The following is a 54,443-nucleotide window of genomic DNA, read 5'->3' as shown; positions in this document are numbered from 1 at the left end:
CGCCGTCAAGGTGCTGGTCGCCACCGACGTGGCGGCTCGCGGCCTGGATGTCGAGGGCCTGGATCTGGTGATCAACTTCGACATGCCGCGCTCCGGTGACGAATACGTGCACCGCGTCGGGCGTACCGGTCGAGCTGGCGCCGAAGGCCTGGCCATCTCGCTGATCACCCACAACGACTGGAACCTGATGTCGAGCATCGAGCGCTATCTCAAGCAGCGTTTCGAGAAACGTACCGTCAAGGAGCTCAAGGGCAGCTACCAGGGACCGAAGAACCTCAAGGCGTCCGGCAAGGCCGCTGGCACCAAGAAGAAAAAGGTCGACCCGAAAACCGGCAAGAAGATCGCCAAGAAACCCGCGGCGAAAACCCCGGCCAAGCGCAACACGGTGAACAAGCCGAAGAGCGATGCAGGGCTGGTCAGCCAGGACGGCCTGGCGCCGCTCAAGCGCAAGGCGCCGTCGACCGACGCCTGATGATTGCTTCGGTCACCGGCAGCCATTGCCGGTGACCGTCACTGCACCTGTTCCTCGACCTCACCGCCGATCTCTTCGAGCTCCTGCAGACGCTGGTCGTAAGCATCGCAATCGGTGGCATGCTGGCCGCTGCTTTCGGGCTGCGCCTGCTTGAGTTCCTCGCGTAGCACCGCAGCCCGCTGTGGGTCACGCTGGGTAATTTCTTCGATCTTGGCCGCCAGCTCCTGGGCCTTGGCGGTCGCTTCGTCGGCCGTACAAGCCTGCGCCTGGCCCATGCCGTAACAGGCCGTTGAAAAACTACCTACGTCGCCATTGCTGCGTTAAAAACAGCCTAAAAATGCTCATTTACAGCAAGTAAACTGCGCTTTTTCGGCTGTTTTTGCCTTGCACTGGCTTCCTCGCCTACATTTTTCAACGGCCTGTAAAAGGTCAGGCCGCAAAGCGGCGCGATGTGCTTGATCATGCTCGAATCCTCACACTTTGCAGGGTCATGTCCGAGCGGTTGAGTGCCTGCCAGCGCTGAAGGTTCAGGGCTTCGGTCTACTGCTTGTTGTTCAGGCTGCGCACGGTCAAATCCAGGGCCTTCTGCATGTCCAGCCGGGCGGAGCGGCCGATGTCCTTGTCGTTGAGATCGAAGCCGCGTTCCGATGGCAGGATCGGCGCGGTGAGGTCATCGGCGTCGGTGGGCTCGAAGTCGAATTCTTCGCCGATGGTCATGGCGCTGCGGCGCAGCAGCATGCGCAGCTGATCGGGATGCAGATCGGGGTTGATCGACATCAGCGAAGCCACCACGCCGGCCACCAGCGGCGTGGCATAGGAGGTGCCGCAATGCACGCTGCCCTGCTGGTTCTCTTCAGCCGTGGAGGCGCGTACGCAGGCGGCGGCGGTGATGTCCACGCGGGTGTCGACGTTCGACGAGCTGCGCCGTTTCACGTACGCCGGGTCGTCTACGGCGACATCCTTGCGGTCGCTGCGCTGGTGGCCGCCAACCACGAACAGTTGCTCGGTGACGAACGAGGAGGGCAGGCGATAGTCATCGGCACCGGAAAACGAGGCGCCGTTGCCGGCCGAGTTGATCACCACCACATCCGGATGCTCGCGGCGCAGCCACAGGAAGAATTCCTCCAGCAGCTCTTCATAGCCGCTCATGGCCACGCCCGAGCGAACCAGCGAGTCGATCTCGTCGCCGTGAATGTTCTTCGCGCCGATGCGGTGGATGCCCCAGCTCCAGTTCAGCACCCGCACGCCGTCCTCGACCAGGTTGACCGAGGCTGCGATGTTGGCGGTGATGCCGGCATCCGAGTTGCGGTCGACGATCACCTCGAAACCCGGCCCGGCGCCATCCAGGCCACGCAGAAAGCCGGTGTTGCCACCGTCGTCCCAGCGTGCCGCCAGGATGCCCGCCACAGTGGAGCCGTGGCCGTCCGGCTTGTCGGCGTCGCGGCTGTACAGGCGAGTGTGAGGCGTGTTGCCCTGACGCTCGGCGGCGCCCAGGTAGTCCTTGAAATCCGGCGCGTCGAAGTCGACGTTGCGCTCGATCAGGCCGATGCGCACCGGCTTGGTGGCGATGGGCGAGCGTTTGGACGGAATGCGCCGCTGGTAGTAGTTGACCGCGTCGACGAAACGGTTGGCCGCCCATTCCTCCTCGCCCAACTGCTCCTCGTTGCTGGCGCCAGCGGACGCTTCCTGCTCCTCGGCAGAGGATTCCTCGATCACCACGGCGTCCACGCTCAGCTCGCTGCCCAGGCGCAGCACCATGGCGTCACGCTGGATCAGATCCTTGGCCGGCAGGCGCAACTGGTAAGTGTTGAGCGGCGCGATGGCGCCGACCACTTCGGCGCCATATTTGCTGGCCAGCGCCTTGGCGGTATCCAGGCCGTGGGCATCTTCCTCGATGACCACGCTGACCAGATCGACATAGGTGTTGAGGCCGTCCATGTTCTTTGCCACCTCACCTGGCTTGGCTGCCAGCACGTGGCTGCCGGCCATCGACAGCCACACCGGGTTGCTCACCTCGTCGCCCTGTTTCAGCCATAGCGGGCCGCTCTTGTAGCCCTTGCTGTCGAGGGTGATGCGCAGCCCGTCCTCACGTTTCACGGCGCTGGCCGGCAGCGGCTTGCCATCGAGCAGCACCTGCAGCTCGCCGTCGGCCAGTCCGCGTGCGGTCAGGCAGAAGGTCTGGCGCTGGGTATCGAGCACGTCTTCGCAGCGATACAGGTGCTTGAGCCGCAACGGCTCGGCCGCCAGTGCCGATGGCGCGATGCTTGCCACGAGCAGAGCGCTGAGAACGGGGCGCAGCAGGGGCCGGCTGAGCATGGCGAAATCCTTTGTGCAGGGGGGGATGCGCCTCAGACTGGCGGCGCAGGCCTTGGTTCAGGCTGCGTTCGGCAGATAGCCCGAACCTTGTTCGCGGCGCTGGCGTCATACCTTCACAGGCGCTTGTGGCGCCGAAGAGAAGGGAGACGAGGCTATGACGACTCATCAGCACACTCACAACTGGGATCTTGTCGAGCGCATGCTCCACGCGGTGCAGAACGGTGCGGGCCAGCCGTTCGTGCCACGCCGCTGTGCCGAGGAATTGGCCGACGCCTTGCAGCAGGCCGGCAAACCGGTCGACAACGTCGACTCATTGAAAGCGCAGGCCGACGACTACGAGGCCACGCTGCTCAAGGGCGGCTACATCGCGCCGCGCCCCGAGGAGGAAGGTGGCAATGGCGAGAACTTCGTCCTCACCCCGCGCGGTGCGCAGTTGTTGAGCATGATCGACAGCACCTTCCCCGGTGAGGAACACCCGCGCGAGGTGCTCGACCGCCACGGCCTGGCAGCGCTGAACCCCGAGGTGTTCGACGGGCTGGCGCCGCGGGCGACGCTGGTCTGATACCCACCTGCGCCCTGGCCGCGTAAACTGTGCGCTGATGACCTGGCTCGCCAGGCCACGGGTACGGTCGGTGCGGCGAGGGCGGTTGTGCAATGAAATGGTGGGCAATCGGACTGCTGCTGTTGGCGATCGACGTCACGGCCGACGAGCTGAGGATCGGCTTCGGTACGCACAAGCCACCCTATATCTTCGAAGGCGAGCAGCGCGGCATCGAGTACGACATCGTGGTCGCTGCGGCCCGTGCCGCGGGCATCACCGTCGTGCCTTCCTATGCGCCGATGGAGCGCCTGCACCGAGCATTCAGCCGTGGCGAGCTCGACGGCATCGCCACCACGCGTCTGCAGGGCGGTGTGACGAGCTTCTATTCCCAGCCCTATATTCGCTACGACAACGTGGCAGTCGCCCTAACTTCGCGCGGTTATCGAATCGAGCACATCGCTGACCTGGGCAAGCACTCGGTGCGCGCCTTCCAGCGCGCGCGAGTGCTGCTGGGCGAGGAGTTCCAGCGCATGGCCGAGGCCAACCCGCGTTATCACGAAGAGGCCCAGCAGATCGCCCGCAACCGCTTTTTGTACAGCGGCCGTGTGGAGGTGGTGATCGCCGATCGGCGGATCCTGCGCTATTTCAACCGTGAGGTTTACCGCCAGGTGGACGTCAGCCAGCCGATCACCGAATACCCGTTGTTCCCTCCCACGCCCTATCAGCTGGGGTTGCGTGACCAGTCGATGCGCGATCGTTTCGATCAGGGGCTGGCCGACATCATCGCCAGTGGCGAGTACGCCCAGATCGAGCGCCGCTACGCCATGTACTGAACCGATTCTTCATTGGGTCGTTTCTTCTGCCTCTTCTTCGAGGGTGGCGGCCAGCATCTCGGTCTCGATCGGGCGCGTCTCGACGCTGAAATCGGCGATTTCGATGGAGCCCTTGCCTTCGCCCATCAGGTGAAAGGAGAACGCCTTGCGGGTGTCCAGATTGTCGAAGGTGAAGCTCAGCTCCACTGGCTGGCCCTTTTTCAGCCGCGGTATCTCCGGGACGTTAATCAGCACGTCACGGTCGAATTCCTTGGTCTTCAGGCGCAGCGTGGCGCCGGCTTCGCTCATGTTCAGCGCGTTGATCTTCAGGGTCACGCGGGTCTGGGTGCCCTTGGGCAGCTCCAGATACTGGGCGCCGATCAGGTTGTCGGCCCAGTCGTCTCCGGGCGTGGCACGCAGGCGAATGCGCTCGTTGCTGGCGAACTGCAGCAGTTGGTTGCCCTGGCCATCGCTGAGCGAACGATCCAGCAGCTCGGCACGCAGGCTCACCTGGCGTGCCGGCTTGCCACTGACGCGGCCCAGGTACTCGGCCTGCTCGGCAATGAATCCCGGGCTGGCATAGCGCCGGCAGACCTGCTGGAAGTTGCACTCGGTCAGCGTGCCCTGGCCATCGTGCTCGCGCAGCAAGCCGTTGGTATAGGAAATGATCTGGCGGCCGTGGCTGTAATCGCGCAGCATCGAGCGCCCGGCAATGTTCTCCGGCAGCGGCAGGGCCAGGTAGTCGAGCACCGAGGCGGTCAGGTCGATGTGCCCGTACACGCCACTCTTGAGCGACGGCAGTTGCGCCTGCTCGGGCGCCAGCATCAGGTTGAAGCCCCAGGCCGACGCCAGGCGCACGTTCTCGATGCCGTGGGATTCGTCCGAGGTCACCACTACCAGGGTGTCGTCGAGCACGCCGCGTTTTTGCAGGGCGTCGAGGAAATCGCCAATGGCGTCGTCCAGGTAGGCAATGGCCGCCTGCTTGGCGCTGGCGTGGCGGGCGAGGTAGTCGTCCGGCGCGGAGTAGGGCTGGTGGGTGCCGACGGTCAGCAGGGTCAGCATCCATGGCGTCTTCTGCGTGCGCAGGCCGTCGACGTAGCTCAGCGCGCCTTCGAAATAAGCCTTGTCGTCCATGCCCCAGGCGAAGTCGAGGTAGGGCGTGTTGCGGAACCAGTCGCGGCCCAGTGTCTTGTCGAAGCCCATGCGCGGCATGATCTGGTCCTTGGCCATGAAGCGCAGCCCGGCGCCCTGCAGGAAATGCGTGCTGAAACCGTTGTCGCGCAATTGCGCCGGCAGGCACTGGGCCGCGCGCTGGGCGTTGCCCAGCAGCTCGATGCCCTTGGGAGTGCCCGAGGCCAGTTTGTCGTAGTCGCCACAGAGCATGGCGTACAGCCCGCGAATGGTCTGGTGGGCATGCAGCACGTAGTCGCTGGTGAGCATGCCGCGCTCGGCCCAGGCGCTCAGGCGCGGCATCAAGTCATCTTGGTAACTGCTGCCGATGGCCCGTCGGCTGGCATCGAGATAGGCACCGGGGATGCCTTCCAGGGTGATGATCAGCACGTTGCGGGCGCGGCCTGGTTCGGCCAGCAGCGGCGCGCCGTCCATGTCCAGGCGGGTGAGACCGGTGATGTCCGGTGGGCTGTTGGGCTGGCCACGAGTCATCCAGTCCTCGACGCCCAGCTGGGCGACGCTGATGCCTTCGGCTAGCCATTTGTGCGGCAGATTGAACTGCACCCACTGGTCCGCTTCGCTGGGGCTGCGGTACTGGTAGGCGGCATGGGCAGTGAGCAGCGCCAGTGGCGCCAGCAGCCAGGCCGCCGACGGCTTGCGCACGCGCACACGGAAGGCGAGCAGGATGAGGAACGCCAGCGCGGCGGCGATGGAGGCGCCTGCCAGCCAGGGGTGAGTGAGGCCACCGCCCTGGGTCGAGTGGCTGAGAAACTGTGCGTCGGTCAGGTAATGCAGGTCGGCCGGCTCGGGCATGCGGCCCACCGCGCTGACCAGCTCGATGGTGCCCAGGTTGAGCACCACCCAGATCAACGCCAGTGGAAGGCCCAGCAGCAGGCGGCGACGCAGCGCCAGCCATAACAGCAGGCTGCCAATGGCCAGATCGGAGAGGTAGCCGAACGGATGGGACCAGCCCAGCGCGTAACGGCTGAGCAGCGGCAATGCAATGAACAGGGCAACCAGCACCAGCAGGATGCTGGCCGGCCGCTGCAGCCAGGGGCTGAGAAAACGCACGTATCTTCCTTAAACGATGATCGACAGACGATGGCTTTCAGCATGCTTCACGGCTTGGGCGAAGGGCTGAGTGCTGATATAGCGACTGACATCATTTTGAAACATGCGTGTGCTCATCGCTAGCGACAAGCGCCGAAGACGCGAAATAAGTCGTTCAAATCATTGCCCGGACGGGCGAGGGGGAGGGACTAGTACCCAGGCTGCCGACCTGGCGCCCGGTATCGGGCGCTGCAGGTCGATACAGACGAAATTACTTCTTGGAAATGGTGATGTGGCGGCTGGCAGGGCCATTGGTCTGGCCGCTGACGCCCTTGGCGATCTCTTGGATCTTGCCGCCGGACTTGAGGAACGCCGCTACCTGAGCGTCGATCGATTCACTGGTTTCCACCGCGGGAGCGGGTTTGGCTTTGCTGTGGGATGCTTTGACGCGCATGACGGTCATATTGCCTACTCGAGTCATCAAGATGGCCGCCCATTGTATCACCGCTGAGCGCTCAGCTGTTCATTCGATGACCAGTGGGCAAACGGCTGGTTGCCGGTCGGGTTTCGCGGCGACGACTCGGGTACACTGCCGGCCTGAAAACGAGGGTAGGTACCATGGCTGTTATCGGACGTATGAATTCCTTGCAGGTCGTCAAGCACACCGACTTCGGTCTGTATCTGGACGGCGGCGCGGACGGCGAGATTCTCTTGCCCAAACGCTATATTCCCAAGGACACGCCGAGCGATGTGGACGACTGGCTCAACGTGTTCGTCTATCTGGACAGCGAAGACAAACTGATCGCCACCACCGACAAGCCCAAGGTGCAGGTCGGCGAGTTCGCCAGCCTCAAGGTCGTCGACATCAACCGCGTCGGCCTGTTTCTCGACTGGGGCCTGCCCAAGGACCTGTTGCTGCCGCATTCGGAAGAAAAGCGCCCATTGCAGATCGGCGATTACTACGTGGTGCACGTATTCGTCGACAAGCGCAGCCGCCGCATCACCGCCACCGCGCGCCTTGACCGCTACCTGGACAAGGTGCCGGCGACCTACCAGGCCGGCGACGAAGTCGACCTGCTGGTGGTCGAGCCGACCGACATGGGTTTCAAGGCGATCATCAACGGCAAGCACTGGGGCCTGATCCACAAGAACGAGGTGATCGGTTTCATGCGTGGTGGCATCCGCCAGCCGGGTTTCATCAAGGAAATGCGCAGCGACGGCAAGATCAGCCTCAGCCTGCAGCCAGTCGGCCAGCAAGTGGCTGACAGCCTTGGCGAACAGATTCTCCAGCGCCTGCGTGACAGCGGCGGCATGCTGGAGTTGAGCGACAAGAGCTCGCCAGAACGCATCAGCGCGATGTTCCGGGTCAGCAAGGGCAACTTCAAGAAAGCCATCGGCGGCCTCTACAAGCAGGGCCTGATCCGCATCCATGACGAGCGCATCGAACTGGTGAAGTAACCACGCGACGGGCAGGCGCCACAAAAAGCACTTGAGCGACACGCGGCGCTTGCCAATAATGCGAGCCCCGCCGGTGTAGCTCAGTCGGTAGAGCAGCGCACTCGTAACGCGAAGGTCGCAGGTTCGATTCCTGTCTCCGGCACCAGTCACTCGATTCATGCAGTGCCATCCAGTTTCATCCAAGCGCTTATCTTGTAAGTACCTATCCGAGTACCTTAGGTTAGTTCAATAATCTATGGGTACTCGCATGCCTTTGACGGCTTTGCAGGTTAAGAATGCTGCACCGCGCGAGAGGGACTATGGCCTTGCGGATGGCGGTGGCCTGTTCCTCTGGATTCGCGCGGCAGGCGGCAAGTCCTGGCGCTTTCGCTTCCGTCTGGATGCCAAGCAATCTCACATTTCCCTTGGCACAGTCGACAAGGTAACCCTTGCACAGGCGCGGGGAGGATGTGCGCGGTTTCGTAGGCGCCTATTACGGTCGTACTACCAATGATTACCATGATCGGTTAACCAACAACGGTACGCTGCTGGGCACCGTAATGGGTGATACTCGGATTGATAACCGCGCACTGTTCGGCGAGCTGAACTGGACCTTCGCGCCAAAATGGACGCTGATCACCGGATTGCGCTATGACCGCGAGCGCAACCGGACCGACGTGCAGCAGGACGACTTCTCTACGCCCGGCAAGGTCTCCAATACGTTCAGCGCGCTGTTGCCCAAGCTTGGCCTGGATTACCAGTTCGCCGATAGCCAGTACCTGGGCGTTACCGTGCAGAAGGGCTACCGCGGCGGTGGCGTGAACGTCAGGGCAGGTGGCGGACATGTCGCCTATGATCCGGAATACACCACCAACTACGAGCTCTCCTATCGTGGCGCCTGGCGCGAGGAAAGCGTACGCTTGCGTGCCAACCTCTTCTATACGGACTGGAAGGATCAGCAGGTCAGCGTGCTTGACGACGACGGGAACTTCTTCCAGGTCTATAACGCAGCCAACAGCACCATCAAGGGTCTTGAAGTCTTCCTCGAACAGGACCTGACCAGCCAGTTGAGCATCAACGCCGGTCTGGCTTATACCGATGGACGATACGGTGACTTCGTGACCGGCGACGGCGAAGACATGGGTGGAAAGCCATTCCTTTATGCGCCCCGCTACAAGGCCTCGACCGGCGCGCGTTACCGCTTCGCCAATGGCCTGGTGGTGGGCGCAGACTTGGTGTATCAGGAGGGTGCGCCGAGTCAGTACGAGTTCGGTGCCGACGGCAAGGTCACCCGCACCCATGTGGCCGATCACTACGTACTGATGAACCTCAATGCCGAATACGCGCTGACCGAGCAACTGCTGCTATCGGGCTACGTGAAGAACCTGTTCGACAAGCACTACATCACCAACAACCGCAACGACGAGATCATCGACGTCGGTGCGCCGCGCAGCTTCGGGCTGGTGCTCGACTACAAGCTGTAGGGCGCCGCCATGCCTGATCGGCCCGAACCTTCGGGACCATCAGGCTACTTCGCTGCCGAGCAGTAGGCGCAATTCGTTCATCAGGAAGGCCGGCCCCTGGTACAGCGCCTTGGAGGAGAGAGTATGGGTGCGTTCATCGACCCGTACCAGCAGTTGCGGCACGCCCTGAATGCCGAAACGGTTCATCAGTGCCTGGGTGGTCTGGATGCGTTCGTCGGTCTGCCGCGCAAGCGCTTCGCAAGAGGCCAGTTGGCGAGCCAGCACCACGCTGTCGATTTGGTGGCCGATCCTGATGAGGAATTGGGCCGTCAAGCGCGCCACCACCTGGGTGCTGGACGTGTTTTCACCTTGCACGTACCTGGCCAGTTGCAGGTGTCTGAGTAGACGTGGCTCGAGGGTGGCGTCGATCTGTTGAGCTGCCGTCAGGGCGCGGTTGATAGGGGACGAGTCGAATGCGGTGTCGGTATCGGCCAGCACCTTGTCACGGTAGGCGATGCTGAAGACCTCCCGGGTTGCCGCTTCTATGCGTTGGTCATTGCTCCAGGCGTGGGCCGCCCAGGCGGTCGACAGGGTGCGGGCGCCAGCGCCGGAGAATAACCCGCTCGGCAGCATGTTCAGTTGCCCTGGCCAGCGATCGGCCAAAGTCGCGAGGATTTGTGAGCTGGCATAGCACCAGCCGCACAGTGGATCGAAAATGTACAAAAGATTGAACGATGCCATGAGCTGTCCTCGATAAGGAAGATCGCGGCACCATACTGCTTCGATGGGCTAGGAAATAGGCAGGTCGGGTTGCAACTGTGTTGCGCAGGCCGTGCAGATCGGTAAGCGGGTAGGCGGCAATCTTCACATCAGGTGGCGAACCAGGGCGGCTACCAGTATGCCCGCGGCAATGGCGGCAAGCGGCTTTCTGACCAGCAGCATGACGACGGCAGTGCTCAGCAGCGCCAGCCTGGCGCCTGCATCGCCTTCGAGCGCCAGTGGCGCGAGAATCGCCACCAGCACCGAGCCGGACATGGCGCTGATGAACTGCTGGGTTCTCAGGTTGATCGGCACGAAGGACATCACGAGCACGCCACCCCAACGGGTGGCCAGGGTGACCACGGCCATGACGACCACCACGATCAGGGCGCCGGATCCGGCTGTTTCGAGCATCATGGCTGTTTCTCCATCCATAGTGCGCCCAGTGCACCGCCGGCCAGGGCGCCGACCACCACGTGGCTGTTGCTGGGCAGGTACCAGTAGGCCAGCAGCGATGCGACGGCGGCGACCGCCCAGATGATCAGGATGCGCAGATTCTTCTGCCCGCCGACCACCATGGCCAGCAGGAAGCAGCCCATCACCATGTCGAGGCCGAAGCTCACCGGGTCGTCGATGGCGCTACCGAAATAGATGCCCAGCCAGGTGCCGACCAACCAGGCCAGCCACAGCGCCAGGCCGCCCCCGAGCAGCAGGCCGAGGCCGGGCTTGCCGGCACCGAATGCCTGCATCGACATGGCCCAGTTGGCGTCGGACGCCACCAGCATCACGCCATAGCGCTTGGCCGGCGGCAGGCTGCTGAGCCAGGGATACAGCGTGGCGCCCATCAGCAGATGGCGGGCATTGATGGCGAAGACCGTCAGCGCCAGCGGCACCAGCGGAATGTGCGTGCCCCACAGATCCAGCGCGGCGAACTGCGAGGCACCGGCGAATACCAGGGCGCTCATGACCAGGCTGGTTTCACTGCTCAGCCCGGTTTGCGTGGCGGCGAGCCCGAATGCCAGGCCGAACAGCACCACGAAGGCCGAAATCGGCAGAAATTGCCGAAAGCCATCCCAGGTCAGTGCGAGGTCGAGTGCTTGTAAAGGGCGTTGCTCTTGGGCGGACATGGGGTTCCTGATGGTCGTGATCGAGCGGCGCCGCTGGGTGCTTCGGCGCGGCGAAGGAAATCGGAATCGGCCGTTTGGCTGGCCGATTCCATAGGGCGGCTATCAGCCCTTCAACGGCGGTGTACGCGGCGGAATCTGCCGTTTGCTACCGGTCGACTCGTAGGCCGAGGCCAGGTGCAGCAGCGCGTTATCGTCATAGGCGCGGCCGGCGAAGGTCAGGCCGACCGGCATGCCGATATCGGCCATCACGCCCATGGGCACGGTCACGGTCGGCACGCCGAGGTGGCGAATGGCGAGGTTGCCGTTGGCGACCCAGATGCCGTTGCTCCAGGCGATGTCGGCGGACTGCAGGTTCACGTCGGCATCGGCCGGGCCCACGTCGGCAACGGTGGGGAACAGCACGGCGTCCAGCCTGAGCGCGTCCATCCACTGTTCGAGGTCGAGCTGGCGGGTCTTTTCCAGGCCGCGCAGGCCGTCCGGCACGCTGGCGATTTCGTCCCAGGCCTTGAGGCCGCGCTGAGCCATGCGCACGTACTCGTCCATGCCGGCGGCCAGGTCGTCTTCACGGTTGGGCAGGGTACCGGGGTCATGAGGGAAGATCTGCGGGCCGTCGACGTCGGCCAACTGATTGAGCTTCGGATCACCGTTGGCGCGCAGGAAGTCATCGAAGGCCCAGCCCGACAGTTCCCACAGCTCGTCATGCAGGAACTCCCGGGACACCAGGCCGCGGTTGAACACCGTCGGCGCGCCAGGGCGATCGCCCTCGCAGTTGGAGACCAACGGGAAATCCACCTCGACCACCGTGGCACCGGCCTTTTCCAGGGCGGCGCGAGCCTGCTCCCACAGCGCGATCACCGAGGCCCGAGTATGGATGCGCTGGCCGGTCGGGCCGCCAATGCCGGGCTTTTCGCTGGTGCCGGCCAATTCGTCCTTGTTGATGTACATACGCGGCACGCCCAGGCGTTTGCCTTTCAGGGCTTCGGGGCTGGCGGCCAAGTCCAGGTAGGACGCCGGGCGTACCTCGCTGGCCTTGGGAATCGGCACCCAGGTCTGCAGGCGCCACAGATCGCCGCGGGCATCGGCGTCGTCGGCGACCACCACGTCCAGCACTTCGAACAGGTCGGCCATGCGGCGGGCAAAAGGCACCACCACGTCCATGGTCGGAGTCAGCGGCCAGTTGCCGCGCACCGAGATCACCCCGCGCGATGGCGTGTAGGCGCACAGGCCGTTGTTCGACGCCGGGCCGCGGCCGCTCGACCAGGTTTCCTCGGCCAGGCCGAAGGCAGAGAAGCTCGCGGCGGTCGCGGTGCCGGCTCCGTTGGAGGAGCCGGAGGCGAACGGTGCGGTGAGGTAGTTGGCGTTGTAGGGACTTTCGGCGCGGCCATAGACGCCGCGCTGCATGCCGCCATTGGCCATCGGCGGCATATTGGTCTTGCCCAGGCAGATGGCGCCGGCCGCACGCAGGCGCTCGATGGTGAAGGCGTCGCGCTGGGCGACCAGATCCTTGAAGGCCGGGCTGCCCGAGGCGGCGGTCAGGCCCTTGACCAGGTAGCTGTCCTTGGCGGTGTAAGGAATTCCATCCAACGGGCTCAGGGTTTCGCCACGCGCGCGACGGGCATCGGAGGCCTCGGCCTCTGTCAGGGCATCGGGGTTATGCACCACCACGGCGTTGAGTCGGGTGGCCGTATCGGCGCCGTCGTAGGCATCGATCCGCGCGAGGTAGGCCCTGACCAGTTCGACCGCAGTGACGCGGCCAGCCTCGAGCGCGGCGCGCAGCTCGGCGATGGAGACTTCGGTTACCTCGAACATGCTGTCACCCCTGATGGCTCATGGGCCGGCGACGTTCTTTGCGCGCCTGATGCCCGGTGCAATGGCGGCTCGCATGGAGCCGGTCGACCGTCGATTCTAGTGCCAGCCGTGCAGAAGGGGCAGCCCCAGGCGTTCAATTTTTTGCACAGGCCTGATGTTGTACAGTGGCGTCTGAATTCCAGTGAGGTGCCGCAATGCCCGATTCGATGAAGCCCGTGAGCCTGGACAAGGCCTATCGACTGCTCAGCCATGGCCCGACGGTGCTGGTATCGGCTCGTCATGACGGGGTCGACGGGGTGATGGCCGCCGCCTGGGCCTGTGCCCTGGATTTCGATCCCCCCAAGCTGACCGTGGTGCTCGACAAGATCACCGCTACCCGTGTGCTGATCGAGCGCAGCGGGCAGTTCGTCATCCAGGTACCCACCGCCGCGCAACTGGAACTGACCTATCAGGTCGGCTCGCGCAGCCTCAATGATGAACCGGGCAAGCTGGCCGACAGTGGCGTCGAGCTGCTTTCCATGGGGGATCTGGATCTGCCGTTCGTGGCCGGTTGCTCGGCGTGGATGGCCTGCCGCCTGATCGACGAGCCTCATAACCAGCAGGCGTACGACCTGTTCATCGGCGAAGTCACCGCGGCATGGGCCGACGACCGGGTATTTCGCGATGGGCGCTGGCATTTCGAGGACGCCGATCCGGCCTGGCGCAGCCTTCACCATGTCGCCGGCGGTCACTTTTATGGCATCGGCGAGGCGCTGACCCGCAAATGATCCGCGTCTGGCGTTGTCCCAGGTAGACATGCATCGAGGGCGCGTTCGCGCCCCTTATGGAGTTCGCCATGAAAGCATCGATCAGTCTTGCTCTGGCGCTGACCATCATGGCCGGCGCTTGTGCCGCGTCTGCCGATGAGCGTGCGCCGCAGACCATTCGCGTGATCCCCAAAGCGTATGTCAGCCCCGGAGCGAGCGGCAGCGTCGACACCTACGAGCGCCAGGAACGCTACAACCTCTATGGTGGCCAGCGCATTCCTCAGGGCATCGACTCCAGCCGCTATGAAAGCGGCCAGCGCAGCTCCACCTTCGAAACCCGCGGCGGTATCCGCCAGAGCATCGAGTATCCCAACGGTTACGAGGTGCAGCGTTATCCGGGGCAGGGCACCCAGCGGTACGAGCAGCGGCGATAGGCCGCATTAGACTTTGGTCTAAAAAGCCGAGTGCTTCGACTAAGGTCGTCTGTCGCAAGTTGAATGCTGACATACAGTTATCCGTACCAGCATCCTGCTGTGGAGGATAACAATAAAATGAACGACAGCATCTACCGGCGGATCGAGCAAAATCCGCGCTTCCAGGAGCTAGTAGCCAAGCGCGAGCGATTCGCCTGGATACTCTCCGCCATCATGCTCGGCATCTATGTCGGCTTCATTCTGCTCATCGCCTTCGTGCCTGGCCTGCTCGGAACCCGCATCAGTGCGGATTCGCCGATCACCTGGGGCATTCCCATCGGTGTCGGCGTGATTCTGTCGGCCTTCGTGCTGACCGGTATCTACGTGCGCCGCGCCAACAGCGAATTCGACAACCTGAACCAGGCCATCCTGGACGAGGTGGGCAAATGATCGGCCGTATCCTTAGCGCCCTGGCCCTGATGGCCATGGCACCGGCCTTGTGGGCCGATGCGCTGACCGGTGACGTGCAGCGTCAGGCGGTCAACACACCTGCCATCGTGATGTTCCTGGCCTTCGTCGGTGGCACCCTTTGCATCACCTACTGGGCTTCGAAGCGCAGCAAGTCGACATCCGACTTCTATACCGCAGGGGGCGGTATCACTGGCTTCCAGAACGGCCTGGCAATCGCCGGTGACTACATGTCGGCGGCATCTTTCCTGGGTATTTCCGCCCTGGTGTTCACCTCTGGCTACGACGGCCTGATCTACTCGATCGGCTTCCTGGTCGGCTGGCCGGTGATTCTCTTCCTAATCGCCGAGCGCCTGCGCAACCTGGGTAAATACACCTTCGCTGACGTAGCTTCCTACCGCCTCAAGCAGAAGGAAATCCGCACCCTCTCGGCCAGTGGCTCGCTGGTGGTGGTGGCTTTCTACCTGATCGCGCAGATGGTCGGTGCCGGCAAGCTGATCCAGCTGCTGTTCGGTCTCGACTACCACGTGGCCGTGGTGCTGGTCGGCATCCTGATGGTGATGTACGTGCTGTTCGGCGGCATGCTGGCCACCACCTGGGTACAGATCATCAAGGCGGTGCTGCTGCTCTCCGGTGCGTCGTTCATGGCGCTGATGGTGATGAAGCACGTCGGTTTCAACTTCGCGACCCTGTTCTCCGAAGCCATCAAGGTGCACGCCAACGGCGAAGCGATCATGAGCCCGGGTGGCCTGGTCAAGGATCCGATCTCGGCGATCTCCCTCGGCCTGGCGCTGATGTTCGGTACTGCCGGCCTGCCGCACATCCTGATGCGCTTCTTCACCGTGAGCGATGCCAAGGAAGCCCGCAAGTCGGTGTTCTACGCCACCGGTTTCATCGGCTACTTCTACATCCTGACCTTCATCATCGGCTTCGGCGCGATCCTGCTGGTCAGCACCAACCCGGCCTTCAAGGACGCCACCGGCGCGCTGCTGGGCGGCAACAACATGGCGGCGGTGCACCTGGCCAACGCCGTGGGCGGCAGCATCTTCCTGGGCTTCATCTCGGCCGTGGCCTTCGCCACCATCCTCGCGGTGGTTGCTGGTCTGACCCTGGCAGGCGCTTCGGCGGTTTCCCACGATCTGTATGCCAGCGTGTTCAAGAAGGGCAACGTCAACGAGAAGGACGAGCTGCGCGTTTCGAAGATCACCACCGTGTGCCTGGGTGTCCTGGCCATCGGCCTGGGGATTCTTTTCGAGAAGCAGAACATCGCTTTCATGGTCGGCCTGGCGTTCTCCATCGCGGCGAGCTGTAACTTCCCGGTGTTGTTCCTCTCCATGTACTGGAAGAACCTGACCACCCGCGGCGCCATGATCGGCGGCTGGCTGGGCCTGATCACCGCAGTGGTGCTGATGGTGCTCGGCCCGACCATCTGGGTCTCGGTACTCGGCCACGCGAAGGCGATCTTCCCGTACGAATACCCGGCGCTGTTCTCGATCATCACGGCCTTCGTCGGCATCTGGTTCTTCTCGATCACCGACAAGTCCAAGGCTGCTGAAGAAGAACGTGCGCTGTTCCTGCCACAATTCGTGCGTTCGCACACCGGCCTGGGGGCCAGCGGCGCTTCGGCCCACTGATCCATATCGGGTAGACAAAGGGCGATCTTCGGGTCGCCCTTTTTCATTCTGGTGCCGCACAGATAGATGGAGGGGCGAGCGTGCCTGCGTACCGCCCATGGCCAAGCCGGCAGCGACGGGCAATCAACGCGGCGCCTCGTGGTCTGGCATAAGGGCGTCGACAGGCTGGGCGGGCTCGAGCGCTTACAGCCTGTTCACGTCTTGTATGCGCATGAAGGGGCAACTACAAGGTAGAAGCGGCCACTCAAACCAAGCTGTGGGAGCCCCGACCTCGGGGGCGAAACGATTGCAGCCTGACTGCCTATCGGCGGTGCCTGAGTAATTCGCCGCGAGGGCGCGGCTCCCACAAAAACGGGCCAAGCTCTTAGAACCTGGTCAAAGTCTTGTATGCGCATGAAGGGGCAACTACAAGGCAGAAGCGGCCACTCAAACCAAGCTGTGGGAGCCCCGACCTCGGGGCGAAACGATTGCAGCCTGACTGCCTATCGGTGGTGCCTGACTAATTCGCCGCGGGGTCGCGGCTCCTACAAAAGCGGGCCAAGCTCTTAGAACTTGGTCAAAATCTTGTATGTGCATGAAGTGGCAACTACAAGAAGAAGCAGCCACTCAAACCAAGCTGTGGGAGCCCCGACCTCGGGGCGAAACGATTGCAGCCTGACTGCCTATCGGCGGTGCCTGAGTAATTCGCCGCGAGGGTGCGGCTCCTACAAAAACGGGCCGAGTTCTTAGGATGGTTCAGGGTGCGTGGCTGACGCTTCGTCTGCGCGCTTCTATCCATCCTGTAGACCCGCTCCCACAGTGGATCAGCGAGTGGCCGCTACCGCTTACGCCGTTGCCGGCACCTGATAGGTGTCGATATGGATCCGGTTGCGCCCGGCGCGCTTGGCTTCGTAGAGCTGATGGTCGGCGCGTTGCAGCCAGTCCTGCCAGCGCTCGTTGGCGTACAGCACCGCGCCGCCCATCGATACCGTTACCGGCCCGTCCGGGGTCTTCAGGTGCTGGGCGATCTGCGCCTGCAACTGCAGAGCCGCCGCCCGCAGGCCCTTCTCGTTGGTGTTGCACAGCAGCAACAGGAACTCTTCACCGCCAAAGCGGAACAGCCGGTCTTCGTGACGGAAGCAGCGATTGGTCAGCTCGACGAAGCTCACCAGCACCTGATCGCCCGCGGCGTGGCCGAAGCGGTCGTTGACCTGCTTGAAGTGGTCCATGTCGATGACCAGAACGGCGCTGCTGGTGTGGTGGCGGCGCTTGTTGGCCACGGCGATCTTCAGCTCCTGATCCATCACGCGGCGATTGCGGGCGCCGGTCAGCGGATCTCGGGTGGCCCAGGACTGCAACTGTTTGCGCTGGTAGCGTGCGCGCTGGGCGAAGATGAAGCTGAGGGTGCTGGCCATCATTACCGTGACGATGAACGACAGCATCTGGTAATCGCTTTCGAATACCGCTCCCGGCATCAGCCTGGCATAGATTACCAGTGCGACCAGCACCGCGACGGTCGCCAGCAAGGCCAGCAAGGGCGGTGCCATGAAGAAGTTGAGGAGGATCAGCGGGTAGATCCAGAACAGGCCGTTGATCCCCAGCTTGACGGCGATCAGCGTGGCACAAAGCGAATCGACCACGACCAGGAACAGGCCGGGCTTGCGGGTATCGCCGGTTCGCCAGGCGTAGCCCATGGCGAACAGCGTCGACAGCACGATGATCGTATCGGCGATGCCGACCGGATAATTGCCTTGCGAAAGTCTATAGACCGCGTAGGGGGTAATGCCGAGCACCCCGAAGAAGCCCATCAGGGTGATGATGGAAAGCTGAAAGTCCTTGCGCAGCCGCGCAAGAGCACGATTGAAAGGTCTGCCCATGGCCTGTTGTTCTCATTGGTCCGCGTACGCCTGGCAGCAGTGCTCGCTCGTCGCTAGCGCTTGAGTCCATGGCCGGCGGCCATGGCGGGCAGAAAGCGCTAACCCGAAGCGAGTCGGCTCGATTGCCAGCGTCACGTCAGGCCTTATGAGATATCAACGTGCCATTACGTTCAATATTTTTTTCTGTTTGTAACGTAGCAGGCGGTCAGCCAGGGGGCCAGGCGGTGATGTGCAAGGCGAAAAGCCCAGGCGAGCGTAGAAGGGTTCGAGATCGGGATGGCAGAAAAGCCACACCGGTGTGTCGATCGCTTGTAATGCATGGGTGACGAGGGCGCTGGCCACGCCCTGCTGGCGCTGCTCGGCATCGACCAGCAGGCTGGTCAGCCATTGGCCATGAGCCACGGGCTGCAAGCACAGAGCGGCGATGATCTGCGCACGTTCGGCCACCCACACCTGATGGGCGGCTCGGGTGCGCATGGCCGAGTGTTGGCTTCGGTAGAACTTATCGGCCAGGGGCCGCAGGTGGTCGGGCAGGCAGCGAAACTCGGGCATTGATGCAGGGCAGTGAAGGGCGGGGCGCCAGTCTACGATTCAGTTGCCATGGCTGCTAGGCTCACGCGCTGCGTTGCAGCAGGCGCACGGCGCTGATTTCCGGAAGGTCATCGCGGCGCAGGTAGATGCGCAGTGGTTCGCTGATAGCCAGGCGCTCGTCGATGCGCAGTTCGATCAGCAGACGCAGTCGGTTGCGCTTGAGGGTCATCAGCTCCCCATCGTCCGCGGCTTGCCAGACGAACTCGCTGGTCGGGGTGATGCTGTCTTCGGCAACGTCCAGGCCGAAGGAGTCTTCGCTGAAACGGACGATATGCTGGCCGGTCTTGAGGTTGAAGCCGACGAACCCTTGCAACTGGTCGGCTGCGGCGCAGATGCCGGCGGAAGTGATAGCCATGGTGAGCCCTCGTGATAGCGCAATGGATCGGCTCAGGCTAAGCGCTGCGTGCAGAAGTGCGTTGTCGTGGATCAACGAATCGGTAGCGGGCCACTGCGCCGCGCTGTACGCGTTGTCGCAGTCGCCGCCCATGCCGTCGCTGCGCGGTCGATCAGCCTTCCGGCAATACGCGAGGTTGCGGGCCGATATCGCGGATCGAGTTGGATACGCGGTAGCTGGGTGCCTGCAGAGCGCCGCGGATCTTTTCGTAGTCCTCGTATTGCAGGCCGCTGCGGCTGAGCATTTCCAGGGCAAACTGCTTGATCTCGGCGTCGGTATAGGGGCGTTCGGCAGCCGACTGCGGGGTGGCGCAGCCGGCAAGCGAGAGGGTAAGAAGGGTCAGCAGAATGAGCAGTGAACGTTGCATGGTGGGCACCTGTGAGCGAAGCCGTATGGGATAGTGCTTAGGCTATTGGCTGGCTCGCTGGCGCAGAAATCATTCACTTCGATAGTGGCTATCGGCGCCCCTGTGGCCGAACGTTCAGAGCGGGCGTGCGGTCCAGATCAGCGGCAGTACATGCAGGCGCAGCAGCGGCGCCAGGTCGTCTCCACGTGGATCGTCCGGGTGCAGCCAGCGCAGCTCCTCGAGCTCGGCGGCTGGCGCCACCGGATGGTCGATGGCGGCGCGAAAGATATCGGCTTGCACGCGGGTGTCGGCTTCGTTGGCGGCTATTTCATTGAAATGGCCCAGTGGCGTGAACGCCGCTTCGCAGAGCTGCAGGTTCAGCTCTTCGTCGAGTTCGCGGGTCAGGGCCTGCAGGGCGCTTTCACCGTTTTCGCGCTTGCCGCCCGGTAGCATGAACATCCGCGTGCCGCGTTTGCGCACCACCAGCAGCCGGCCCGCGTCGTCGAGCAGGCAGGCGGCTGCGATGTTCAGGGTACGCGACGGCATGTTCAGCGCAGGTGGCTGGGCGGGGTTTCCAGCAGGCCGACCTTCACCGCCATCAGCGGCGAGTTGTTGATCCACACGTCGTCGATGACGATGGTGCGGCCGATGTCTTCCTTGTCGGCAGCCACCAGCAGGTAGTAGGTGCCATCTTCCGGCGCTTCGCCATCCCAGCCCATGCTGGTCATGCCGATCACCGCGGAGGGGCGGGCCGGCTTGTTGGGGATCACCGTGCCGTAGGCGTCCATCAGAACCGCGCGGGGCTTCAGGGCGAACTTGTTGATGCCCATGCAGGTGTGGTCGCACAGCGAATTGACGTTGAGGCGGTAGCGCTCGCCCTGCTTGAGCTTCAGGGAGTAGACGCGGTAGTTGGACAGCGAACTGCCGAACTGCATGCTGGCATCGCTGGCGATACCGTGAGGCACGCTGCTCTGCGGGTCCAGCGGCAGCGGCACGACCTGGGCGTTATGGATCGCCTCCAGGTTGCTGCGTACGATGCGGTCCTGAACGTCCGGGGCGGACGAGTGTGGGGCGCTGCTGCAAGCTCCGAGCATAAGGCAGGCGGCGATGAAGAGGGGTTTGTGCACGATGAAGCTCCTGTAAGGCTGTATTCCGCTGCGCCTTTGAGCGGCGCAGAAGGAAGCCGGACAGTATACCGGGTTATTGCGGCAATACCGTGATGGATTGCCGCAATTTACCCTTCTGGCCGGATTAGCCAGCCAGCCCCACGTAAACGTTCTGCACGTCATCGTGGTTGTCGATGGCTTCCAGGAAGGCTTCGACTTCTTCGAGTTGCTCCGGCGTAAGGCTGGTGACCGGGTTCTTCGGGCGGTAGCCGAGTTTGGCCGAGTTGACGGTGAAGCCTTGGTCGGGCAGGGCACGGCTGACCAGGTCCAGGTCGGTCGGCTCGGTGATGAACAGCGTGTTGCCTTCGTCGGCCTCGTCGAAATCCTGGGCACCGGCTTCGATGGCGGCCAGCTCGGGGTCGGCGTCGCTGTCACTGGAGGCCTCGATCAGGCCGACGTGGTCGAAATCCCAGGCCACCGAGCCACTGCCGCCCAGCTGGCCCTTGCGGAACAGCACGCGGATCTCGGCCACGGTGCGGTTGACGTTGTCGGTCAGGCATTCGACGATCAGTGGCACCTGATGGGGCGCGAAACCCTCGTAGGTGGTGCGCTCGAAGTTCACCGTCTCGCCGCTCAGGCCCGCGCCTTTCTTGATGGCGCGATCGAGGGTGTCCTTGGGCATCGAGGCTTTCTTGGCCTGGTGGATGGCCAGGCGCAGCTTGGGGTTCATGTCCGGGTCGGCGCCATTGCGCGCGGCGACCATGATCTCCTTGACCAGGCGGCCGAAGATCTTGCCCCTGGCGTTGGCGGCGGCTTCTTTAGGTTTGGCTTTCCACTGGGCGCCCATGTCTGTTCTCTCGGCTGTGCGAATGGTGGTGTGGCGCAGCCTCGAGGTGACCGGACGGGCTGTGCAACGAATTAGGGTGGCAGATTTTAATGCGTCGGCGCCGTGCTGGCACCCGGCAAATCACATTTTGCGTGTGAGCATCCGATATCGGCGCTCCGCAAGGCAGTCAGCGACTGCTCGGCAGGAGCGGGCCAAGGCTCCCTGGCCCGCTGCATCCGGTTCAGGGCGTCTGAATCAGCGTATCGACCAGCTCCAGGGCTTTCTCGAAGGATGGGTAGCCGCTCTTGGCGACATCCAGCTCGGCGTAGTCGGCGCGGTACTCTTCAGCGCGGATGAGGTCGGCCTCATCGACCAGATAAGGTTGCGACCAGATCCGGTAGAGCAGCGCCACGGCGTAGGGTTGCTGCTTCTCGGCGGCAGTTTCCAGCTTGGCGAGCACGTCCTCGGTCTGCGGGCCCTCGCGGATCATCAGAATCGCCTGGTAGAACTCCACCTCGCCGCGTTCGTCTTCGCTCGCCGCACGGCGCAGCAGGGCGTTGGCCAGCTCATGGCTTTCCATGTCGCCGGACATCACCAGCATCTTGGCCTGCAGCATGTCGTTCTGATAAAGCAGCTGGCGATCGCGGCAGCTGTCGCCGCTCAGCGGCTCGTCGCAGGTGGTCGGTGAGGCGCAGCCTGCGAGCATCAGGCTCAGCAGCAGGCAGCCCACGCCATGTCGGCAGTCAATCATAGGAGTTCCCCAGGCAAATCTGATGTATCGACCCGCGCGCCGCCTTCAGGTTCGGCGCGCCGGTGCTTTCCCGTTCAACGCAGCGCTTCGACCGCCGCCCCGATGAAGGCGTAGGTTTCCATTTCCCGCTCATCCATCTCCGGCTTCGGCCAGGTGCTCCACACCACCGCAACGACCTTCTCCCTGGGGTTGATGTACAGGAACTGGCCGAAGATGCCCTGAGCCTCGAAGGCACCGCCGTCGTGGTTGGGCAGCGCTGTGCTGCCGGTGGGGAACAGCCACCACTGGTAGCCATAGCCCAGGGCGTATTCGCCGTCGTACAGTTTGCCGGGCTCCAGGTGCGAGCCTGCTGGCGCGCGGGTGGCGCGTTGCAGCCAGCCGGCCGGCAGGATGCGTTCGCCATCGATCACCCCGTCATCGAGGATGAACTGGCCGAAGCGGCCGTAGTCACGCAGCGTCGCCGACAGGCCGCTGCTGCCGATTTCCTGGCCCGCACGGCTGTCGAGCTGCCAGAACGCGTCGCGCTCCATGCCCAGGCGCGCCCATATGCGTTCGGACAGATAATCGCTGGCCGTCATGCCGGTCGCCGCATGGACCAGCTCGCTCTGCAGGTGCGATTCACCCGTGCTGTAGTTGAAGGTGGTGCCGGGTGCCTGCGCCTTCTTCAGCGCGGACATCTGCTTGAGCAACGCGCCAGGGTCGTTAGCCAATTGCAGTTCGAACATGCGGCGCCTGTCCGATTGCGGGTCGCGGTAGGTTTCGTCCCAGGCCACGCCGGAGCTCATCTGCAGCACCTGTTCGACGCTGACGCCGTCGTAGGCGCCGCCCTTGAGTTGCGGCAGATAGCGGGTGATCGGGTCGTTTACGTTGGCGATCTTGCCCTGCTGCACCGCAGCGCCGACCAGGGTCGAGGATATCGACTTGACCACGCTGAAAGACGTCCAGCGGGTGCTGGCGTCGTTACCCATGGCGTACCGCTCCAGCGCCACCTTGCCATCCTTGAGAATCAGCAGCCCGCTGACCTGATTGCGCTGCATGAACGCGTCGACGCCCAGGCGCTGGCCGCCTGCTGTGTATTGCACCGGTACTTCGCTGCCCTTGGGCAGCGGCAGAACCTGCGGGCCGCGGTGCACGGTGCGGGTGTAGAACAGCTCGTCCATGTTGCGGTAGGTACCCGCCTGATAGGTCGGCGGTAGCTCGTAGAGATCCTGGGCGCGGCCGATGCGCTCGGGCTTGTCGGCGGGCGGCGTTGGCACGTGGGCGCAGGCGCCGAGCAGCAGGGCGATGGCGGCTGGGAGAAGGGCGGTGCTGCAACGTTGCGAAGTGATCACGAGGCGTCCCCGATGCGTGGTCGATGGCTCAACCATAGCCGATAACGACCCCCGATAGCGCGCTGCGTCGTAGCCGAGAGGTTGAACTGTCGTTTGTCGGCGCGGCTCTACACACCACACAGCAACTGATGGAGACGCCCATGGAACTGCCCAATAAAGACCTCGGTACCCTGTTCAAGCAACTGGGACTGCCTTCCGACCCTGCCAGCATCGACGCCTTCATCGCCAAGCACTATCCGTTGCCCGATGACGTGAAAGTCTCCGAAGCGCCGTTCTGGAACCAGGCCCAGGCGACCTTTCTCAAGGACGAGTTGCTGGAAGACGCCGAATGGGCGCCGGTGGTGGACGAGCTGAACGTGCGGCTGCACGAGAACAAGCTGGCCTGAGCGCCACCGCGCTCGCAGAGACGCTGGGCACCCCACGCGGTGCCCAGCGATCATTGGTTGGGTCAGTGCGACGCTGCCAGCAGCGCGCCCAGGCCGATCAACAGGCCGCCGAATAGCTGATCGATCCACTGCCTGGCCGACAACAGGCGCCTTCTGACCGAGCCCGCCGAGAAACACAGGGCCACCAGGCTGAACCAGGCCAAGTGGGCCAGGGCGATGAAGGCGCCATAGGCGATCTGCGTGGTCGTCGGAGTGCCAGGCTGAACGGCCTGCATGAACAGGCTGATGATGAAAACCGACGTTTTCGGGTTCAGCGCATTGGTCAGCAGGCCACCGCGCAGGGCCACCAGGCTCGATACGGGCGTGGGTGAGGCGGCGGCCGGTGTGTCGACGGCCTTGCTGCTCAGCATGCCGATGCCAAGGTAGACCAGGTAGGCGGCCCCGGCCAGCTTGAGTAAATTGAACAGCCAGGTTGATTGCTGAAGTAGCAAGCCGACGCCCAGCAGGGTGTAACTCAGGTGAACCAGCACGCCCAGTCCGATCCCCATCGCCGTGAACAGCCCAGCGCGCTTGGAAAGCATCAGGCTGTTGCGCGTGACCAGCGCGAAGTCCGCGCCAGGGCTGATCACCGCCAGCAGGGTGATACTGATTACAGCTATCCATTCATTCATCGCTTATCCTGTCGAAGTTTCTACAACAGGCCGATTATTCAATTCCGGCAGCGTGGGTGGATAGCGATGACTTTTGACATGAGTGGTGAGCCAAGCTCACAACCGAGGCGGACGCGGCTACCGTCGCTCATGGCGCTGCGTTGTTTCGAAGCGGCTGCGCGCCTGGAGAATTTCAGCCAGGCGGCGCAGGAGCTGCATCTGACCCACGGCGCCGTTAGCCGCGCCGTGCGGTTGCTGGAAGACGACCTGGGCATGCCACTGTTCGAGCGGCGACGGCAGCGGGTTTTTCTCAATGGTGCAGGGCGCACCCTGGCACGCGCGGTCGGTCAGGGGCTGGATCTCATGCACGAGGCCGTTCAAGCGCTGCGTGACAGCGTTCGACAGCCGCGCCCCGCGGTGCTGTCCTGCGAACCGACCTTGCTGATGCGCTGGCTGATACCCCGCTGGAGCGGTTTTCAAGCGTCGCACGGAGGCCTGGAGCCACATCTGGTAGCGGGCGGCGGCGCATTCAGCTTCGAGTCGGGCGTCGATCTGGCCATCCGCCGCGACGACTTCGTCTGGCCCGCCAGCTATCACGCCGAAGTGCTTTTCCCCGAGCGGGTCGGCCTGGTCTGCCGGCCTGAAAGGGTCAGCGAATGGTTCGTCGGTTCCGCCGCAGCGTTGGCGCTACTGCCAACGGCGCCGCTGCTGCAGACCCGCACGCGCTCCGGCGCCTTCGAGGATTGGGCTCAGGCCAGCGGACGCCCTCTGCCAGCGGGGCCGGCGCGCACCTTCGAACACTTCTATTTCAGCTTGCAGGCGGCGGTTGCCGGGCTGGGCGTCGCCATCGGGCCATGGCACCTGGTGCGGGACGATATCGACGCGGGGCTTCTCGCCGCGCCACTGGGGTTCGTGGAGGACGGTTCGCGTTACTGCCTGTTGGCACCACAGCCGATTGCAGCCGAAAGCCTGGAGGCCAGGCTCGTGCAGTGGCTGCGAGCGCAGGGCGCCTGAGCTAGGATCGCCCTGTGCTCAGGCGCTGCAACTCGCGCCTGACCATCGCCGCGTATTCCGGCGGCGAGAGTTGATAGAGCTGGCTGGCTACCCAGGTCAGCCAGCCAGCGCCAAGGCTGGCCTGGCGATCCAGTAAACGCTGGGCGTCGGCGGTGGCCTGGGCGGCACGTTGCTGGTGGAAGTCGGCGCGGTTCACGCTTGTCTCCTGTCTGGTGGAGCGAAGCGCACATTGTCCCCGGCGTCGGGCGCTTGGTAAACCGGGCGCTGCGCGTTAGGCTCGCGGCTTGTGTGCCTGATCGAGAGCCTGACGATGCCAGCAGCGGTGAACTTCAAACAGCGAATCTGCGCATTGCGCCCTGGTGATCAGGCTGGCGGCGATGTCGATCTGCTCTACGCCTTCGAAAGCGATCGCGGGCGGATCATCAATTCCGCGGCCATTCGCCGCCTGCAGCAACGCACCCAGGTGTTTCCCCTCGAGCGCAATGCGGCGGTGCGCAGCCGCCTGACCCACTCCATGGAGGTGCAGCAGACCGGACGCTTCATCGTTCGTACCCTGTATGCCCAGCTCGGCGAGCGGGCTGCGGACTACGGCCTTGACGACTTGCAGGGCGCGCTGGAAAGCCTGGTGGAAATGACCTGCCTGATGCACGACATCGGCAACCCGCCATTCGGGCATTTCGGTGAATTCGCCATTGGCGAATGGTTCGAGCGGGCCCTGGATGGGCTGTTCGCCGTGGCCGTGCCGCAGCACCAGGCCAACCCTGATCTGCAAGCACGCATGCGCGCCGACCTGCGCAACTTCGAAGGCAACGCCCAGGCGGTGCGGCTGGTGGTCAATTTGCAGCGCCTGCGCCTGACCTACACCCAGACCGCCGGCCTGCTCAAGTACCTGCGCCCGGCCTACCAGCCCAGGCCCGGCAAGGGCACGGCCGGCGCCTACATGAACAAGAAGCCGGGTTTCTATCTGTCCGAAGAGCATTTCGTCGCCGAACTGCAGCAGGCGCTGGGCCAGGCGCCGGGGACTCGTCATCCGGTGGCCTACATCATGGAGGCCGCCGACGACATCTCCTATTGCCTGGCCGACATCGAGGATTCGGTGGAGAAGGGCATCCTCACCGTGACCGAGCTGGCGCCGCTGCTGGTGTCCACGTTCGAGAAGCTGAAATCCCCGGACACTCCGATTCCCGGCTCCAAACAGTCATTCCGAGGCCTGGTCGAGCAAGCCCTCGAGCGCTATCACCAGGAAGAGATCAACAAGGCCGGGGAATTCTTCGTCAAGTTGCGCGTCAGCATGATCCACCCGCTGGTGCAGCACGCGGCGCGGCAGTTCATCGACAACATCGACGCGGTGCACGCCGGTACCCTGGACCGCGCCCTGATCGAGGATGACAGCTTGCCCCATGCCATCGTGCAGACCTTCAAGGACGTGGCCATGGCCCGGGTGTTCTGCCACCGCGAGGTGGAGACCCTGCAACTGCAGGGCCACCGCATCATCCAGGGCCTGTTGGATAGCTACGGCGCGCTGCTACGGGTAGATGCTCAGACCTTCGCCGAGCTTACCGAGGGCAATTGCCGTCGCGAGGCTTATCTGCAGATGCTGGTGCGGCGCCTGCCGGGCCAGTTGATCAAGGCCTATCGCCAAGCCGTGCGTGAGTGCGGCGAGCGGGATCGCGCCGCCTGGGAGTTCTACCACCGTTGCCGACTGGTGCAGGATTTCATCAGCGGCATGACCGATCAGCATGCCCATGACGAGTATCGGACGCTGTTCGCGCTGTAGGTGCGATTTGGCTTGGAGCCTGTTCATGACCATTCGGCCCAGGTTCGTTGATTCTGGCGGCTAGGTGGCGGTAGCGGCCGTTCCCCGATCCACTGTAGGAGCCGCGACCTCGCGGCGATTCGCTCAGGCACCGCCGAAATAGGCAGTCAGGCTGCAATCGTTTCGCCCCGAGGTCGGGGCTCCCACTGGTTGGTTTGAGTGTCTGCTCCTGCCTTGTACTTGCCGCTTAAGGCACATAAAAATCGTGAACAGGTTCCTAGATGTTCTTCCAGATCAGCTGCAACCCAGCCAGCAGCATGCCCAGGCGGGCGATGCGGTAGAACCAGGTGTGGTTGATCCGTGACTGCAACCACAGACCCGTCCATACGCCGAGCGGCACGATGGGCGCGAGCATCAGGCTGAGCAGCAGGTTTTCTCGGCTGAATTGGCCGAGCCAGGTGTAGGGAATCAGCTTCATCGCGTTGGTGAGCAGAAAGAACAGGTTGATGGTGGCCACGTAGCGCAGCTTTTCCAGTTGCTGAGGCAGTAGGTGCATCATCACCGGTGGGCCGCCGGCATGGGCGACGAAGCTGGTGAAACCCGCCACCGAACAGAGCGCCAGGCCCCGGCGGGGTTGCAACGGGCGAGGCGCCGGGTCGCTCTTGAGCAGCCCCAGCAGCACGAAGGAAATGGCAATGACGCCGATCAGCAGGCCGATCAGGTTTTCGTTGAGCAGCTCGAAGGTCAGCGAGCCGATGACGATGCCGATCACCGCGCCAGGAAGCATGACCTTGAGGTTGGCCGTATCCCATTTTCCCCAGTAGGCCTTGAGCCCTACCACATCGGCCAGGCAGAGGATCGGCAACATCACCGCGACCGCCTGCATCGGCGAGGTGGCCAATGCCAGCAGCGGCACGGCAATGCCGCCCAGCGCGCCGCCGAAGCCGCCCTTGGACAGGCCGGTCAGAAAGACGGCAGGAATGGCGAACAACAGCAGGTCAGCGAGGGTCATTGCAGGAGGGCTCATTCAACGAATGCGCAGGGTAGAGGCTGTCGCCGCTGCCTCGCAAGCCAGCGCTGGTCGTGCCGTCCCTGGGCGAGCCCGGAATCAGCCCTGGCCGAACTCGGCGAACACCTGCTCGCCGGTCAGCTCGCGGGTCTGGTTGGCGAAGCAGTAATAGGCCGGCCTGGATTCGACGAAGATCTGGCTGTCGAACTGCCAGTCGCCATGGTCGTCAAGCAGACCGACCGGCACGGCATGGTGGCCGTTGCTTTTCAGGCGATAGAACAGGTGGCTGCCGCACTGACCGCAGAAACCGCGCTCGGCCCACTCCGATGAGTCGTGGATGCGCACCTGCTGCTCGCCACTGAGCTGCGCCAACTCACCCTCGGCTACCAGCAGCGGGCCGCCGCCCCATTTGCGGCAGGTCGCGCAGTGGCAGGCGCTGATGTCGGGGCTGGCGATGCGCAAGGTCAGCTTGACGGCGCCACACAGGCAGCTTCCGTGTCGGTCGAGTTGAGTCATGCAAGAACTCCTTCAGCTTGGCCGGTGCCTGGACCAGCCGGGCTCAATGGTTCGGGGACGCCGCCTCGACGACCCGGTGGATGAACTGCAGCTTGCCGACCACCGCAGCCGACAGCACGAACGGATAGAGATCCTTGTGGCCCATGCTGCGTGCCAGCTCGTTGAGCATAGCGGCCAGCTCGATCCAGGCATTGATGAACTGCAGGAATTCCTCGGCCTGGGGATCGCCCGGGTCATACAGCGCGGCCCGGGTGTAGGGCCGGAACTCCAGCTCCACGTCGCCGGCACGCATGCCGAAGCTCAGGGCGGTGTCCAGGGTGTCCATCATGTGCAGGTAGTGGGCCCAGGTTTCGGCCCAGTCTTCCCAGGGGTGCATGGTGGCGTAGGCGCTGACGAAGGAGGCCTGCCAGTCGGCCGGGGCGCCCTGTTCGTAGTGGCGTTGCAGCGCGGCACCGTAGTCGGCGCGCTCGTCACCGAACAGCCGGCGGTAGTCGTCCAGCCACGCGCTGCCGGCGATCAGCCGGTCCCAGTAATAGTGGCCGACCTCATGGCGGAAGTGGCCGAGCAGGGTGCGATAGGGCTCGTGCAACTGAATGCGCGTCTGCTCGCGCACGTCGTCGTCGGCTTCGGCGATGTTCAGGGTGACCAGGCCGCTGGCATGTCCGGTCATCGGCGGTTGGCCGCTGAGATCCGGGCCGAGGAAATCGAAAGCCAGGCCGCGTTCGGCATCCTCGTATTTGCTGAGCAGTGGCAGACCAAGGTTCAGCAATTGCGCGACCAGCCGACGTTTGGCCATTTCCAGGCGCGCCCAGCGCTGTTCATTGCCGGGTACCGACAGGTCGGGAATGGTACGGTTGAGCTGGCAGGCGATGCACAGCGACGCTTCGCTGGCGTGCGGCAGCAGCCAGTTACAGCCGGCGGCGGCATGCAGGTTGGCGCAGCGCCGGTAGCGCCGGGAGTCGCCGTCGATACGCCAGCTGTGGGCATCCTCGCCGGGAATCAGGGTCACCACCTGGCCACGTTCGGGCTCGTAGCCCAAGGGTGACTGGCAGGCCAGGCACTGGCTGTTGCGAAAGAAGATGGGCTGGCCGCAGGTGCATTTACCCAGGGCTTTCTGACTGGGCGTGCGGGTTTGCTTGGCCGAGTCGCCAATGCGCAGGCCAAGGGCCTGGAAGAACCGGTTCATGTGATGGCCTCGCCCACGCTGACTACCGCAGCGGTAGAGTGGTGCGCAGGGGCGGCGGTTCCAGGCTTTTCGAAGGCCAGGTAGGGGGAGGCGGGGGCGCGAGGGGAACGCCTGGCACCAGGGCGGCGCCAGGCGAGGCGCGAATCAGTCCTGGCGGCTGGTCACTTCGAGCAGGTGGTAGCCGAACTGGGTCTTCACCGGACCCTGCACCACGTTGACCGGGGCGCTGAATACCACGGTGTCGAATTCCTTGACCATCTGGCCCGGGCCGAAGGAACCCAGGTTGCCGCCGTCACGACTGGATGGGCAACTGGAGTTGTCTTTGGCGACCTGGGCGAAATCGGCACCGCCTTCGATGGCAGCTTTCAGTTCGTTGCACTTCTCTTCGGTGGCAACCAGGATGTGGCGGGCAGTGGCTTTGGCCATGGGGAAACACTCCGTTCAAATGAGCTGCCGAGCCTACCGGATTCGCCCTGCGAGTCAAATTTGCGTTAGCGCCTCACGCCGCGAACCGCGGGCTCGCGTCAAGGGCGCCAGTCGTCGCGCAGGCTGTGCACGACATGTTCGATGAAGGCGCGCACCTTGGGCGTCAGCTCGAAGCGGTCGCGCACGCACAGGTAGTAGTCGAGCGGTTCGATGAGCGCCTGGTCACCGGCATCCTGCGAGGGGGTGAACAGCTGCTGCAATTGTTCGCTCGCCAACAGCGGCTCGGCGACGAAAGCAGCCAGGCGGGTGATGCCACCGCCATTGACCGCCGCGCGGGCCAGCACGTCGATATCGTCACTGACCAGCGCGACTCGGATCGGCGCCTCGAAACGCACGCCGTCGCGCACGAAGCGCCAGGGCATCAGGCGGCCATCCACAGCGACCTTGAAGGCCAGGCAGTCATGCTCGCGCAGCGCTTCGGGCGTGTCCGGCATGCCGGCTCTTTGCAGGTAGGCTGGCGAGGCGCAATAGATCGACGGCACGCTGGCGATGTGTCGCGCCACCAGACCGTCCTCCAACTGCTGAGGGATGCGGATACTGACGTCCACCGATTCCTGGATGTGGTTGACGCTGCGATCGGTGGTGCTGAGCTCGCAGGCGATACGCGGGTAAAGGGCGCTGAAGGCCGGCAGCATCGGTGCCAGCACATAGCGGCCGAAGGCGGCGCTGGCGGCGATGCGCAGGCGTCCTTGGGGATGGTCGTGCTGCAAGGTGGCGCTGCTGCGCGCCAGCTCGAGGTCACGCAACACGTTGCGCACTTGGCTGAAGTACAGCTCGCCGCTTTCGGTCAGAGACAGGCTGCGCGTGGTGCGGGTGAGAAGGCGAATGCCCAGGGACGCTTCCAGTCGCGCGATGTTCTGGCTCGCGGCTGCCGCACTGATGCCCAGCAAACGTGCACCCGAGGCAATGCTGCCGCTTTCCACCGCCTTCACGAAGCTCTCGATGCCACGCAGAGTATCCATAGCCAAGCTTTCTTCTGGTTGCTTGATTGATAAGGTTTGCTTGGTACTGACCTTACCTGCGGCGTGCTACCCGGGGCAACGGGTGCTGCAGATAATGGCCGCGCTTGCCGCAACATCAATCAACCGCCAAAAGGACTCTACGGATGCCCGATTCGACGCTGAACGTAACCCGCACGACCTGGAAACTGCCGGCGAAGTTATCGCCTGTCGCCTTCGCTTTTTTCATGTCCAGTATCATGGCGTTCCTGATGTGCCTGGTCATCACCGCCACCAATCGCGGCCTGGCCGAGGGTTACCTGGGAGCCGTACTGGAAGCCTATCGGCTGGCCATGCCGGTGGCCTTCATCTGCGTGATGGGCGTTCGGCCCGTGGTGCTGCGCCTGGTGAAATTGACGGTCAGAAGCTGATCGTCGGGGCGCCTGAATGTGAGATGTATCCAAAAATGACGTAACGTTACTAAATGATTCTGCAATGAATGATAGGCTGGCGCCCGAAATTCAGCCGATCTCACGGAGTTGCAGATGTTCTACAAGGAGTTGTTATTGGCCAGCCTGCTGGCTTCCACCGTTCCGCTGGCCTGGGCGGACCAGGCACCGGCCGAGGACGCGCAGCAAGCCACGGGCACGCAGGAGGCTGAAGGCCAGTACCTTAGCGAGGAGCAATTCCTCGACAGCCTCCACTTCCGCTCCGGCAAGGTGGTTGTCGGCAGCAACCTGGCGACCCTCAACCTGCCGGACAACATGGTGTTTCTCGATGGCGCCGACGCCGAGCGCGTGCTCGTCGAAGCCTGGGGCAACCCGCCGGACGACAAGCTGCCCCTGGGCATGATCCTGCCCAAAGGCGTTTCGCCGCTGGCCGACGAGTCCTGGGCGGTAACCGTCGAGTATGAGGAAAGCGGCTACGTGTCCGACGAGGACGCCGCCGATATCGATTACAACGACATGCTCAAGGATCTGCAGGACGGCGCCAGGGCCGACAACGAGTGGCGCGCCGGAAACGGCTACGAGCCCATCGCCATCGTCGGCTGGGCGTCGGCGCCGCACTACGACGCCGCCGGCAAGAAGCTGCACTGGGCCAAGGAAGTGAAGTTCGGCGACAGCGACGAGCACATCCTCAACTACAACATCCGCGTGTTGGGCCGTAAAGGCGTGCTGGTGCTCAACTTCATCGCCGGCATGCACCAGTTGCCGCAGATCGAGGAGAACGTGCCGGCCGTGTTGGCCATGACCGACTTCAACGATGGCAACCGCTACGCCGATTTCAACCCGGACCTCGACGAAGTGGCGGCCTACGGCCTCGGCGCACTGATCGCCGGCAAGGCGGCGGCCAAGGTCGGCCTGTTCGCCGCGGCGCTGGTGCTGCTGAAAAAACTGTGGTTCCTGCCCGTACTGCTGATCGGTTGGGTCTGGCGGCGAATGACCGGCAAGAAGCAGCAGTCGGCGCCTGTCGAGCCCCCGGTGCAGCCGCAAGCCAAGGCCGAGCCTGCCCCGAGCGAAACGCCGCCGCCGGTGTCCAGCGTGATGGATCTGAACAATGCGCCGGACGATAAGCCCAGGTAACGCAGTCCCGAAGAACGAACGGCCCCGGCATCGACCGGGGCTTTTTATTGGGTCGCTCAACGGTGCTCGCGAAGCGAGCGGCTCCGCGTTCAGAGGAAATAGCCGAGGAACACCAATAACCAGAGCAGTACGCCCGGTACCATGCACAGGTAGTTCGCGACACTGAAACGGCTGTTGCTGCTGCCATCGGAATCGCCGCTGACCAGATTGGCTTTGGCTTGAATGATCGAAAGCGGCCAGGCCGGCAGGATGGTGCCAACCAGCAACAGCATGAGTTCCAGCGTGGCGCCGAGGTGGCCGTCGGCACGCGAAAGCCCATTGCTGACGAAGATCAGAACAATGTACGCCCACGCCACGCCCGCATACTTCCAATCCCCCAGGCCTTTGGCCTGCAATTGCCTGGCGATCAGCCTGCACAGCGAGTGAATGAAGAATATCTGGAAGATCGAGCGCGCAGCCGGGCTGATCTTCTTGGGGCGCATCGCGGCTCTTTGCGTATCCCATTGCTTGTAGACCCAGTAAATTGAGTAGAGCCCGAGCGTCACGAAGTACAGGGTGAAGAGTTTGTTCAGAGAGGTGATGAAGAACGCATCGCGGGGGCGCTCTTCGATCAGAAGTTCAGCGCTGGGCGTTTTATACAGGTTATCCATTGACCTTGAGTCTCGCAGGCACCGCCTGGGGCTGGCGGCGTAGTGGTTCAACGCTCGTCACCTGCCTTGCAGCGCGGCGAACGGCTCCTCCAGGAGCGCGAGAGATTTTACCGGGTATTTCCAGAATGTGGCGTGTCACGAGTCCTGGACGGTGGGCCGTCGCGGCCCACCGGATGATGTGCTCAACAGTAAGTGTCGAGCAGTTCCTGCTTCTGGTCGCGGGGGCGGGCCCAGTCGTGCTGCAGAGTGCGCAGCACGTTACCGATGAAGTCGCGATCGGCGGCGGCGCGGCGGCCTACATAGCCCTGGCCGCGGCGGTAGGTGCGCAGGCGGGTACGCATGTTCGGCCGCTCGCTCACGAACTCCTGCTCCGGCTTGTCGGCAGGCAGGCGGTCGATGCGGACTTCACCCGATTCGCATACCCACAGAATATGGTTGTGCAGGCTGTCCTTGTGCTGGGAGAACAGCTGGGCGAGGTCGTCGATGGTCGGTTGCTGATTCAGGTTCATGGCGTTTACCCCTTCATTCTCTGATCTGTCTAGGGCGACCGCTGCAGTGCGGCCGTCATTGCCCGTGGCGTTTGAGTGCTGCCGACAGCTGTGTAGTGATGCGTGGATATCGCTACGCAACGGCGGCTAACCGAGGTCGAGGAGGTGGGGGAGAAGGCCGTGAAGACAGGATCGGATGCAGGTGATCGGCAGGATCAGCCACAGGCATCATGACAATGTCTCGCTAACGCTCTCGTCCGCACGGGACGCTCGACTTCATCAATCTGCCTTGTGGGCAGTACATATCGTGGAACGCTCGGCTGGTATTACCGAGCTCGCCCAAGTGCCCTTGTCAGGGCTCCCGTCAGGGGAGGCGAGCCCATCATGCAAAAGCGCACAGGGGCCGTCAATAGTTTTGTAGTGATTTATTTTGCTCGCTACAAAAAAATCTTCGAGCCCGCTGCAAAGCGTCTGGCGCGCCGAAAAATGACCCTCTGGTCAGCCTTCAGAGAGGCGCCCGTCGCGCTCGCGCTGAGCATCACGTTGCATCGACTCGAGGTTCTTTTCGATGGTCTCGCACAGGGTGTCCATCTGGATCTGGTGTTCGCTTACCTGGAAGGGGCTCTGCAAGTCGCTGCCCACTCGCTCGATCGCCAGCAGCATGAAGCCGACCACCGTCGAGGCCAGCGGTGTGTACCACTCCAGAGTCTCGACCAGGCCGATTGGCACGATCACGCAGAACAGGGTGATGAACAGCCGCGGAAAGTACACGTAGGGATAGGGCAGTGGCGTGTTGGCGATACGCTCCAGGCCGCCCTGGCAGTTGGAGACGTCGACCAGCGTCGACTCAAGACGGGTAAGGCGGATGCTGTCGAGCCGGCCCGCCTTGTATTCGCTGGCCAGCATGGCCGCCGAGCCGTTGAGAATGTCGTTGGGAAAATTGTTGGTGGTGCCGCGCCGCTCGAACTCCTCGGCGGACACGAAGGCGCGTACCTCGTCGTCGCAGGGCTGGTTGCGCAGGCTGGCGGATAGGCTTCGGATGTAGGCGACATGGCGGCGCAGTAGCACCACTTTCACAGGATTGCTGCCTTCATGGTCGTCGATCAGGGTCAGCGCCTGGCGGGCGAAACTGCGCGAGCTGTTGATCAGCGCGCCCCAGATGGTGCGGGCCTCCCACCAGCGGTTGTAGGCGCTGCTGTTGCGAAAGCTGATCAGCACTACCAGGGCCGAGCCGAGCAGGGTCAGCGGCATGGAGGGCAGTTTGATGCTGCGGTCGAGGAACAGCATGTAGTCGACCGTGACGATGATGTCCCAGATCAGCAGCCAGAACAGCGACCAGCCGACATAGCCGAAGGTCTTGAGTAGATAGCGATAACCACGGGTGAGGGAATGCATCACGTGGAGTTCTCCGCGAGCGAGTGAGGCGAAAGCGCAGAGATTCGGACGTGGGGCCGCGGGAAAGGTTCGCAGGGTCGGTGAATCAGCCTCGTTGGCGAGCCTTGGCCAGCTCGCGGAAGAAGGCCAGGTACTGGCGCGGCCCGCCGGCGAAGATGATATTCAGGCGCAACGGATCTCTGGCATCGGTGATGCCGTCGAGCGCCGACCAGGGATCCCGAGGGTGATCGCGCAGGTACGCGGCATTCACGCCGGGGCGCTGCACCTCACCCTGGCTGCTGTCGACGTAGAGCACGCGGTTGTCCTGTGCGAACGCCTTACCCAGTTCTTGCACCAGGGTGAGAAAGCCGCGGTCGCTGCCGCCGCGCAGCCAGGTGCTATCGCCAGCATCGGTTGTGGCGGGCGAGCTGGTCAGGGTGTCGCCAACGCCGACCAAGCGCGGCATGCCGCGCGGATCGAAGCGCTCGACGGCCAACTGCAGCAACGCGTCGAGGCTGGCTGGTGCCTGGCGCACGTTGAAGTCCTCGCCCAAGGGGAACGTGCCGGTACGCTGCCCGTAGTAACGGTTGAGGATCACCAGCACACCGGCTTCCTTGACGGCGCCGCGTAGCATCAGTTGCAGATCGGTGGTACCCGCCGCGGTGCCTTGCGCCGGGCGCAGGCGCTCGTGGCCCTCTGCATCGCGACCGAGATTGGGGGCGTAATGGACGAAGAACGATTGCGCCAGGCCCTGCGCAGCGGCCCTGTCGAGTAATTGCCCAAGGAGCCCGGCGCCGTCGACCTGGATACGCGCATACAGCGCCGGGTGGTCATGCCAGTGATGATGGAAGGCGTTGAGATTGAGCGTGGGCGACACCGGGTTGTCGAGCACGCTGCTGGCCAGTAGTCGCTCGATATCGCGATCCGCCAGGTGGTAGGGCGCCTGCCGCAGCAGTTCTTTCAGCGATTCGTTCAGCCATGCAGGCGCTGCGTCGAGAAACGCCAGCTCCTCGGTGCTGACGCCTGGATGGGCGATGCGTCCGTGGCGATCCTGCAACTGCACGCCGCCGGCGGCCAGCCCGGGCAGGTACAGGCCCTGCTCCTGGCAGTGCCGCGCGCTTCCCATGGCGCGTTCGACCAGGCCGTTCACACCACGGCTGCCGATGTGCTCGCCGTTGGTCAGCACCTGGAAGTGACCATCCAGCTCGCGGGCCGCCTGCAGGTAGGCAGCATCCAGCGTACGGGTTAAGGGGTCGCGCACCAGAGCCATGCACACGCCATCCAGATCCTGGATGATCAGCAGGTCATCGGTGCCAGCGAGGCTATCGAGCAGAGAAGTGGGGTCGAGCGAATACGCGGTTTCGGTCACAATCATGGGCCCGAGTCTAACGCGGTTTCACCTGATGGGGCGATTCACTGAAGCATTTGGCCATAGCGGTTGTCCATCATCAGATTGGCAGAGCGGATTTGAGAGGAAGCACGGATGAGTGACTCACCCAAGCGGGTTCGGCAGATCGTTACGGCAGCGCTGCTGCTTTGCGCGAGTGCCGCAGGTACTGCGAGGGGCGATGAAGCCGCGCAACTGGCCAAGCTGATCAACAGCTACCGCGAGGCCGGGCAGGGCTGTGGCGGGCAAGCCAGCCCTGCGGCCGGCCCACTGGCGCCTGATCGACGCCTGGCTGAGCAGAAGGTCAATTCTTCCGATCAACTTCAGCAGGCGTTGCAACAGGCTGGCTATCAGGCTGCGGCCGTGCAACTGATCCGCGTCACCGGCCCGGACACCCCGGAAGCGGCCATGGCCATGCTGCAGCAGTCGTATTGCAAGCAACTACAGGATGCGCAATTCGCCGACATCGGCGTGCTGCACGAGGGCAACAGCTGGCAGGTGGTGCTCGGCCGGGCGCTGTTGCCAGCGCGTCTGGGCGATTGGCAGGAAGAGGGCAAGGCGATTCTCGAGGCGGTCAACCAGGCTCGCGGCACGGCTCGCCAATGTGGCGACCAGCCATTCGACGCGGCCGAACCGCTGAGCTGGAACGACGCGCTGGGCCAGGCCGCCCTGGCTCACAGCCGCGACATGGCGATGAACAGCCTGTTCAGCCACCAGGGCAGCGACCGTAGCCTGGTCGGCGCCCGGGCCACGGCGGCCGGCTATACCTGGACGGTGATCGGCGAGAACATTGCCGCCGGCCAGGGCCGCGCCCAGCAGGTGGTCGAAGGCTGGCTGGCCAGCCCCTCGCACTGCTACAACCTGATGAACCCGGACTTCCATGAAATGGGCGCGGCCTACGCCAGCAACCCGCAGAGCCAGGCAACCATCTATTGGACGCAGGTATTCGGCACGGCGGGACGCTCGGGGCTTTAGGCGGATTTGCTGGTTCGCAGCTCCCACAGAGGCAGAGGCTGCGCCAACAACGGCTTGTTGTTATTGGGCGTCAGACCTGACGATCACTCAACAGCGGCGGCATAGGGCAATCCAGAGTGTCGGCGACGGCACGCATCAATTCCGCCTCGCCCGCGCTGATGCGCCCGTCATGCTCGATACAGCGGGCCATGGCCTTGAGTAATTGCGGCTTCTGCAGCGGGCGCATCTGGTTGAGGCGGTTGAGCGCGTCGTTCAGTTCGCTGATTCCGGCGCGGCGCTGCTCGGCAAATACCCGGGCGGTGAACGGCAGGGTGCTCCAGGCGGCCTGGAACGCTTCGCTGGCCGCCTGCTCGCCGGCATTGCCGGCCCGTGCCAGGGCGGCCAGCAGCACGCAGCTTTCATTGCCCAGCGCGGCCAGCGGCAGACGGCCTTGCACGGGGCGTTGCATGCCCAGGTTGCGTTCGACGATGCGCAGCAGCGCCCATTCCATCAAGCCCAGTTGCCCGGTGCTGATCAGCAGGGTGCCGATATCGCGCTTGAGGCTGACGAAATCCTGGGGCTCGAGTTGCTTGAGTGCGGGGATGGCCAGCTCCAGCAGCGGCAGGCGACGCCCGGCGGGCAACCGTTGCAGCGGCTCGGCCAACTCCAGCAGGCGGTCGGCCAGTAGAGGTGGCAGGTTGGCCTGCATCCAGGTCATGCGCTGCTGGCGGGCGGCGTCATCAGGGCCCAGCAGCAGGCCGTAGAGAATCGTCAGAGCGCCGTGTGGATCGTGGGCGGCGTCGCGCAGGCGCTCGTCGATCTGCGCCAGGCTCTCGCGGGCCTCTTCGAGATGCAGCGGTTGTGGCTCGCCGATGCTGGCGATGGCGGCGCCCGCCGCGGCAGCGCTGAAGCCTGCGGTCGCCGGCTGTTGTGGCGCGACGGGCTGCGTCGGCGCTTCGAACACCTCGTCGCCGAGCACCACGCCTTTCCAGTTCGGATCGATGCGGCGGATGCGCTCCTCCAGCGGCGGGTGGGTGGCCATCATCCGGCTCAGCGCCAGGCCCTGGCCGAAGTACATATGGCTGTACTCCGCGGCATGGCTGGCTTCCAGGCGTGAACCGCTGCCGAGCTTCTTCAGCGCGCCGGCGATACCGTTGGGGTTGCGGGTGTACTGCACGGCCGAGGCGTCGGCGAGAAACTCGCGCTGGCGGCTGACGGCAGCCTTGATCAGGTTGCCGAAAAAGGTGCCGGCGTAGCCGATCACCAGCAGCGCCAGGCCGACCACCATGACCAGCGCGACGGCGTTGCCACGGCCCTTGTCGTCCGAACGGCTGGACGAGCGCGCCGGGCCGCTGTGGCCCACACCGCGCATCAGCAGCTCGCCGATCAGGCCGAGCAGCAGGATGCCGTGCAGCACCGCCACCAGGCGGGTGTTGAGGCGCATGTCGCCATGCAGGATATGGCTGAATTCATGGGCGATCACGCCCTGCAACTCATCGCGGTTGAGCCGCTCGATGGCGCCGCGGGTCACGCCGATCACCGCGTTCTCCGGCCGCAGCCCGGCGGCGAAGGCATTGATGCCGGGTTCTTCGAGCAGGTACACGGGCGGCACCGGCACGCCGGCGGCCAGCGCCATTTCCTCGACCACGTTGAGCACCCGCTGCTCGTGCAGGCCCTCGGGCTTGAGGTTGAGCAGGCGCCCGCCAAGGCGCTCGGCGACCACCTTGCCGCCGGCGCGCAGTTGCGAGGCCTTGAATGCCCAGCCGAGGATCACCACGCCGACGACCACCGCGGCCACGCTGAGCAGCAACTCCTTGCTCAGCGCCTCGAGGCTGTAGTTGCCGTATTGGTAGACCTGCCAGGCGACGGCGATCACCAGCGTAGTGCTGACCACCAGGGTTATCACCGCCATTACCAGCAGTATCACCAGGCGCGAGCTGTTGCGTCGGGCACGGTCCTGCTGTTCGAAGAAATCCATCCGCTAGCCCCGGTGCTCAGAAGGCGACTTTGGGCGCGTCCTGAATCGCCGCGCTGTCGGCGAACTCCAGCAGGGCCGCATCGCTGCCGTGGCCGAAGGCGCCCGCCAGCACCACCGGCGGGAAGCTCTGGCGGTAGGCGTTGTAGGCGGTGACCGCATCGTTGTAGGCCTGGCGGGCGAAGGCCACCTTGTTCTCGGTGCTGGAGAGTTCTTCGCTGAGCTGCTGCATGTTCTGCGAGGCCTTGAGGTCCGGGTAGGCCTCGACGGTCACGTTGAGGCGGCCCATGGCATTCTTCAGCACGCCCTCGGCGTTGGCCAGGAGGTTCATGCTTTGGGCATCGCCCGGGTTTTGCGAAGCCTGCTTGAGGCCCTCGACCGCACCATTGCGCGCGGCCACCACGGCCTCGAGGGTTTCGCGTTCGTGGGCGAGGTAGGCCTTGGCGGTTTCCACCAGGTTGGGGATCAGGTCATAGCGGCGCTTGAGTTGCACCTCGATCTGCGCGAAGCCGTTCTGGTAGCGGTTGCGCAGGCTGACCAGGCGGTTGTAGACGCTGATCACGTAGAAAACCACCACGACCAGTACGGCGATGATGATAAGGGTGGAGATATCCATGAGATGTCCCTATCGGTTGGTGAACGTCGCCGCATGGTAGCGGAAAGTGCAGGTCGCCGGGCGCACCATGACTGGGCAGTCCGCGCGGATGTGCGTTGGTTCCGGTTACTGCTCGTCCGCCTTGTTCGGGCTGAGCGCCATCATCTGGATGGTCAGGCGCGGCGTCGCCAGGCTCAGGCCGGATTCGTCCAGGTGGCGCTTGAGCGCCAGGTTGAAGGCGCGCGACACCTCCCACTGGCGGATCGGCGCGGTCTTGAAGCGAGCACGCAGCACCGCGTTGCCGGAATCGAAGCTTTCCACGCCCTGGATCTCCAGGGGCGACCAGATGTTGCGACGCATCAGCACGTCGTTGCGCAGCTCGGTGGCGACCTCGCGCAACAGCTTGATGGCATCGTCGATGTTCATGTCGTGGGGCACGGCGACGCGAAAGATGGCGTAGCCGAACTCGCGCGAGTAGTTCTTGATGCTCTTGATCTCGCTGAACGGGATGGTGTGCACGATGCCGTCGATATCCCGCAGGCGCACGGTGCGGATGGTCAGGCCTTCGACTGTGCCGAGGTGGCCGCCGACGTCGACGTAGTCGTCGATGGCCAGGGAGTCCTCGATGATGATGAACAGGCCGGTGATCAGGTCCGCCACCAGCGATTGCGCGCCAAAACCGATGGCTAGGCCGATTACCCCGGCGCCAGCCAGCAGCGGGGTGACGTTCATGCCCATGTTGGCCAGGGCGACGATGGCCGCGATGATGAAAATGCTGACGAACAGCACGTTGCGGATCAGCGGCATCATGGTCTGCGCGCGGGCGTTGGTCTGGCCTTTGCGCGAGCGGGTGAGGGCGTGATGCACCGCGGTGTCGGCAAGAATCCACACCAGCCAGCCGCAGGCCAGGGTCGCGCCCAGGCCGACCAGCTTGAGGCTGATCTCGTGCCCATCGCCCTCGGCGAAGCGGATCAGCGACAGCCCCCACACACGCAGGCCCAGCTCGATGAACAGCAGCCACACGGCCAGGCTCAGCATGGTGTGGAAGAAGTTCTGGAAGCGCTCGAAATACGCGGCATGCCGGCGATGCCGCGAACGGCTCCTGAACAGACGCCGCCTGATCAGCCCGTTGACGACCATGCAGGTGACCAGCAGCACGGTGCAGACCAGCGACTGGCGGAAGGCGGTGCTGGTGTCGCCGGCCGACACGAAGGTCGCCGACAGGGAAATCGCCACCAGGGCCAGGGCCGGCAGGTACCAGAAGCTACCGAGCAGCTCCACGGTCTCGCTGATGCCGCGCTGGCGCAGACGCCGTGCCAGGGGCTGGTTGCGGATCAGGTGGGCGATCGGACGACGGAAGCGCAGGATGAACAGGCCGGTGCACAACGCCGCCAGCACGTTGGTCAGGGTGGCGGTGGTGTGCGCCAGGTTGGCGCCGAGGCTGGCGACCAGACGCGGATCGTTGAGCGCCTCGCCAAAGGCAGCGAAGCTGCCGATCAGCCACAGCGGGCGAAAGGCGCGGCGGCGCAGGATGTTCAGCGCGGTGCGCCGGTGCGGGCCGTCGAGCAGCGAAAAGGCGATCACGCAGATGGCGGAGAAGCAGGTGCCCACCACCAGTGCGTAGGCCAGCACCATGGCCAGGTCGCGGCCCAGGGAGGCGGGCAGCACGTAGCTCAGGTATCCGGTGATCAGCAGGGCGGCGAACCAGGGGCCGAGCTTGCGCAGGGCGAAGCGCAGCAGGTCGGTGGGGCGTGGGTTCTGTGGCAGGTCCTCGGCGAGGCCGAAGCGCAGGCGAACCTGGTGGCTGAGCGCCCGCAGCCCGAAGGCCAGCAGGCTCCAGATACCGATGATCAGCGCGAAGTTGCTGACCAGCGCAAACCGCTCGCCGGCCTCGGGCAACAGCGCCGCCAGTTCGCTGCGGCTGCGTGACAGCTCCAGCTGCCAGCGCGCCAGCGGGCTGTGCTCGCCGGAGAACTGACTTTCGATACCGCTCAGGGTATTGCCGATCAGCCCCAGCACGCCGTCGCGGCTCTCGGTCTGGGCTTTCTGGGTGGTGTCGCGCAGGGTCTTCAGGTCGTTGAGCAACTGCGCGCGTTGCTTGTCGTTCTCCAGCGACTGGATCACTTCATCGAGGGAGCGATCCAGCGGTTGATCCGCCTGGGGCTGGGTGCTGGCTTCGCCAGTGCCGCCAAACAGGGTCGGGATGCCCGCCGCCTGGGCAGACGCGCAGGCGAACATGACCAGGGTGAGCAACAGCAGGCGGCGCAGCAGGGCGTTGAGGCGGATCACGCGCGAATTCTCCAACACGCGGGTGAGTGTCGGGCGGCGTCGGCTGACGCCGCCCTGGGCTCAGGCGTAGTTTTCCGGGCTGAGACGACGCTCGACCAGTTCGATGAGGATGTGGATGACCTTGATGTGCAGCTCCTGGGTGCGATCGGCGAAATCGCCGCCCGGCGCACAGATGCACACGTCGGCGAGACTTTCCAGCAGCGAGCCTGGCTTGCCGGTCAGGGCGATGACCTTGATGCCGAGGGCCTTCGCTGCCTCGGCGGCCTTGACCACGTTGGGGCTCTTGCCGCTGGTGCTGATGGCCAGCAGCACATCGCCTTCGCGGCCGTGGGATTCAACGTAGCGCGAGAAGATGTGGTCGTAGCCGAAGTCGTTGGCTACGCAGCTGATGTGGCTGGCGTCGCTGATCGAGACCGCCGCGATGCCCGGGCGGTTCTTGCGGTAACGGCCGGTGAGTTCTTCGGCGAAATGCATGGCGTCGCACATCGAGCCGCCGTTGCCGCAGGAAAACACCTTGCCCTTGGCCTCGAAGCTGCTCACCAGAAGGTTGGCGGCGTGCTCGATATTGGCCAGCGTCTGCTCGTTGCCGATGAAGGCGTCGAGGGCGCGCTGGGCTTCGATCAGGCTGTTGCGGATATGTTCGATCATGGTCGCCTCAGGGCAGGTCATGGCTGTTGTAAAAGGCGCCCAGCACTTTCACCAGGTGCGCCAGATCCTGGCTGCCGGCCAGCTCGCGAATCGAGTGCATGGCGAAGGTCGGCAGGCCGATATCGACGGTACGCACGCCCAGCTGGCTGGCGGTGATCGGACCGATGGTCGAGCCGCAACCCATGTCGCTGCGGGTCACGAAGCTCTGTACCGGCACTTCGTTTTCCAGGCACAGGTGGCGGAAGAAACCGGCGGTTTCGCTGTTGGTGGCGTAGCGCTGGTTGCTGTTGATCTTGATCACCGGGCCGGCGTTGAGCTTGGGCCCGTGATTGCCGTCGTGCTTGGCTTCGTAGTTGGGATGCACGCCGTGGGCGTTGTCCGCCGAGACGAGCAGGGAACGCTGGATGGTGCGCACGAAATCATCGCCCTGGGGCAATACGCGGCGCAGCACCTGCTCGAGCATCGGGCCATCGGCGCCGCACGCCGAGCTGGAACCGACTTCTTCATGGTCGGTACACACCAGTACGCAGGTTTCCTCTTCACCGGCGTCGAGCAGCGCCTGCAGGCCGGCGTAGCAGGACAGCAGGTTGTCCAGGCGCGCACTGGCGATGAAGTCCTGATTCAGGCCCACCACCGCAGCGCTCTGGGTGTCGTAGAAGCTCAGCTCGTAATCGAGCACCGCATCGGCGTTGAAATCGTGCTCCATGGCCAACTGCTCGCTGAGCAGGGCACGGAAGTCGGCACCCTCGGCACCGGCCAGTTGGGCGAGGATCGGCGGCAATTCGTTCTGCGCGTTGATCGCCCAGCCCTGATTGGCCTCGCGGTTGAGGTGGATGGCCAGGCTGGGGATCACGGCAATCGGCTGGTAGAAGTCGATCAGCGCGCTTTCCACCTTGCCGTCGCGGCGGTAGGTGACGCGGCCGGCCAGCGACAGGTCGCGGTCGAACCAGGGGGCCAGCAGCGCGCCGCCGTAAATTTCGACGCCGAGCTGGAAGTAACCCTGACGCTCCAGCTCCGGGTTGGGCTTGACGCGCAGGCAGGGGCTGTCGGTATGGGCGCCGACCAGGCGCACGCCGCCTTCTACGGGCGAGCGCGTGCCGAGCTGGAAGGCGATGATCGAGGAATCGTTGCGGGTCACGTAATAGCGGCCACCGGCTTCGGTGTACCAGGGCGCGCGCTCGTCGAGCTGGCGGTAACCGGCGGCTTCGAGGCGCATGGCCAGGCTGCTGGTGGCATGAAAGGGTGTAGGGGAGGCGTTGAGAAAGTCGAGCAGGCCTTGATTCAATTCTTCGCGCATGGGGCACTCCGGACGGCAATGTGCCGAGTTTATCGGATTTGCCCGCGGCGCTGTTGGCGTTTCCTCGCGTATGCAGGGATCAGTTCAGGTAGCCCGGTGTTGAGCGAAGCGATACCCGGGGCGGTCTTGAAAACGGCGGTGTATTCGAGTTGGCCCTGGGTATCGCTGCGCTCAACCGCAGGCTAGAAGAGCAAGTGCTCGTTCAGGCCTTGATGGCCACCAGGCTGAGTACCTGATTGTCTAGCTCGGCATACATGCCGGCCAGTTCGGTTTTGGCTTGCCACTCTTCGCTCAGGTCGATCAACAGGCGCAGGCGCGCGCTGCCTTGTTCGGCGTCTAGGTCGAGCAGTTCCGCATCCTGGAAATAGAAGCGCGTGAGCACCAGCGGGTAGAGCGCCTTGAACAGGCTTTCCTTGAGCGAGAAGGTCAGGCTGATCCACCAGGCGCGCTGCTCTGGGCTTAGTTCGGCGATGCGTGCCAGCTCATCGGCGGTGAGAATCTCGCCGACCAGCCGCTCGGCGCGCTCGCTGGACAGCAGCCGCTCGACGTCCAGGCCCAGCCCTCGCCAATCCCGGGCGGGCGCGACGATGGCGGCGGCCCAGCCCTGGCCATGGGTGATCGACCCGCTGACCTGCGCCGGCCATTGCGGCGCCCGGTCCTCACCGACCGCCGGTACGCTGGCCACGCCGGTGACCCGATACAGCGCTTCGCGTGCGCACAGACGCCCGGCCAGGTGCTCGGCCTGGCGTTTGGCGACGCCGCGCACCGGCGGTACGCCTGCGGCCAGGTAGTCGCCTTCGTCGAGTCGGGTTGGGTCGAAATGGGTGCTGATCAACTGCGCGCCGGCCAGTGGCCGCGTGAACGGCCAGTGATCGGCGAGGGGGCTGCAGCAGCGGGGCAGAGGGGCTTTGCTCATGGCCGGCATTCTGCCGCGCCGGCCCGCCGCTTACCAGCCGGGCACGCCGTGCATGTCCGGCAGCTTGTGGGCGATACCCTTGTGGCAGTCGATGCAGGTGGCTTCGCCGTTGGCCAGCGCCGTGGAGTGCATCTGCGCTGCGCGCTTGCTCTGGCGGGTGAAATCCATGAAATCGAAGTTGTGGCAGTTGCGGCACTCCAGCGAGTCGTTGGCCTTGAGGCGTGCCCACTCGTGTTCGGCCAGCTCGCGGCGTTTCTCGAGGAATTTCTCGCGGGTGTTGATGGTGCCGAAGATCTTGCCCCATACCTCCTTGGAGGCCTGCATCTTGCGCGCGATCTTGTCCGTCCACTGGTGCGGCACGTGGCAATCCGGGCAGGTGGCACGCACTCCGGAGCGGTTGTTGTAGTGGATGGTGTCCTGCAGCTCGACGAACACGTTGTCGCGCATTTCATGGCAGGAAATGCAGAATTGCTCGGTGTTGGTGGCCTCCAGCGCGGTGTTGAAACCTCCCCAGAAGATGATCCCGGCGATGAAGCCGCCCAGGGTCAGGAAGCCCAGGCTGTAGTGCACGCTGGGACGGCGCAGGATCTTCCAGTAAGTGCCGAGCAGGGCGAGCAGCGATTTCATGGTGCCTCCTCAGGGGTGCCCGGCAGGTTTGCGTTCATCCTGCAGAATCTGGTCGATGTTCCTGAAACCGTTCTCCACCAGCGGCTTCACCTCGGCCTGGGTGACGTGGCACTGGGTGCAGAAATAGCGGCGCGGCGACATCGCTGCCAGGGCCTGGCCTTCGCGGTCCATGTAATGGGTGATGCTGATCATCGGCGCCTGGCTGCGCGCGCTGTTGGCGCGGCTGTGGCAGGCCATGCAGCGGTTGCCGAAACGGTCCACCTGGTAGCCGACGATGGTGTGCGGGATGGTCGGCGGCTGTTCGGGGTAGTTGCGCTCGCGGCGGATGTCCTTGTTTTCCTCGGGCGCGATGCGCGGCGCCGGGAATTCCTGGGTCAGGGTGCCGCCTGGGCGGCGCCCGTCCGGTGCCGGGGCGTCCAGTGGGTAGCCGAGGTCGGCGGCCACTGCCACGCCGAACACGGCGAGCAGCAGCAATGGCAGATAACGCAGTTTCATGGCTGTGCTCCTCATGCCGCGCTGATCAATTGGATCTTCACCGCGCACTTCTTGTAGTCGGTCTGCTTGGAGATCGGGTCGGTGGCGTCGAGGGTTACCTTGTTGATCAGCTTGTTGGCGTCGAAGAACGGCACGAACACCAGGCCGCGTGGCGGCTTGTTGCGCCCGCGGGTCTCGATGCGCGCGCGGATCTCGCCACGCCGGCTGATCACCTTCACCTCGCTGCCGCGCCGGGCCTTCATGGCCTTGGCATCGTCGGGGTGCATGTACACCAGTGCATCGGGCACGGCGCGGTGCAGCTCGTCGACGCGTTGGGTCATGCTGCCGGTGTGCCAATGCTCGAGCACCCGGCCGGTGCTGAGCCAGAACGGGTAATCGTCGTCCGGCGCCTCGGCTGGCGGCTCGTAGGGCAGGGCGAAGATGATCGCGCGGTTGTCGGGGTAGCCGTAGAACTGCACGTCGCTGCCCTTGGCCACATAAGGGTCGTGGCCCTCGCGATAACGCCAGCGTGTTTCCGAACCCTCGACCACCGGCCAGCGCAGGCCGCGTTCGCTGTGGTAGCGGTCGAACGGCGCCAGGTCGTGGCCATGGCCACGGCCGAACTGGGCGTATTCCTCGAACAGGCCCTTCTGCAGGTAGAAGCCGAAGGCCTGCGCTTCGTCGTTGCGAAAGCCCTTTTCCAGCTGTTCGGCCGGGAAGGCGTCGACCTGGCCGTTCCGGTAGAGCACCTCATAGAGCGTCTTGCCCTTGAGCTGCGGCGTCTGGGCCAAAAGCTCGGCCGGCCAGACTTCATCGGTGGTGAAGCGCTTGGAGAACTCCACCAGTTGCCACAGGTCGGATTTGGCCTCGCCCGGTGCGCCGACCAGCTGGTGCCAGAACTGCGTGCGACGCTCGGCATTGCCGTAGGCGCCTTCCTTCTCGACCCACATGGCGCTGGGCAGAATCAGGTCGGCGGCCTGGGCCGAGGTGGTCGGGTAGACGTCGGAGACGATCACGAAGTTGTCCGGCTTGCGCCAGCCGGGCAGCACCTCCTGCATGATGTTCGGGCCGGCCTGCATGTTGTTGCTGACCTGGGTCCAGTACACCTTGAGCACGCCGTCCTTGAGCATGCGGCTCTGCTCCACGGCGTGGAAACCGGGCTTTTCCTGGATGGTGCCGGCGGGCAGTTTCCAGATCTTCTCGGCGGTGGCGCGGTGTTTCGGGTTGGTGACCACGAGATCCGCCGGCAGGCGGTGCGAGAAGGTGCCCACTTCACGGGCGGTGCCGCACGCCGAAGGCTGGCCGGTCAGCGAGAAGGGGCTGTTGCCCGGCTCGCTGATCTTGCCGGTCAGCAAATGGATGTTGTAGATCAGGTTGTTGGCCCACACGCCTCGGGTGTGCTGGTTGAAGCCCATGGTCCAGAACGACACCACCTTGCGCTTCGGATCGGCGTACAGCTCGGCCAGCGCCTTGAGACGTTCGGCCGGCACGCCCGACTCTCTGGCGGCGCGCTCCAGGGTGTAGGGTTTGACGAAGGCGGCGAACTGCTCGAACGACATGTCGCTCCAGGTGTTGGCGTTCTTCGCGTTCTTGGCCTTCACCTCCAGCGGGTTGTCCGGGCGCAAGCCATAGCCGATGTCGTCGGCGCCGAGGGCGAAGCGGGTGTGGCGCTTGACGAAATCCTGGTTCACCGCGCCGCTCTGGATAATGTGGTTGGCGATGTAGTTGAGGATCAGCAGGTCGGTTTGCGGCTTGAACACCATGGGGATGTCGGCCAGGTCGAAGCTGCGGTGTTCGAAGGTCGACAGCACCGCCACCTTGACGCCGGGCTGGCTCAGGCGCCGGTCGGTGACCCGGCTCCACAGCACCGGGTGCATCTCGGCCATGTTCGAGCCCCACAGCACGAAGCTGTCCGTGGCTTCGATGTCGTCGTAGCAGCCCATCGGCTCGTCCATGCCGAAGGTGCGCATGAAACCCATCACCGCCGAGGCCATGCAGTGGCGCGCGTTGGGGTCGATGTTGTTGCTGCGAAAGCCGGCCTTCATCAGCTTGTTGGCGGCATAGCCTTCCCAGATCGTCCACTGCCCGGAACCGAACATGCCGACCGCCTGTGGGCCGTGCTCGCGCAGGGCTGCCTTGAATTTCTCCTCCATGATGTCGAAGGCCTGCTCCCAGCTGATCGGCTGGAATTCGCCCTGCTTGTCATAGATGCCGTTCTTCATGCGCAGCAGTGGTGTGGTCAGACGATCGACGCCGTACATGATCTTCGACAGGAAGTAGCCCTTGACGCAGTTCAGGCCGCGGTTGACCTCGGCCTTGATGTCGCCGTGGGTGGCCACCACGCGGTTGTCGCGGGTGGCGACCATCACGCTGCAGCCGGTGCCGCAGAAGCGGCAGGGCGCCTTGTTCCAGTCCAGGCGGGTGTTCTCCGCATCGGCGACCAGATTGCTGGCGCTGGACACGATCGGCAGGCCAGCGGCGGCTGCGGCGATGGCTGCAGCCTGGGCCTTGGTGAATTCGCGGCGGGTCATGCTCATCGAGCGGCTCCTTCCGAAGTGAGGCATTCGTGGTAGATCAGTGCGGCGTTGAGCACGCCGGGCAGCGCGTTGACCTGATCGATGCGCTGCAGGATGAGTTTTTCGTCGACCGCTTCGATCACCACCACGGCCTTGCCTTCCGGGCTGTGCTGATGCACGTCCAGGTCGTCGAGCAGGCGCAGGTTGGCGAGCACCGCATCGAGCTGCTCGGGGCGGGCATGCACGATGAAGCTGGCGATGTGCAGGGGGGCGTCCATGACGGGCTCCTGTAAGCCGAGGTGAATCAGTTGAGTGGGCCGGGCGGGCCGAAGAGCATCTGCAGGAACCAGACGGCGAAGCCGTAGGTGCCGACGAGGGCCACGGAAAGCAGCGGGAAGAGGAATATCACCAGGAATAGAAACAGCCGGCGTTCGCGGCGTTTGCCCCCGGTGTCTTCGGAAGGGCTAGGCATGGGCAGGTCTTCATCGGTCAGGCGTGTGCATGTGCCGTCATGGATTGGTGCCACGCTTCTGGCGCTGGCAACCTGACGGTCTCTGGTCGTTAAGCCCGACCTTAGTCGCACTGGCCAGTGGGGTATTGACCCTGGTCAATGCCTGGGCCATTACGCCGTGGCAGGCGGCGAAAAGCCTGCTGGTCGGTCGTTCAGGCGAGGTTCAGCAAGGGTTCAGGAGGGGTTCAGTCGACCCAAGGCAGGATGATTCTCGAGTTCTTCATCAACCCACTGCCAATCGAGAGGCATCTCCATGAAAGCGACTCTGACCAAACTGGCTCTGGCAACTTCCCTGGTCGTCGGCGCTGCGTCCACCGCCCATGCCGACAACAACTTCGCCGGCTTCACCTGGGGCCAAACCAGCAACAACATCCAGAAGTCCTCGGCGTTGAATGCCAACCTGGGTGATCCGAACTTCGACGGCGTGATCAACAACACCAGCACCTGGGGCGTGCGCGCCGGTCAGCAGAACGATGCCGGCCGTTACTACGCCACCTACGAGTACATCTCCGGTAGCAACGACGGCCTCAAGCTGCGTCAGCAGAATCTGCTCGGCAGCTACGACGCCTTTCTGCCACTGAACGAGAACGGCACCAAACTGTTCGGTGGCGGCACCCTGGGTCTGGTCAAGCTGGAGCAGAACAGCCCCGGTGTCTCGCGTGACACCAATGTCGGGTATGCTGCCGGCTTGCAGGCGGGCTTGCTGCAGGAAGTCAACGATAACGCTTCCATCGAGGGTGGCTACCGTTACCTGCGCACCAATGCCAGCACCGAATTCGCCCCGCACGGCGAGGGCAAGGTCGGCTCCCTGGATCTGCATAGCAGCGGGCAGTGGTACATGGGCGTCAACTACAAGTTCTAAATCTGTTGTCGAGGACTCGGGTCGCCCCTTGGGCGGCCCGGCTTCACTCCTGATGAAGAGGGCATGCAACGATGAAATTGCTGGTCGTGGAGGATGAGGCGCTGCTGCGTCACCATCTCTATACCCGACTCGGCGAACAAGGCCACGTGGTGGACGCGGTCGCCAATGCCGAGGAGGCGCTGTATCGCGTCGATGAATACCACCATGACCTGGCGGTGATCGACCTCGGTCTGCCGGGCATCAGCGGGCTGGATCTGATTCGCCAGCTGCGCAGTCGTGACAAGACCTTTCCCATCCTGATTCTCACCGCCCGTGGTAACTGGCAGGACAAGGTCGAGGGCCTGGCCTCCGGCGCCGACGATTACGTGGTCAAACCCTTTCAGTTCGAAGAACTCGAAGCGCGCCTCAATGCGCTGCTGCGCCGTTCCTCGGGCTTCATCCAGTCGACCATCGAGGCCGGCCCGTTGTTGCTCGACATGAACCGCAAGCAGGCGCTGATCGATGGTGCGGGCATGGGGTTGACCGCCTACGAGTACCGCATCCTCGAGTACCTGATGCGCCACCATCAACAGGTGGTGCCCAAGGAGCGGCTGATCGAGCAGCTATACCCCGATGACGAGGAACGCGACCCCAACGTGATCGAGGTGCTGGTCGGCCGTCTGCGCCGCAAGCTGGAAAACTGCAACGGCTTCAAACCGATCGAGACGGTACGCGGCCAGGGCTATCTGTTCACCGAGCGCTGCCGGTGACGTCAGGCTTGGCGCGGTTGAAAACACATTGGGTGTCCTCCCTGCGCCTGCGCCTGATGCTCGGCAGCACGGTAATCGCCGTACTGTTCATGCTGGCGCTGTTGCCGGCTTTGCAGGGTGCCTTCCTGATCGCCTTGGAAAAATCGGTGGAGAAACGCCTGGCTGCCGACGCCGGAGCCCTGATATCCGCCGCCCGCACCGACGATGGCAAGTTGCGCATGCCCAGCAAGCTGCCCGACGAGGAGTTCGATCTGCCCGACGCCCAGTTGCTGGGCTTCATCTACGACCGCGACGGGCAGCGTGTGTGGCAGTCCCCGTCGACCCGTGACATGTCGGTGTCCTACCTGCCGCGTTATGACGGGCGCGGCGACGAACTGCTGCGCACCACGGATCGCCAGGGCCGCGAGTTCTACCTCTATGACGTGGAGATCAAGCTGCTGCGCGGGCAGAGCGCGGCATTCAGCATCGTCACCATGCAGCCAGCCAGCGATACCCTGGCGCTCTATAACGATTTCACCAAGCAGCTCTACCTGTGGCTCGGCGGCGCGCTGTTGCTGCTTCTAGGGTTGTTGTGGTTCGGGCTGACCTGGGGCTTTCGCAGCCTGCGCGGGCTGCGTGAAGAACTGGACGAAGTGGAGGGCGGCACACGCGAGCGCCTGAGCGATGACCACCCCCGCGAGCTGCTGCGCCTGACCGGCTCGCTGAACCGCCTGCTCGACAGCGAACGCCAGCAACGTGAGCGCTACCGGCACTCTCTGGACGACCTGGCGCACAGCCTGAAGACGCCGCTGTCGGTGCTGCAGGGCGCCGCGGAGGTGATCGCCGCCAAGCCCGAGAACCGTGAGCAGTCGCAGATACTCCAAGGCCAGATCGAGCGCATGAGCCAGCAGATCGGCTATCAGCTGCAACGCGCCAGCCTGCGCAAGAGCGGCCTGGTGCGCCATCGGGTGCCGTTGGCCAGCGTGGTGGACAACCTCTGCGGAGCACTCGACAAGGTCTACCGCGACAAACAGGTCAGCGTGCAGCGCCAGTTCGATGCCTGGCTGGAAATTCCCATGGAGCGTGCCGCGCTGCTCGAGTTGCTCGGCAACCTGCTGGAAAACGCCTACCGCCTGTGCCTGGGCCAGGTGCGCATCAGTGCCCGGATCGAAGGTGGCACCTGTCAGCTTTGCGTAGAAGACGACGGGCCGGGCGTGCCGGTGGATCAGCGTGAGCGCATCCTGCGCCGTGGCGAGCGCCTGGACGCCCAGCACCCGGGGCAGGGCATCGGTACCGCGGTGGTCAAGGACATCATCGAAAGCTACGAGGGTGAGCTTTTTCTCGAAAAGTCCGAGCTGGGCGGGGCGGCCTTTCGAGTGTGCATCTGATTGCGTTGAGCTGCTTTGGTGGGAATCCGCCACGCCTGCGCGAGGGCCGTGCGGAAAACCGCCATTGGCGGCGTAAATGCGCCTGCGGTTCTTTTTAAAATCCAGCTATATCAAAGGTTTATCCTGTTTTTTCTTGTATGGCATGGCGCTTGCTTTTGCTGCGTCAAGGTCGCGCTAGCGTCCTACTAACAAATCCCTCCAGGTCAGGAGGGTTGGCGCCTAAACAAGAAAGGTGGTGCGGACGTCGCTGGATGTCAGCCGCACCCATGAGGATTCACCATGACTGCCACAACGAACGAAGTTGTCCGTCAACCGTTCTACAAAATGCTTTACGTCCAGGTGCTGTTCGCCATCACCGTGGGCATCCTGCTCGGCCATTTCTATCCAGAAACAGGCGTCGCCCTCAAACCGCTCGGCGATGGCTTCGTCAAGCTCATCAAGATGGTCATCGCACCCATCATCTTCTGTACCGTCGTCAGCGGCATCGCCGGCATGCAGGACATGAAGGCAGTCGGCAAGACCGGCGGCTACGCGCTGCTGTATTTCGAGATCGTGTCCACCATCGCCCTGATCATCGGTCTGGTCGTGGTCAACGTGGTGCAGCCAGGTGTTGGCATGCACGTCGACCCGAGCACGCTGGATGCCAGTAAGATCGCCGCCTACGCCCAGGCCGGTGAAGCGCAGACCACCATCGGCTTCCTGCTCAACGTGATCCCGGCCACCGTGGTCGGTGCCTTCGCCAACGGCGACATCCTGCAGGTACTGTTCTTCTCGGTGATCTTCGCCTTTGCGCTGCAGCGCATGGGTGAGTTCGGTCGCCCAGTGCTCGAATTCATCGATCGCATCGCCCATGTCATGTTCGGCATCATCAACATGATCATGAAGCTCGCGCCCATCGGTGCCTTCGGTGCCATGGCCTTCACCATCGGTCAGTACGGTGTCGGCTCGCTGGTGCAGCTGGGTCAGCTGATGCTGTGCTTCTACATCACCTGCTTCTTCTTCGTGCTCATCGTGCTGGGCGGCATCTGCCGTGCCCACGGCTTCAGCGTCCTGCGTCTGATCCGCTACATCCGCGAAGAGCTGATGATCGTGCTGGGTACTTCGTCGTCCGAGTCGGCCCTGCCACGCATGCTGACCAAGATGGAAAAACTCGGTGCCAACAAGTCGGTCGTCGGCCTGGTGATCCCTACCGGTTACTCCTTCAACCTCGACGGTACCTCGATCTACCTGACCATGGCCGCGGTGTTCATCGCCCAGGCCACCGATACCCCGATGGACATCACCCACCAGATCACCCTGCTGCTGGTGCTGTTGGTTGCCTCCAAGGGCGCTGCTGGCGTGACCGGTAGTGGCTTCATCGTTCTGGCCGCCACTCTGTCTGCCGTCGGCCACCTGCCGGTTGCCGGCCTGGCGCTGATCCTGGGTATCGACCGTTTCATGTCCGAAGCCCGCGCGCTGACCAATCTGGTCGGTAACGGCGTCGCCACCATCGTGGTCGCCAAGTGGTGCAAGGAGCTGGACGAAGACACCCTGCAGCGCGAGCTGGCCTCCGGTGGTCGTCCGGACGTGGTGGCCGTGCCTGCCGATAACGCTGGTAAGGTTTCCTGATAGAAATGTCGTCGACCTTCCCGGCAGGGAAGGTCACCTGGCCCGCCCTTGTGGCGGGCTTTTTTATGGTTCTTCACGGAATCCTGGGAAAGACAGAAACAAGAACGCCGGTTTGATGGATGATGTTCGTGCGAGCAAACACATCTACAAACCGGCGTTCTTGTGCACGATGTTAATACGTTCCTGCCCTTTTGGGAGGGCTTTTCTGTCATTG

60 protein-coding genes and 1 tRNA gene (1 of these 61 running past the window's edge) are annotated in these 54,443 nt (G+C 63.8%); 21 read left to right on the top strand and 40 right to left on the bottom strand.

All coding sequences use genetic code 11. The features are described from left to right. Window positions 1-472 carry the 3' end of a DEAD/DEAH box helicase gene (locus BVH06_RS11325; RefSeq protein ID WP_075934145.1) on the top strand. Its footprint begins 878 nt before the window's first position, so only the last 472 of its 1,350 coding nucleotides appear in the window; its start codon lies beyond the left edge, outside the window; it ends in the stop codon at window positions 470-472. Window positions 473-510: 38 nt separating this feature from the next. Here BVH06_RS11325 and BVH06_RS11320 read toward each other — a convergent pair whose 3' ends face one another. The 3 genes from BVH06_RS11320 to BVH06_RS11315 form a co-directional block, all read right to left on the bottom strand. Next, a complete protein-coding gene (locus tag BVH06_RS11320; RefSeq protein ID WP_075934144.1) occupies window positions 511-747 on the bottom strand; it encodes a hypothetical protein in 237 nt (78 codons plus the stop codon). Between the two features lie 56 nt (window positions 748-803). After that, window positions 804-935 carry a hypothetical protein gene (locus BVH06_RS26045; RefSeq protein ID WP_256562713.1) on the bottom strand — a complete coding sequence of 44 codons (132 nt, stop codon included), beginning with the start codon at window positions 933-935 and terminating at the stop codon, window positions 804-806. A gap of 77 nt (window positions 936-1,012) precedes the next feature. Further along, window positions 1,013-2,788: a S8/S53 family peptidase gene (locus BVH06_RS11315; RefSeq protein ID WP_075934143.1), complete on the bottom strand. Its 1,776-nt coding sequence runs from the start codon at window positions 2,786-2,788 to the stop codon at window positions 1,013-1,015. A 154-nt stretch (window positions 2,789-2,942) separates the two neighbouring features. Here BVH06_RS11315 and BVH06_RS11310 point away from each other — a divergent pair, with 154 nt between their 5' ends. Both BVH06_RS11310 and BVH06_RS11305 read left to right on the top strand, forming a co-directional pair. Next, entirely contained in the window at window positions 2,943-3,350 is a 408-nt protein-coding gene (locus BVH06_RS11310; protein WP_075934142.1) for a transcriptional regulator, read from the top strand. Between the two features lie 92 nt (window positions 3,351-3,442). Next, window positions 3,443-4,162, top strand: coding sequence for an ABC transporter substrate-binding protein (locus BVH06_RS11305; protein WP_075934141.1), 720 nt, complete (start codon window positions 3,443-3,445; stop codon window positions 4,160-4,162). A gap of 9 nt (window positions 4,163-4,171) precedes the next feature. On the opposite strand, the gene BVH06_RS11300 is transcribed toward BVH06_RS11305, so the two are convergent. Next, window positions 4,172-6,382 (bottom strand): LTA synthase family protein, encoded by a 2,211-nt coding sequence (locus tag BVH06_RS11300; RefSeq protein ID WP_139315623.1) that lies wholly within the window; start codon window positions 6,380-6,382, stop codon window positions 4,172-4,174. 250 nt (window positions 6,383-6,632) lie between these two features. Then, window positions 6,633-6,824, bottom strand: coding sequence for a hypothetical protein (locus tag BVH06_RS11295; protein ID WP_170833962.1), 192 nt, complete (start codon window positions 6,822-6,824; stop codon window positions 6,633-6,635). A 155-nt stretch (window positions 6,825-6,979) separates the two neighbouring features. Here BVH06_RS11295 and BVH06_RS11290 point away from each other — a divergent pair, with 155 nt between their 5' ends. The 4 genes from BVH06_RS11290 to BVH06_RS11275 all read left to right on the top strand — a co-directional run bounded on the left by BVH06_RS11290 (window position 6,980) and on the right by BVH06_RS11275 (window position 9,282). Next, window positions 6,980-7,819, top strand: a complete 840-nt coding sequence (locus tag BVH06_RS11290; protein WP_075934140.1) for a S1 RNA-binding domain-containing protein — start codon at window positions 6,980-6,982, stop codon at window positions 7,817-7,819. Window positions 7,820-7,888: 69 nt separating this feature from the next. Continuing rightward, window positions 7,889-7,964 (top strand) — tRNA-Thr (locus tag BVH06_RS11285). Window positions 7,965-8,054: 90 nt separating this feature from the next. Continuing rightward, window positions 8,055-8,312 carry an Arm DNA-binding domain-containing protein gene (locus BVH06_RS11280; RefSeq protein ID WP_371915284.1) on the top strand — a complete coding sequence of 86 codons (258 nt, stop codon included), beginning with the start codon at window positions 8,055-8,057 and terminating at the stop codon, window positions 8,310-8,312. Further along, window positions 8,269-9,282 (top strand): TonB-dependent receptor, encoded by a 1,014-nt coding sequence (locus BVH06_RS11275; RefSeq protein ID WP_371915283.1) that lies wholly within the window; start codon window positions 8,269-8,271, stop codon window positions 9,280-9,282. The genes BVH06_RS11280 and BVH06_RS11275 overlap by 44 nt, the downstream gene beginning before the upstream one ends. A 39-nt stretch (window positions 9,283-9,321) precedes the next feature. Here BVH06_RS11275 and BVH06_RS11270 read toward each other — a convergent pair whose 3' ends face one another. The 4 genes from BVH06_RS11270 to BVH06_RS11255 form a co-directional block, all read right to left on the bottom strand. Beyond that, entirely contained in the window at window positions 9,322-10,002 is a 681-nt protein-coding gene (locus BVH06_RS11270) for a DsbA family protein (RefSeq protein ID WP_075934139.1), read from the bottom strand. A 123-nt stretch (window positions 10,003-10,125) separates the two neighbouring features. Continuing rightward, complete coding sequence (locus BVH06_RS11265) at window positions 10,126-10,437, bottom strand: AzlD family protein (RefSeq protein WP_075934138.1); 312 nt, start codon at window positions 10,435-10,437, stop codon at window positions 10,126-10,128. Then, window positions 10,434-11,147 carry an AzlC family ABC transporter permease gene (locus BVH06_RS11260; protein ID WP_075929475.1) on the bottom strand — a complete coding sequence of 238 codons (714 nt, stop codon included), beginning with the start codon at window positions 11,145-11,147 and terminating at the stop codon, window positions 10,434-10,436. Before BVH06_RS11260 ends, BVH06_RS11265 begins: the two co-directional genes overlap by 4 nt. A gap of 102 nt (window positions 11,148-11,249) precedes the next feature. After that, complete coding sequence (locus BVH06_RS11255) at window positions 11,250-12,956, bottom strand: amidase (protein ID WP_075934137.1); 1,707 nt, start codon at window positions 12,954-12,956, stop codon at window positions 11,250-11,252. Between the two features lie 194 nt (window positions 12,957-13,150). Between BVH06_RS11255 and BVH06_RS11250 the strand changes: the two genes are divergently transcribed. The 4 genes from BVH06_RS11250 (at window position 13,151) to BVH06_RS11235 (ending at window position 16,217) form a co-directional block, all read left to right on the top strand. Continuing rightward, window positions 13,151-13,723 (top strand): flavin reductase family protein, encoded by a 573-nt coding sequence (locus BVH06_RS11250; protein WP_075929473.1) that lies wholly within the window; start codon window positions 13,151-13,153, stop codon window positions 13,721-13,723. Window positions 13,724-13,791: 68 nt separating this feature from the next. Further along, on the top strand, window positions 13,792-14,136 hold the full coding sequence (locus tag BVH06_RS11245) for a hypothetical protein (protein ID WP_075929472.1): 345 nt from the start codon (window positions 13,792-13,794) through the stop codon (window positions 14,134-14,136). Window positions 14,137-14,253: 117 nt separating this feature from the next. Beyond that, window positions 14,254-14,565 carry a DUF485 domain-containing protein gene (locus tag BVH06_RS11240; protein WP_070886806.1) on the top strand — a complete coding sequence of 104 codons (312 nt, stop codon included), beginning with the start codon at window positions 14,254-14,256 and terminating at the stop codon, window positions 14,563-14,565. Next, window positions 14,562-16,217 carry a cation acetate symporter gene (locus BVH06_RS11235; protein ID WP_075929471.1) on the top strand — a complete coding sequence of 552 codons (1,656 nt, stop codon included), beginning with the start codon at window positions 14,562-14,564 and terminating at the stop codon, window positions 16,215-16,217. The genes BVH06_RS11240 and BVH06_RS11235 overlap by 4 nt, the downstream gene beginning before the upstream one ends. Window positions 16,218-17,041: 824 nt before the next feature. Here BVH06_RS11235 and BVH06_RS11230 read toward each other — a convergent pair. The 9 genes from BVH06_RS11230 to BVH06_RS11190 all read right to left on the bottom strand — a co-directional run bounded on the left by BVH06_RS11230 (window position 17,042) and on the right by BVH06_RS11190 (window position 23,454). Next, window positions 17,042-18,073, bottom strand: a complete 1,032-nt coding sequence (locus BVH06_RS11230) for a GGDEF domain-containing protein (RefSeq protein WP_075934136.1) — start codon at window positions 18,071-18,073, stop codon at window positions 17,042-17,044. A 153-nt stretch (window positions 18,074-18,226) separates the two neighbouring features. Then, on the bottom strand, window positions 18,227-18,625 hold the full coding sequence (locus BVH06_RS11225; RefSeq protein WP_075934135.1) for a GNAT family N-acetyltransferase: 399 nt from the start codon (window positions 18,623-18,625) through the stop codon (window positions 18,227-18,229). Between the two features lie 61 nt (window positions 18,626-18,686). After that, on the bottom strand, window positions 18,687-19,019 hold the full coding sequence (locus BVH06_RS11220) for a DUF2025 family protein (protein ID WP_075929468.1): 333 nt from the start codon (window positions 19,017-19,019) through the stop codon (window positions 18,687-18,689). A 151-nt stretch (window positions 19,020-19,170) separates the two neighbouring features. Next, entirely contained in the window at window positions 19,171-19,425 is a 255-nt protein-coding gene (locus BVH06_RS11215) for a hypothetical protein (RefSeq protein ID WP_075929467.1), read from the bottom strand. 114 nt (window positions 19,426-19,539) lie between these two features. Then, window positions 19,540-19,950, bottom strand: coding sequence for an NUDIX domain-containing protein (locus tag BVH06_RS11210; protein WP_075934134.1), 411 nt, complete (start codon window positions 19,948-19,950; stop codon window positions 19,540-19,542). A 2-nt stretch (window positions 19,951-19,952) separates the two neighbouring features. Further along, window positions 19,953-20,531, bottom strand: a complete 579-nt coding sequence (locus BVH06_RS11205) for a hypothetical protein (RefSeq protein WP_075934133.1) — start codon at window positions 20,529-20,531, stop codon at window positions 19,953-19,955. A gap of 124 nt (window positions 20,532-20,655) precedes the next feature. Continuing rightward, a complete protein-coding gene (locus BVH06_RS11200; RefSeq protein WP_075929464.1) occupies window positions 20,656-21,357 on the bottom strand; it encodes a YebC/PmpR family DNA-binding transcriptional regulator in 702 nt (233 codons plus the stop codon). A gap of 220 nt (window positions 21,358-21,577) precedes the next feature. After that, window positions 21,578-22,087 carry a hypothetical protein gene (locus BVH06_RS11195; RefSeq protein WP_075929463.1) on the bottom strand — a complete coding sequence of 170 codons (510 nt, stop codon included), beginning with the start codon at window positions 22,085-22,087 and terminating at the stop codon, window positions 21,578-21,580. A 74-nt stretch (window positions 22,088-22,161) separates the two neighbouring features. Next, window positions 22,162-23,454: a serine hydrolase domain-containing protein gene (locus tag BVH06_RS11190; protein ID WP_371915282.1), complete on the bottom strand. Its 1,293-nt coding sequence runs from the start codon at window positions 23,452-23,454 to the stop codon at window positions 22,162-22,164. A 104-nt stretch (window positions 23,455-23,558) separates the two neighbouring features. Here BVH06_RS11190 and BVH06_RS11185 point away from each other — a divergent pair, with 104 nt between their 5' ends. Beyond that, window positions 23,559-23,804, top strand: a complete 246-nt coding sequence (locus tag BVH06_RS11185; RefSeq protein ID WP_075934132.1) for a DUF2789 domain-containing protein — start codon at window positions 23,559-23,561, stop codon at window positions 23,802-23,804. A gap of 62 nt (window positions 23,805-23,866) precedes the next feature. Here the strand turns inward: BVH06_RS11185 and BVH06_RS11180 are convergent, their stop codons facing one another. Then, a complete protein-coding gene (locus BVH06_RS11180) occupies window positions 23,867-24,475 on the bottom strand; it encodes a LysE family translocator (RefSeq protein ID WP_075934131.1) in 609 nt (202 codons plus the stop codon). 66 nt (window positions 24,476-24,541) lie between these two features. Here BVH06_RS11180 and BVH06_RS11175 point away from each other — a divergent pair, with 66 nt between their 5' ends. Beyond that, window positions 24,542-25,468, top strand: a complete 927-nt coding sequence (locus tag BVH06_RS11175; protein WP_075934130.1) for a LysR family transcriptional regulator — start codon at window positions 24,542-24,544, stop codon at window positions 25,466-25,468. A 1-nt stretch (window position 25,469) separates the two neighbouring features. On the opposite strand, the gene BVH06_RS11170 is transcribed toward BVH06_RS11175, so the two are convergent. Next, entirely contained in the window at window positions 25,470-25,664 is a 195-nt protein-coding gene (locus BVH06_RS11170; protein ID WP_075934129.1) for a hypothetical protein, read from the bottom strand. 114 nt (window positions 25,665-25,778) lie between these two features. On the opposite strand from BVH06_RS11170, the gene dgt reads away from it, so the two are divergent. Then, window positions 25,779-27,245 carry a dGTPase gene (gene dgt / locus BVH06_RS11165; protein WP_075934128.1) on the top strand — a complete coding sequence of 489 codons (1,467 nt, stop codon included), beginning with the start codon at window positions 25,779-25,781 and terminating at the stop codon, window positions 27,243-27,245. Between the two features lie 256 nt (window positions 27,246-27,501). Here the strand turns inward: dgt and BVH06_RS11160 are convergent, their stop codons facing one another. The 5 genes from BVH06_RS11160 to BVH06_RS11140 all read right to left on the bottom strand — a co-directional run bounded on the left by BVH06_RS11160 (window position 27,502) and on the right by BVH06_RS11140 (window position 31,383). Next, on the bottom strand, window positions 27,502-28,236 hold the full coding sequence (locus BVH06_RS11160) for a sulfite exporter TauE/SafE family protein (protein ID WP_075934127.1): 735 nt from the start codon (window positions 28,234-28,236) through the stop codon (window positions 27,502-27,504). 96 nt (window positions 28,237-28,332) lie between these two features. After that, a complete protein-coding gene (locus tag BVH06_RS11155) occupies window positions 28,333-28,749 on the bottom strand; it encodes a GFA family protein (RefSeq protein ID WP_075934126.1) in 417 nt (138 codons plus the stop codon). Window positions 28,750-28,792: 43 nt separating this feature from the next. Beyond that, window positions 28,793-29,935, bottom strand: coding sequence for a putative zinc-binding metallopeptidase (locus BVH06_RS11150; RefSeq protein WP_075934125.1), 1,143 nt, complete (start codon window positions 29,933-29,935; stop codon window positions 28,793-28,795). A 144-nt stretch (window positions 29,936-30,079) separates the two neighbouring features. After that, window positions 30,080-30,361 (bottom strand): peptidylprolyl isomerase, encoded by a 282-nt coding sequence (locus BVH06_RS11145; protein ID WP_070886824.1) that lies wholly within the window; start codon window positions 30,359-30,361, stop codon window positions 30,080-30,082. A 98-nt stretch (window positions 30,362-30,459) separates the two neighbouring features. Further along, window positions 30,460-31,383: a LysR family transcriptional regulator gene (locus tag BVH06_RS11140; RefSeq protein WP_075934124.1), complete on the bottom strand. Its 924-nt coding sequence runs from the start codon at window positions 31,381-31,383 to the stop codon at window positions 30,460-30,462. A gap of 143 nt (window positions 31,384-31,526) precedes the next feature. Here BVH06_RS11140 and BVH06_RS11135 point away from each other — a divergent pair, with 143 nt between their 5' ends. Continuing rightward, entirely contained in the window at window positions 31,527-31,790 is a 264-nt protein-coding gene (locus tag BVH06_RS11135) for a DUF2798 domain-containing protein (protein WP_075934123.1), read from the top strand. Window positions 31,791-31,904: 114 nt separating this feature from the next. After that, window positions 31,905-32,942, top strand: a complete 1,038-nt coding sequence (locus BVH06_RS11130) for a DUF2167 domain-containing protein (protein WP_075934122.1) — start codon at window positions 31,905-31,907, stop codon at window positions 32,940-32,942. Window positions 32,943-33,031: 89 nt separating this feature from the next. Here the strand turns inward: BVH06_RS11130 and BVH06_RS11125 are convergent, their stop codons facing one another. From BVH06_RS11125 to stpA, 4 genes are all read right to left on the bottom strand, one after another. After that, complete coding sequence (locus tag BVH06_RS11125; protein WP_075934121.1) at window positions 33,032-33,592, bottom strand: MFS transporter permease; 561 nt, start codon at window positions 33,590-33,592, stop codon at window positions 33,032-33,034. A 182-nt stretch (window positions 33,593-33,774) separates the two neighbouring features. Continuing rightward, window positions 33,775-34,101 (bottom strand): hypothetical protein, encoded by a 327-nt coding sequence (locus BVH06_RS11120; RefSeq protein WP_075929450.1) that lies wholly within the window; start codon window positions 34,099-34,101, stop codon window positions 33,775-33,777. Window positions 34,102-34,578: 477 nt separating this feature from the next. Beyond that, window positions 34,579-35,475, bottom strand: coding sequence for a bestrophin family protein (locus BVH06_RS11115; protein WP_075929449.1), 897 nt, complete (start codon window positions 35,473-35,475; stop codon window positions 34,579-34,581). Window positions 35,476-35,560: 85 nt separating this feature from the next. Next, complete coding sequence (gene stpA / locus BVH06_RS11110) at window positions 35,561-36,829, bottom strand: glucosylglycerol 3-phosphatase (protein WP_075934120.1); 1,269 nt, start codon at window positions 36,827-36,829, stop codon at window positions 35,561-35,563. 108 nt (window positions 36,830-36,937) lie between these two features. Between stpA and BVH06_RS11105 the strand changes: the two genes are divergently transcribed. Continuing rightward, window positions 36,938-37,816, top strand: a complete 879-nt coding sequence (locus BVH06_RS11105; RefSeq protein WP_075934119.1) for a CAP domain-containing protein — start codon at window positions 36,938-36,940, stop codon at window positions 37,814-37,816. Between the two features lie 70 nt (window positions 37,817-37,886). Here BVH06_RS11105 and BVH06_RS11100 read toward each other — a convergent pair whose 3' ends face one another. The 11 genes from BVH06_RS11100 to napE form a co-directional block, all read right to left on the bottom strand. After that, window positions 37,887-39,773, bottom strand: coding sequence for a M48 family metallopeptidase (locus BVH06_RS11100; RefSeq protein ID WP_075934118.1), 1,887 nt, complete (start codon window positions 39,771-39,773; stop codon window positions 37,887-37,889). 16 nt (window positions 39,774-39,789) lie between these two features. Continuing rightward, window positions 39,790-40,386, bottom strand: a complete 597-nt coding sequence (locus tag BVH06_RS11095; protein ID WP_075929445.1) for a LemA family protein — start codon at window positions 40,384-40,386, stop codon at window positions 39,790-39,792. A 105-nt stretch (window positions 40,387-40,491) separates the two neighbouring features. Next, window positions 40,492-42,603: a mechanosensitive ion channel family protein gene (locus BVH06_RS11090; protein WP_075934253.1), complete on the bottom strand. Its 2,112-nt coding sequence runs from the start codon at window positions 42,601-42,603 to the stop codon at window positions 40,492-40,494. 111 nt (window positions 42,604-42,714) lie between these two features. Next, on the bottom strand, window positions 42,715-43,302 hold the full coding sequence (gene lpcA, locus BVH06_RS11085; RefSeq protein WP_075929444.1) for a D-sedoheptulose 7-phosphate isomerase: 588 nt from the start codon (window positions 43,300-43,302) through the stop codon (window positions 42,715-42,717). A 7-nt stretch (window positions 43,303-43,309) separates the two neighbouring features. After that, window positions 43,310-44,599: a M18 family aminopeptidase gene (locus BVH06_RS11080; RefSeq protein WP_075934117.1), complete on the bottom strand. Its 1,290-nt coding sequence runs from the start codon at window positions 44,597-44,599 to the stop codon at window positions 43,310-43,312. 202 nt (window positions 44,600-44,801) lie between these two features. Beyond that, window positions 44,802-45,524, bottom strand: coding sequence for a 4'-phosphopantetheinyl transferase (locus tag BVH06_RS11075; RefSeq protein ID WP_075934116.1), 723 nt, complete (start codon window positions 45,522-45,524; stop codon window positions 44,802-44,804). 21 nt (window positions 45,525-45,545) lie between these two features. Further along, entirely contained in the window at window positions 45,546-46,142 is a 597-nt protein-coding gene (locus tag BVH06_RS11070; RefSeq protein ID WP_075934115.1) for a cytochrome c3 family protein, read from the bottom strand. Between the two features lie 9 nt (window positions 46,143-46,151). Then, window positions 46,152-46,637, bottom strand: coding sequence for a nitrate reductase cytochrome c-type subunit (locus tag BVH06_RS11065; protein WP_075929440.1), 486 nt, complete (start codon window positions 46,635-46,637; stop codon window positions 46,152-46,154). Between the two features lie 11 nt (window positions 46,638-46,648). Continuing rightward, complete coding sequence (gene napA, locus BVH06_RS11060) at window positions 46,649-49,153, bottom strand: nitrate reductase catalytic subunit NapA (protein ID WP_075934114.1); 2,505 nt, start codon at window positions 49,151-49,153, stop codon at window positions 46,649-46,651. Further along, window positions 49,150-49,410 (bottom strand): chaperone NapD, encoded by a 261-nt coding sequence (locus BVH06_RS11055; RefSeq protein ID WP_075929438.1) that lies wholly within the window; start codon window positions 49,408-49,410, stop codon window positions 49,150-49,152. Before BVH06_RS11055 ends, napA begins: the two co-directional genes overlap by 4 nt. A 26-nt stretch (window positions 49,411-49,436) precedes the next feature. After that, window positions 49,437-49,604 (bottom strand): periplasmic nitrate reductase, NapE protein, encoded by a 168-nt coding sequence (gene napE / locus BVH06_RS11050; protein ID WP_075929437.1) that lies wholly within the window; start codon window positions 49,602-49,604, stop codon window positions 49,437-49,439. Between the two features lie 292 nt (window positions 49,605-49,896). Between napE and BVH06_RS11045 the strand changes: the two genes are divergently transcribed. The 4 genes from BVH06_RS11045 (at window position 49,897) to BVH06_RS11030 (ending at window position 54,229) form a co-directional block, all read left to right on the top strand. Further along, on the top strand, window positions 49,897-50,505 hold the full coding sequence (locus tag BVH06_RS11045; protein ID WP_075929436.1) for an outer membrane protein: 609 nt from the start codon (window positions 49,897-49,899) through the stop codon (window positions 50,503-50,505). 71 nt (window positions 50,506-50,576) lie between these two features. Continuing rightward, window positions 50,577-51,254: a response regulator gene (locus BVH06_RS11040; protein ID WP_075929435.1), complete on the top strand. Its 678-nt coding sequence runs from the start codon at window positions 50,577-50,579 to the stop codon at window positions 51,252-51,254. A 56-nt stretch (window positions 51,255-51,310) separates the two neighbouring features. Further along, a complete protein-coding gene (locus BVH06_RS11035; RefSeq protein ID WP_218189497.1) occupies window positions 51,311-52,621 on the top strand; it encodes an ATP-binding protein in 1,311 nt (436 codons plus the stop codon). 279 nt (window positions 52,622-52,900) lie between these two features. Then, complete coding sequence (locus BVH06_RS11030; protein WP_075934112.1) at window positions 52,901-54,229, top strand: dicarboxylate/amino acid:cation symporter; 1,329 nt, start codon at window positions 52,901-52,903, stop codon at window positions 54,227-54,229. Window positions 54,230-54,443 lie beyond the last annotated feature (214 nt).

Origin of the sequence: Pseudomonas sp. PA27(2017) (assembly GCF_001945445.1) — a bacterium.
Taxonomy (GTDB): domain Bacteria; phylum Pseudomonadota; class Gammaproteobacteria; order Pseudomonadales; family Pseudomonadaceae; genus Aquipseudomonas.
The sequence above is the reverse complement of the archived record's forward strand: the minus strand, read 5'-3'. Positions and strand labels throughout refer to the sequence as shown.

Coding starts and splice junctions, on each gene's coding strand:
- BVH06_RS11175 (WP_075934130.1), top strand. CDS start 24,542: ATGACTTTTGACATGAGTGGTGAGCCAAGCTCACAACCGAGGCGGACG.
- BVH06_RS11100 (WP_075934118.1), bottom strand. CDS start 39,773: ATGGATTTCTTCGAACAGCAGGACCGTGCCCGACGCAACAGCTCGCGC.
- lpcA (WP_075929444.1), bottom strand. CDS start 43,302: ATGATCGAACATATCCGCAACAGCCTGATCGAAGCCCAGCGCGCCCTC.
- BVH06_RS11095 (WP_075929445.1), bottom strand. CDS start 40,386: ATGGATATCTCCACCCTTATCATCATCGCCGTACTGGTCGTGGTGGTT.
- BVH06_RS11310 (WP_075934142.1), top strand. CDS start 2,943: ATGACGACTCATCAGCACACTCACAACTGGGATCTTGTCGAGCGCATG.
- BVH06_RS11270 (WP_075934139.1), bottom strand. CDS start 10,002: ATGGCATCGTTCAATCTTTTGTACATTTTCGATCCACTGTGCGGCTGG.
- BVH06_RS11230 (WP_075934136.1), bottom strand. CDS start 18,073: ATGGGCAGACCTTTCAATCGTGCTCTTGCGCGGCTGCGCAAGGACTTT.
- BVH06_RS26045 (WP_256562713.1), bottom strand. CDS start 935: ATGATCAAGCACATCGCGCCGCTTTGCGGCCTGACCTTTTACAGGCCG.
- BVH06_RS11215 (WP_075929467.1), bottom strand. CDS start 19,425: ATGCAACGTTCACTGCTCATTCTGCTGACCCTTCTTACCCTCTCGCTT.
- BVH06_RS11140 (WP_075934124.1), bottom strand. CDS start 31,383: ATGGATACTCTGCGTGGCATCGAGAGCTTCGTGAAGGCGGTGGAAAGC.
- BVH06_RS11115 (WP_075929449.1), bottom strand. CDS start 35,475: ATGCATTCCCTCACCCGTGGTTATCGCTATCTACTCAAGACCTTCGGC.
- BVH06_RS11105 (WP_075934119.1), top strand. CDS start 36,938: ATGAGTGACTCACCCAAGCGGGTTCGGCAGATCGTTACGGCAGCGCTG.
- BVH06_RS11195 (WP_075929463.1), bottom strand. CDS start 22,087: ATGATTGACTGCCGACATGGCGTGGGCTGCCTGCTGCTGAGCCTGATG.
- BVH06_RS11265 (WP_075934138.1), bottom strand. CDS start 10,437: ATGATGCTCGAAACAGCCGGATCCGGCGCCCTGATCGTGGTGGTCGTC.
- BVH06_RS11030 (WP_075934112.1), top strand. CDS start 52,901: ATGACTGCCACAACGAACGAAGTTGTCCGTCAACCGTTCTACAAAATG.
- BVH06_RS11035 (WP_218189497.1), top strand. CDS start 51,311: ATGCTCGGCAGCACGGTAATCGCCGTACTGTTCATGCTGGCGCTGTTG.
- BVH06_RS11155 (WP_075934126.1), bottom strand. CDS start 28,749: ATGACTCAACTCGACCGACACGGAAGCTGCCTGTGTGGCGCCGTCAAG.
- BVH06_RS11045 (WP_075929436.1), top strand. CDS start 49,897: ATGAAAGCGACTCTGACCAAACTGGCTCTGGCAACTTCCCTGGTCGTC.
- BVH06_RS11090 (WP_075934253.1), bottom strand. CDS start 42,603: ATGTTCGCCTGCGCGTCTGCCCAGGCGGCGGGCATCCCGACCCTGTTT.
- BVH06_RS11080 (WP_075934117.1), bottom strand. CDS start 44,599: ATGCGCGAAGAATTGAATCAAGGCCTGCTCGACTTTCTCAACGCCTCC.
- BVH06_RS11190 (WP_371915282.1), bottom strand. CDS start 23,454: ATGGTTGAGCCATCGACCACGCATCGGGGACGCCTCGTGATCACTTCG.
- BVH06_RS11125 (WP_075934121.1), bottom strand. CDS start 33,592: ATGGATAACCTGTATAAAACGCCCAGCGCTGAACTTCTGATCGAAGAG.
- napE (WP_075929437.1), bottom strand. CDS start 49,604: ATGCCTAGCCCTTCCGAAGACACCGGGGGCAAACGCCGCGAACGCCGG.
- BVH06_RS11320 (WP_075934144.1), bottom strand. CDS start 747: ATGGGCCAGGCGCAGGCTTGTACGGCCGACGAAGCGACCGCCAAGGCC.
- BVH06_RS11260 (WP_075929475.1), bottom strand. CDS start 11,147: ATGTCCGCCCAAGAGCAACGCCCTTTACAAGCACTCGACCTCGCACTG.
- BVH06_RS11225 (WP_075934135.1), bottom strand. CDS start 18,625: ATGCCCGAGTTTCGCTGCCTGCCCGACCACCTGCGGCCCCTGGCCGAT.
- BVH06_RS11240 (WP_070886806.1), top strand. CDS start 14,254: ATGAACGACAGCATCTACCGGCGGATCGAGCAAAATCCGCGCTTCCAG.
- BVH06_RS11120 (WP_075929450.1), bottom strand. CDS start 34,101: ATGAACCTGAATCAGCAACCGACCATCGACGACCTCGCCCAGCTGTTC.
- BVH06_RS11305 (WP_075934141.1), top strand. CDS start 3,443: ATGAAATGGTGGGCAATCGGACTGCTGCTGTTGGCGATCGACGTCACG.
- BVH06_RS11200 (WP_075929464.1), bottom strand. CDS start 21,357: ATGGGCGCCCAGTGGAAAGCCAAACCTAAAGAAGCCGCCGCCAACGCC.
- BVH06_RS11075 (WP_075934116.1), bottom strand. CDS start 45,524: ATGCCGGCCATGAGCAAAGCCCCTCTGCCCCGCTGCTGCAGCCCCCTC.
- BVH06_RS11280 (WP_371915284.1), top strand. CDS start 8,055: ATGGGTACTCGCATGCCTTTGACGGCTTTGCAGGTTAAGAATGCTGCA.
- BVH06_RS11180 (WP_075934131.1), bottom strand. CDS start 24,475: ATGAATGAATGGATAGCTGTAATCAGTATCACCCTGCTGGCGGTGATC.
- BVH06_RS11070 (WP_075934115.1), bottom strand. CDS start 46,142: ATGAAATCGCTGCTCGCCCTGCTCGGCACTTACTGGAAGATCCTGCGC.
- BVH06_RS11135 (WP_075934123.1), top strand. CDS start 31,527: ATGCCCGATTCGACGCTGAACGTAACCCGCACGACCTGGAAACTGCCG.
- BVH06_RS11210 (WP_075934134.1), bottom strand. CDS start 19,950: ATGCCGTCGCGTACCCTGAACATCGCAGCCGCCTGCCTGCTCGACGAC.
- BVH06_RS11245 (WP_075929472.1), top strand. CDS start 13,792: ATGAAAGCATCGATCAGTCTTGCTCTGGCGCTGACCATCATGGCCGGC.
- napA (WP_075934114.1), bottom strand. CDS start 49,153: ATGAGCATGACCCGCCGCGAATTCACCAAGGCCCAGGCTGCAGCCATC.
- BVH06_RS11315 (WP_075934143.1), bottom strand. CDS start 2,788: ATGCTCAGCCGGCCCCTGCTGCGCCCCGTTCTCAGCGCTCTGCTCGTG.
- BVH06_RS11290 (WP_075934140.1), top strand. CDS start 6,980: ATGGCTGTTATCGGACGTATGAATTCCTTGCAGGTCGTCAAGCACACC.
- stpA (WP_075934120.1), bottom strand. CDS start 36,829: ATGATTGTGACCGAAACCGCGTATTCGCTCGACCCCACTTCTCTGCTC.
- BVH06_RS11040 (WP_075929435.1), top strand. CDS start 50,577: ATGAAATTGCTGGTCGTGGAGGATGAGGCGCTGCTGCGTCACCATCTC.
- BVH06_RS11130 (WP_075934122.1), top strand. CDS start 31,905: ATGTTCTACAAGGAGTTGTTATTGGCCAGCCTGCTGGCTTCCACCGTT.
- BVH06_RS11250 (WP_075929473.1), top strand. CDS start 13,151: ATGCCCGATTCGATGAAGCCCGTGAGCCTGGACAAGGCCTATCGACTG.
- BVH06_RS11235 (WP_075929471.1), top strand. CDS start 14,562: ATGATCGGCCGTATCCTTAGCGCCCTGGCCCTGATGGCCATGGCACCG.
- BVH06_RS11150 (WP_075934125.1), bottom strand. CDS start 29,935: ATGAACCGGTTCTTCCAGGCCCTTGGCCTGCGCATTGGCGACTCGGCC.
- BVH06_RS11065 (WP_075929440.1), bottom strand. CDS start 46,637: ATGAAACTGCGTTATCTGCCATTGCTGCTGCTCGCCGTGTTCGGCGTG.
- BVH06_RS11185 (WP_075934132.1), top strand. CDS start 23,559: ATGGAACTGCCCAATAAAGACCTCGGTACCCTGTTCAAGCAACTGGGA.
- BVH06_RS11295 (WP_170833962.1), bottom strand. CDS start 6,824: ATGACCGTCATGCGCGTCAAAGCATCCCACAGCAAAGCCAAACCCGCT.
- BVH06_RS11255 (WP_075934137.1), bottom strand. CDS start 12,956: ATGTTCGAGGTAACCGAAGTCTCCATCGCCGAGCTGCGCGCCGCGCTC.
- BVH06_RS11145 (WP_070886824.1), bottom strand. CDS start 30,361: ATGGCCAAAGCCACTGCCCGCCACATCCTGGTTGCCACCGAAGAGAAG.
- dgt (WP_075934128.1), top strand. CDS start 25,779: ATGCCAGCAGCGGTGAACTTCAAACAGCGAATCTGCGCATTGCGCCCT.
- BVH06_RS11055 (WP_075929438.1), bottom strand. CDS start 49,410: ATGGACGCCCCCCTGCACATCGCCAGCTTCATCGTGCATGCCCGCCCC.
- BVH06_RS11160 (WP_075934127.1), bottom strand. CDS start 28,236: ATGACCCTCGCTGACCTGCTGTTGTTCGCCATTCCTGCCGTCTTTCTG.
- BVH06_RS11220 (WP_075929468.1), bottom strand. CDS start 19,019: ATGGCTATCACTTCCGCCGGCATCTGCGCCGCAGCCGACCAGTTGCAA.